This window comes from Caballeronia sp. LZ032 (assembly GCF_031451315.1).
Classification (GTDB): domain Bacteria; phylum Pseudomonadota; class Gammaproteobacteria; order Burkholderiales; family Burkholderiaceae; genus Caballeronia.
The window spans coordinates 57,672-113,565 of sequence record NZ_JARUXP010000001.1 but is presented as its reverse complement, the minus strand read 5'-3'; the positions used below and the strand labels follow the sequence as shown (position 1 = coordinate 113,565).

General features: G+C 65.3%; 55 protein-coding genes (2 of these 55 only partly in view). 34 read left to right on the top strand and 21 right to left on the bottom strand.

Annotated elements, in window-relative coordinates; genetic code table 11:
- A protein-coding gene (locus QCE69_RS00515) for an acetyl-CoA C-acetyltransferase (RefSeq protein ID WP_309928871.1) crosses the window boundary here: on the top strand, positions 1 to 527 show its 3' end. It extends 667 nt beyond the left edge of the window; 527 of the gene's 1,194 nt are visible here — the last part of the coding sequence; the start codon falls outside the window, past its left edge; it ends in the stop codon at positions 525 to 527.
- 51 nt (positions 528 to 578) lie between these two features.
- On the opposite strand, the gene QCE69_RS00510 is transcribed toward QCE69_RS00515, so the two are convergent.
- The 3 genes from QCE69_RS00510 to QCE69_RS00500 are packed head-to-tail and all read right to left on the bottom strand — an operon-like array spanning position 579 to position 1,508.
- Positions 579 to 998, bottom strand: a complete 420-nt coding sequence (locus QCE69_RS00510) for a type II toxin-antitoxin system VapC family toxin (RefSeq protein WP_309928868.1) — start codon at positions 996 to 998, stop codon at positions 579 to 581.
- Positions 985 to 1,242, bottom strand: coding sequence for a hypothetical protein (locus QCE69_RS00505; RefSeq protein ID WP_309913241.1), 258 nt, complete (start codon positions 1,240 to 1,242; stop codon positions 985 to 987). Before QCE69_RS00505 ends, QCE69_RS00510 begins: the two co-directional genes overlap by 14 nt.
- Complete coding sequence (locus QCE69_RS00500; RefSeq protein ID WP_309928865.1) at positions 1,242 to 1,508, bottom strand: hypothetical protein; 267 nt, start codon at positions 1,506 to 1,508, stop codon at positions 1,242 to 1,244. The genes QCE69_RS00505 and QCE69_RS00500 overlap by 1 nt, the downstream gene beginning before the upstream one ends.
- 178 nt (positions 1,509 to 1,686) lie before the next feature.
- Here QCE69_RS00500 and QCE69_RS00495 point away from each other — a divergent pair, with 178 nt between their 5' ends.
- From QCE69_RS00495 to QCE69_RS00455, 9 genes are all read left to right on the top strand, one after another.
- Complete coding sequence (locus QCE69_RS00495; protein WP_309928862.1) at positions 1,687 to 2,364, top strand: SDR family oxidoreductase; 678 nt, start codon at positions 1,687 to 1,689, stop codon at positions 2,362 to 2,364.
- Positions 2,365 to 2,402: 38 nt separating this feature from the next.
- On the top strand, positions 2,403 to 3,008 hold the full coding sequence (locus QCE69_RS00490) for a glutathione S-transferase family protein (RefSeq protein ID WP_309928859.1): 606 nt from the start codon (positions 2,403 to 2,405) through the stop codon (positions 3,006 to 3,008).
- Entirely contained in the window at positions 3,005 to 3,439 is a 435-nt protein-coding gene (locus tag QCE69_RS00485) for a YchJ family protein (RefSeq protein ID WP_309928857.1), read from the top strand. Before QCE69_RS00490 ends, QCE69_RS00485 begins: the two co-directional genes overlap by 4 nt.
- A gap of 339 nt (positions 3,440 to 3,778) precedes the next feature.
- Entirely contained in the window at positions 3,779 to 5,035 is a 1,257-nt protein-coding gene (locus tag QCE69_RS00480) for a prolyl oligopeptidase family serine peptidase (protein WP_309913227.1), read from the top strand.
- 297 nt (positions 5,036 to 5,332) lie between these two features.
- A complete protein-coding gene (locus tag QCE69_RS00475; RefSeq protein ID WP_309928854.1) occupies positions 5,333 to 6,640 on the top strand; it encodes an adenosylmethionine--8-amino-7-oxononanoate transaminase in 1,308 nt (435 codons plus the stop codon).
- Entirely contained in the window at positions 6,637 to 7,827 is a 1,191-nt protein-coding gene (bioF, locus tag QCE69_RS00470; protein WP_309928852.1) for an 8-amino-7-oxononanoate synthase, read from the top strand. The genes QCE69_RS00475 and bioF overlap by 4 nt, the downstream gene beginning before the upstream one ends.
- Positions 7,824 to 8,525 carry a dethiobiotin synthase gene (gene bioD / locus QCE69_RS00465; protein WP_309913218.1) on the top strand — a complete coding sequence of 234 codons (702 nt, stop codon included), beginning with the start codon at positions 7,824 to 7,826 and terminating at the stop codon, positions 8,523 to 8,525. The genes bioF and bioD overlap by 4 nt, the downstream gene beginning before the upstream one ends.
- A 4-nt stretch (positions 8,526 to 8,529) precedes the next feature.
- A complete protein-coding gene (gene bioB, locus QCE69_RS00460) occupies positions 8,530 to 9,597 on the top strand; it encodes a biotin synthase BioB (protein ID WP_309928848.1) in 1,068 nt (355 codons plus the stop codon).
- A gap of 12 nt (positions 9,598 to 9,609) precedes the next feature.
- Positions 9,610 to 10,551, top strand: coding sequence for a glyoxylate/hydroxypyruvate reductase A (locus tag QCE69_RS00455; RefSeq protein WP_309913212.1), 942 nt, complete (start codon positions 9,610 to 9,612; stop codon positions 10,549 to 10,551).
- Positions 10,552 to 10,607: 56 nt separating this feature from the next.
- On the opposite strand, the gene QCE69_RS00450 is transcribed toward QCE69_RS00455, so the two are convergent.
- Genes QCE69_RS00450 through QCE69_RS00440 form a run of 3 tightly spaced genes read right to left on the bottom strand, consistent with a single transcriptional unit; the run spans position 10,608 to position 12,439 of the window.
- Positions 10,608 to 10,892 carry a hypothetical protein gene (locus tag QCE69_RS00450; RefSeq protein ID WP_309928846.1) on the bottom strand — a complete coding sequence of 95 codons (285 nt, stop codon included), beginning with the start codon at positions 10,890 to 10,892 and terminating at the stop codon, positions 10,608 to 10,610.
- Positions 10,893 to 10,905: 13 nt separating this feature from the next.
- Positions 10,906 to 11,991, bottom strand: a complete 1,086-nt coding sequence (locus tag QCE69_RS00445; protein WP_309928844.1) for a thioester reductase domain-containing protein — start codon at positions 11,989 to 11,991, stop codon at positions 10,906 to 10,908.
- Entirely contained in the window at positions 11,927 to 12,439 is a 513-nt protein-coding gene (locus QCE69_RS00440; protein ID WP_309928842.1) for a hypothetical protein, read from the bottom strand. The genes QCE69_RS00445 and QCE69_RS00440 overlap by 65 nt, the downstream gene beginning before the upstream one ends.
- Positions 12,440 to 12,844: 405 nt before the next feature.
- Between QCE69_RS00440 and QCE69_RS00435 the strand changes: the two genes are divergently transcribed.
- From QCE69_RS00435 to QCE69_RS00420, 4 genes are read left to right on the top strand one after another with little or no spacing between them, the layout of a single operon-like run.
- Complete coding sequence (locus tag QCE69_RS00435; protein WP_309928839.1) at positions 12,845 to 13,768, top strand: hydroxymethylglutaryl-CoA lyase; 924 nt, start codon at positions 12,845 to 12,847, stop codon at positions 13,766 to 13,768.
- A 16-nt stretch (positions 13,769 to 13,784) separates the two neighbouring features.
- Positions 13,785 to 14,282, top strand: a complete 498-nt coding sequence (locus QCE69_RS00430) for a YbaK/EbsC family protein (RefSeq protein WP_309806979.1) — start codon at positions 13,785 to 13,787, stop codon at positions 14,280 to 14,282.
- 35 nt (positions 14,283 to 14,317) lie between these two features.
- Positions 14,318 to 14,875 (top strand): MaoC family dehydratase N-terminal domain-containing protein, encoded by a 558-nt coding sequence (locus QCE69_RS00425; RefSeq protein ID WP_309919519.1) that lies wholly within the window; start codon positions 14,318 to 14,320, stop codon positions 14,873 to 14,875.
- Entirely contained in the window at positions 14,872 to 15,795 is a 924-nt protein-coding gene (locus tag QCE69_RS00420; protein ID WP_309928836.1) for an MBL fold metallo-hydrolase, read from the top strand. Before QCE69_RS00425 ends, QCE69_RS00420 begins: the two co-directional genes overlap by 4 nt.
- Positions 15,796 to 15,986: 191 nt before the next feature.
- On the opposite strand, the gene QCE69_RS00415 is transcribed toward QCE69_RS00420, so the two are convergent.
- Positions 15,987 to 16,877: an alpha/beta hydrolase gene (locus tag QCE69_RS00415; protein WP_309928834.1), complete on the bottom strand. Its 891-nt coding sequence runs from the start codon at positions 16,875 to 16,877 to the stop codon at positions 15,987 to 15,989.
- Between the two features lie 241 nt (positions 16,878 to 17,118).
- Here QCE69_RS00415 and QCE69_RS00410 point away from each other — a divergent pair, with 241 nt between their 5' ends.
- Positions 17,119 to 18,075, top strand: a complete 957-nt coding sequence (locus QCE69_RS00410) for a nitronate monooxygenase family protein (protein WP_309806975.1) — start codon at positions 17,119 to 17,121, stop codon at positions 18,073 to 18,075.
- A 93-nt stretch (positions 18,076 to 18,168) separates the two neighbouring features.
- On the opposite strand, the gene QCE69_RS00405 is transcribed toward QCE69_RS00410, so the two are convergent.
- Complete coding sequence (locus tag QCE69_RS00405) at positions 18,169 to 19,278, bottom strand: porin (RefSeq protein WP_309913190.1); 1,110 nt, start codon at positions 19,276 to 19,278, stop codon at positions 18,169 to 18,171.
- Between the two features lie 514 nt (positions 19,279 to 19,792).
- Positions 19,793 to 20,161 (bottom strand): hypothetical protein, encoded by a 369-nt coding sequence (locus tag QCE69_RS00400; protein ID WP_309913187.1) that lies wholly within the window; start codon positions 20,159 to 20,161, stop codon positions 19,793 to 19,795.
- Between the two features lie 518 nt (positions 20,162 to 20,679).
- Here QCE69_RS00400 and QCE69_RS00395 point away from each other — a divergent pair.
- The 9 genes from QCE69_RS00395 (at position 20,680) to QCE69_RS00355 (ending at position 28,464) form a co-directional block, all read left to right on the top strand.
- Positions 20,680 to 21,699 (top strand): bile acid:sodium symporter family protein, encoded by a 1,020-nt coding sequence (locus QCE69_RS00395; protein ID WP_309928831.1) that lies wholly within the window; start codon positions 20,680 to 20,682, stop codon positions 21,697 to 21,699.
- Between the two features lie 291 nt (positions 21,700 to 21,990).
- On the top strand, positions 21,991 to 23,040 hold the full coding sequence (locus QCE69_RS00390) for an acyl-CoA dehydrogenase (RefSeq protein ID WP_309928828.1): 1,050 nt from the start codon (positions 21,991 to 21,993) through the stop codon (positions 23,038 to 23,040).
- The gene (locus QCE69_RS00385; protein WP_309913180.1) at positions 23,028 to 23,831 is read left to right on the top strand and encodes a PIG-L family deacetylase; all 804 of its coding nucleotides are present in this window, start codon (positions 23,028 to 23,030) and stop codon (positions 23,829 to 23,831) included. The genes QCE69_RS00390 and QCE69_RS00385 overlap by 13 nt, the downstream gene beginning before the upstream one ends.
- Positions 23,828 to 24,439: a class I SAM-dependent methyltransferase gene (locus QCE69_RS00380; protein ID WP_309928825.1), complete on the top strand. Its 612-nt coding sequence runs from the start codon at positions 23,828 to 23,830 to the stop codon at positions 24,437 to 24,439. Before QCE69_RS00385 ends, QCE69_RS00380 begins: the two co-directional genes overlap by 4 nt.
- Positions 24,440 to 24,636: 197 nt before the next feature.
- Positions 24,637 to 25,692: a LacI family DNA-binding transcriptional regulator gene (locus tag QCE69_RS00375; protein WP_309928823.1), complete on the top strand. Its 1,056-nt coding sequence runs from the start codon at positions 24,637 to 24,639 to the stop codon at positions 25,690 to 25,692.
- Positions 25,689 to 26,942, top strand: a complete 1,254-nt coding sequence (locus QCE69_RS00370) for an AGE family epimerase/isomerase (RefSeq protein WP_309928820.1) — start codon at positions 25,689 to 25,691, stop codon at positions 26,940 to 26,942. The genes QCE69_RS00375 and QCE69_RS00370 overlap by 4 nt, the downstream gene beginning before the upstream one ends.
- A 5-nt stretch (positions 26,943 to 26,947) precedes the next feature.
- On the top strand, positions 26,948 to 27,859 hold the full coding sequence (locus QCE69_RS00365; protein ID WP_309928817.1) for a carbohydrate kinase: 912 nt from the start codon (positions 26,948 to 26,950) through the stop codon (positions 27,857 to 27,859).
- 77 nt (positions 27,860 to 27,936) lie between these two features.
- On the top strand, positions 27,937 to 28,158 hold the full coding sequence (locus QCE69_RS00360; RefSeq protein WP_309913166.1) for a hypothetical protein: 222 nt from the start codon (positions 27,937 to 27,939) through the stop codon (positions 28,156 to 28,158).
- Between the two features lie 60 nt (positions 28,159 to 28,218).
- The gene (locus tag QCE69_RS00355) at positions 28,219 to 28,464 is read left to right on the top strand and encodes a hypothetical protein (protein WP_309806962.1); all 246 of its coding nucleotides are present in this window, start codon (positions 28,219 to 28,221) and stop codon (positions 28,462 to 28,464) included.
- Positions 28,465 to 28,470: 6 nt separating this feature from the next.
- On the opposite strand, the gene QCE69_RS00350 is transcribed toward QCE69_RS00355, so the two are convergent.
- Positions 28,471 to 29,115: a glutathione S-transferase gene (locus QCE69_RS00350; protein WP_309928816.1), complete on the bottom strand. Its 645-nt coding sequence runs from the start codon at positions 29,113 to 29,115 to the stop codon at positions 28,471 to 28,473.
- 247 nt (positions 29,116 to 29,362) lie between these two features.
- Between QCE69_RS00350 and QCE69_RS00345 the strand changes: the two genes are divergently transcribed.
- Positions 29,363 to 32,941 carry an indolepyruvate ferredoxin oxidoreductase family protein gene (locus QCE69_RS00345; protein ID WP_309928814.1) on the top strand — a complete coding sequence of 1,193 codons (3,579 nt, stop codon included), beginning with the start codon at positions 29,363 to 29,365 and terminating at the stop codon, positions 32,939 to 32,941.
- A 9-nt stretch (positions 32,942 to 32,950) separates the two neighbouring features.
- Here the strand turns inward: QCE69_RS00345 and QCE69_RS00340 are convergent, their stop codons facing one another.
- Entirely contained in the window at positions 32,951 to 34,270 is a 1,320-nt protein-coding gene (locus tag QCE69_RS00340; protein WP_309928812.1) for an EAL domain-containing protein, read from the bottom strand.
- Positions 34,271 to 34,656: 386 nt separating this feature from the next.
- Between QCE69_RS00340 and QCE69_RS00335 the strand changes: the two genes are divergently transcribed.
- On the top strand, positions 34,657 to 36,324 hold the full coding sequence (locus tag QCE69_RS00335) for a Na+/H+ antiporter (RefSeq protein WP_309913155.1): 1,668 nt from the start codon (positions 34,657 to 34,659) through the stop codon (positions 36,322 to 36,324).
- Between the two features lie 45 nt (positions 36,325 to 36,369).
- Here the strand turns inward: QCE69_RS00335 and QCE69_RS00330 are convergent, their stop codons facing one another.
- The 5 genes from QCE69_RS00330 to QCE69_RS00310 form a co-directional block, all read right to left on the bottom strand.
- Positions 36,370 to 37,671: a solute carrier family 23 protein gene (locus tag QCE69_RS00330; protein WP_309928810.1), complete on the bottom strand. Its 1,302-nt coding sequence runs from the start codon at positions 37,669 to 37,671 to the stop codon at positions 36,370 to 36,372.
- A gap of 149 nt (positions 37,672 to 37,820) precedes the next feature.
- A complete protein-coding gene (locus QCE69_RS00325; protein WP_309913150.1) occupies positions 37,821 to 39,377 on the bottom strand; it encodes a methyl-accepting chemotaxis protein in 1,557 nt (518 codons plus the stop codon).
- Positions 39,378 to 39,833: 456 nt separating this feature from the next.
- A complete protein-coding gene (locus tag QCE69_RS00320; RefSeq protein ID WP_309806955.1) occupies positions 39,834 to 40,376 on the bottom strand; it encodes a response regulator transcription factor in 543 nt (180 codons plus the stop codon).
- Between the two features lie 42 nt (positions 40,377 to 40,418).
- Entirely contained in the window at positions 40,419 to 41,708 is a 1,290-nt protein-coding gene (locus QCE69_RS00315; RefSeq protein WP_309913148.1) for an ATP-binding protein, read from the bottom strand.
- A gap of 136 nt (positions 41,709 to 41,844) precedes the next feature.
- The gene (locus QCE69_RS00310; RefSeq protein WP_309928808.1) at positions 41,845 to 42,072 is read right to left on the bottom strand and encodes a cysteine-rich CWC family protein; all 228 of its coding nucleotides are present in this window, start codon (positions 42,070 to 42,072) and stop codon (positions 41,845 to 41,847) included.
- Between the two features lie 154 nt (positions 42,073 to 42,226).
- Here QCE69_RS00310 and argB point away from each other — a divergent pair, with 154 nt between their 5' ends.
- The 6 genes from argB (at position 42,227) to QCE69_RS00280 (ending at position 48,168) form a co-directional block, all read left to right on the top strand.
- Positions 42,227 to 43,126, top strand: coding sequence for an acetylglutamate kinase (gene argB / locus QCE69_RS00305; protein WP_309806951.1), 900 nt, complete (start codon positions 42,227 to 42,229; stop codon positions 43,124 to 43,126).
- 67 nt (positions 43,127 to 43,193) lie between these two features.
- Complete coding sequence (locus QCE69_RS00300) at positions 43,194 to 43,943, top strand: pyrimidine 5'-nucleotidase (protein WP_309913142.1); 750 nt, start codon at positions 43,194 to 43,196, stop codon at positions 43,941 to 43,943.
- A gap of 232 nt (positions 43,944 to 44,175) precedes the next feature.
- Positions 44,176 to 45,321: a homoserine O-acetyltransferase gene (locus QCE69_RS00295; protein WP_309928803.1), complete on the top strand. Its 1,146-nt coding sequence runs from the start codon at positions 44,176 to 44,178 to the stop codon at positions 45,319 to 45,321.
- A complete protein-coding gene (gene metW / locus QCE69_RS00290; protein WP_309806948.1) occupies positions 45,318 to 45,926 on the top strand; it encodes a methionine biosynthesis protein MetW in 609 nt (202 codons plus the stop codon). The genes QCE69_RS00295 and metW overlap by 4 nt, the downstream gene beginning before the upstream one ends.
- 44 nt (positions 45,927 to 45,970) lie before the next feature.
- Positions 45,971 to 47,257 (top strand): AmpG family muropeptide MFS transporter, encoded by a 1,287-nt coding sequence (locus QCE69_RS00285; RefSeq protein WP_309913136.1) that lies wholly within the window; start codon positions 45,971 to 45,973, stop codon positions 47,255 to 47,257.
- A gap of 89 nt (positions 47,258 to 47,346) precedes the next feature.
- Positions 47,347 to 48,168, top strand: a complete 822-nt coding sequence (locus tag QCE69_RS00280) for a M48 family metallopeptidase (RefSeq protein WP_309913135.1) — start codon at positions 47,347 to 47,349, stop codon at positions 48,166 to 48,168.
- Positions 48,169 to 48,180: 12 nt separating this feature from the next.
- Here QCE69_RS00280 and QCE69_RS00275 read toward each other — a convergent pair whose 3' ends face one another.
- The 5 genes from QCE69_RS00275 to gatC all read right to left on the bottom strand — a co-directional run bounded on the left by QCE69_RS00275 (position 48,181) and on the right by gatC (position 53,299).
- Positions 48,181 to 48,966, bottom strand: a complete 786-nt coding sequence (locus QCE69_RS00275; RefSeq protein WP_309913133.1) for an exodeoxyribonuclease III — start codon at positions 48,964 to 48,966, stop codon at positions 48,181 to 48,183.
- Between the two features lie 55 nt (positions 48,967 to 49,021).
- Complete coding sequence (locus tag QCE69_RS00270) at positions 49,022 to 49,861, bottom strand: PPK2 family polyphosphate kinase (protein WP_309913131.1); 840 nt, start codon at positions 49,859 to 49,861, stop codon at positions 49,022 to 49,024.
- 82 nt (positions 49,862 to 49,943) lie between these two features.
- A complete protein-coding gene (gatB, locus tag QCE69_RS00265; protein ID WP_309919516.1) occupies positions 49,944 to 51,416 on the bottom strand; it encodes an Asp-tRNA(Asn)/Glu-tRNA(Gln) amidotransferase subunit GatB in 1,473 nt (490 codons plus the stop codon).
- Positions 51,416 to 52,912, bottom strand: a complete 1,497-nt coding sequence (gatA, locus tag QCE69_RS00260; protein ID WP_309913129.1) for an Asp-tRNA(Asn)/Glu-tRNA(Gln) amidotransferase subunit GatA — start codon at positions 52,910 to 52,912, stop codon at positions 51,416 to 51,418. The genes gatB and gatA overlap by 1 nt, the downstream gene beginning before the upstream one ends.
- Positions 52,913 to 52,999: 87 nt before the next feature.
- On the bottom strand, positions 53,000 to 53,299 hold the full coding sequence (gene gatC / locus QCE69_RS00255; RefSeq protein WP_309811305.1) for an Asp-tRNA(Asn)/Glu-tRNA(Gln) amidotransferase subunit GatC: 300 nt from the start codon (positions 53,297 to 53,299) through the stop codon (positions 53,000 to 53,002).
- A gap of 377 nt (positions 53,300 to 53,676) precedes the next feature.
- On the opposite strand from gatC, the gene QCE69_RS00250 reads away from it, so the two are divergent.
- Positions 53,677 to 54,720 (top strand): rod shape-determining protein, encoded by a 1,044-nt coding sequence (locus QCE69_RS00250; RefSeq protein ID WP_004189550.1) that lies wholly within the window; start codon positions 53,677 to 53,679, stop codon positions 54,718 to 54,720.
- Positions 54,721 to 54,958: 238 nt separating this feature from the next.
- Positions 54,959 to 55,894, top strand: the 5' portion of a protein-coding gene (gene mreC, locus QCE69_RS00245) for a rod shape-determining protein MreC (protein WP_309928800.1). 189 nt of this gene lie beyond the right edge of the window; the window shows 936 of its 1,125 coding nt (coding positions 1–936); its start codon is at positions 54,959 to 54,961; its stop codon lies off the right edge, out of view.

Genomic DNA, 55,894 nt, shown 5'->3' with positions numbered 1-55,894 from the left:
AGCAGCCGTTCAAGGCGAACGTGGAGAAGATCCCGTCGCTCAAGCCGGCGTTCGCGAAGGACGGCACGGTGACGGCGGCCAATTCGTCGTCGATCTCCGATGGCGCGGCCGCGCTCGTGATGATGCGTGAATCGACGGCGGAGCGGCTGGGGGTGTCGCCGCTCGCGCGGGTCGTCGGGCACAGCACGTTCGCGCAACAGCCGGCGCTGTTTACGACGGCGCCCGTTGGGGCGATTCGCGCGCTGTTCGAGAAGAACGGCTGGCGCGCGGGGGACGTGGATCTGTACGAGATCAACGAAGCCTTCGCCGTGGTGACGATGGCCGCGATGCGCGAGCACGATCTGCCGCACGACAAGGTGAATGTGAATGGCGGTGCGTGTGCGCTGGGGCATCCGATCGGTGCGTCCGGGGCGCGGATTCTGGTAACGCTGCTCGGCGCGTTGAAGGCGCGCGGGTTGAAGCGCGGGGTGGCGAGTCTGTGTATCGGCGGCGGGGAAGCGACGGCGATGGGCTTGGAGATGGTTTGAGTGTCGCGGCCGGTCTGGTTGGAGTGCGTGCCGGACCGGCCCCCAGTCGCGTCAGTCGTCGAAGGGGTTGATCGCGTCTACGCCCGTTACATCGAAGTCCCGGACGTTACGCGTGACTACGGTGAGGCCATGGAAGATTGCCGTCGCAGCGATGAGCTTGTCCACAGCAGGCTCCGGATGCTGCGAACGAATCTTGCCCCACAGGTCACCGATTTCCTGATCGACCGACAGAAACTTGCCTTCGTATTCGACCAGGACATTCTTCACCCAGGCTTCGATCCTCCCGGCCTGCATAGAGTCGCCTCGCCGACGGAGCTGCTCCACGCCACGGCGAAGTTCTCCAACGGTGATAACCGACAGGTGAATGTCACGTTTGTCGATCTCAGCCTGCCGGAAGAACGCGCGAACGCCTTTGTTCGCGCGATGCAGTCGTCCCGTCTCACTGATGACGTTCGTGTCAGCCAGATACATCCGAGTCTCCCCGGCCGGGATGTCTTGCAAAGATGTCGTCTTCGCAGTCGATCTCGGGAAAATTCAAAAGAGCGTTGATGAAGCGCTCATTCAGATCCGGCGGATCCTCCTTGCCCAGAATTTTCCGAGCCAATGCCAGCGCTTCACGCCTGGGCTTCCCGCGCTCGCGAAGCTCTTCAACGTATTCCTTGCTGAGCCAAGACGGCCACTTACCCTTCACAACTTTGAATTCCACTCTATCCATTACTTTCCTCCTTCCGTGGCAACCACGGACGGTTCATTCGGATACCGCGCGAAGATCTCGTCCTCACAATCGATCCCAGGAAAATTCATGAGATGGTCGATGAAGCGCTCGTTCAGATCCGGCGGATCCTCCTTTCCCAGAATTTTCCGAGCCAATGCCAGCGCTTCGCGCTCGGCCTTGACCTCCGCGCGCAACTCCTCGACCCATTCCTTCCTGATGTGAGCCGGCCACTCACTCTGCACAACCTTGAATTCCACTCTATCCATCCCTTCCTCCCTCCAAAGCGGCCCCGGACGCTTCATCTTTCGCGAAATCGATCAGCATGACTAGTCATCCGAACGGCCAGGTTCCGCCCCGTTCATCCCCCGACGCATCCTAGCCGAAGCGCAAGCGCTTCTCACGCGCTATATTCCGAAAATCAACTCCCCAAGGAAAACTTCGCCCATGAAAACCGTCCTGATCGTCGGCGCTTCCCGCGGCCTCGGCCACGAATTCGCACGCGAGTATTGCCGCGACGGCTGGCGCGTGCTCGCCACCGCCCGCGACAAGGCCGCGCTCTCCGCCCTCGACGCGCTCGGCGCGCAGACCTTCTCCGTCGACGTCACCCAGCCCGAGCAGATCGGCGCCCTGGCGTGGCAGCTCGACGAAGAGCGCATCGATGTCGCGATCCTCGTCTCGGGCGTCTACGGACCGCGCAGCGAAGGCGTCGAGACGATCAGCGCCGACGATTTCGATCAGGTCATGCACACCAACGTCCGCGGCCCGATGCAGTTGATCCCCGTGCTCCTGCCGCTCACCGACGCCGCCCATGGTGTGCTCGCGGTCGTGTCGAGCAAGATGGGCAGCATCGGCGAGGCGAGCGGCACGACCGGCTGGCTTTATCGCGCGAGCAAGGCGGCGCTCAATTCGGCGTTGAAGACGGCGTCGCTCGAATCGCGGCATTCGACCTGCATCGCGCTGCATCCCGGCTGGGTGCGTACGGAAATGGGCGGGGCGAGCGCGGCGATCGACGTCGCGCACAGCGTGTCCGGCATGCGCGCCGTGATCGCCGAAGCCGGCGCCATGCGCGATCAGTTCAACGGAACCTTCGTCCAGTACGACGGCACGAAGCTTGAGTGGTGATCAGACAAAATTCGAAGGTAATGAAAGGAAACCCGCTCGTGACCTATCAAGTACACGGCGTCTCGCCGTCCGGCAATTGCCACAAGGTGCGCCTCGCGGTCGAACAACTGGGCCTGCCCTATGTCTGGCATGAAGTCGACATGATGAACGGCGCGACCCGCACCGAGGCCTTTCGGAAGATCAATCCGAACGGCAAGGTGCCGGTGCTCATCATCGACGAACACACGATCCTGTCCGAATCGAACGCCATCCTGTGCTATCTCGCCGATGGCACGCCGCTCCTGCCCGATGACCGTCTGGAACGCGCGCAGGTCTTGCAGTGGATGTTTTTCGAGCAATACAGCCATGAGCCGTATATCGCGGTCGCGCGCTTCATCCTGCAATTCCTGAAGCAGCCCGACGACGCGCGCCTTCCCGACAGGATCGCCGGCTCCTACCGCGCGCTCGACGTGATGGAACAGCATCTCGCGACGCGGACGTTCTTCGTCGGCGAGCGCTACACGGTCGCCGATATCGCGCTCTACGCCTATACACATGTCGCCAATGAAGCGAACGTGGACCTGTCGCGCTATCCGGCCATCCGCGCGTGGCTCGACCGCGTGCGCGCGCAGCCGCGTTACGTCGCGATGCCGGGGGTCGAATGATTGCGCCCGAGGAATGCCCCTGCGGCGGCGCGGCGCCGGATGCTCGACCTAACGCACCAAAGGCGCCCGCGCCGCGTTACGAAGCCTGCTGCGGCCGCTTCATCGAACGTGGAGAAATGCCCGCCACCGCACTGGAACTGATGCGTTCGCGCTACACCGCCTACGTGCTCGGCAACACGGCCTGGCTGCGCGCCACCTGGGCTGCGTCGACCTGCCCGCCCGACCTCGATGCCTCCGACACCACCCACACCCGCTGGCTCGGCTTGCAGATCCGGCGCCACCAGCAGATCGACGAAGCGCACGCGGAAGTAGAGTTCGTCGCACGCTACAAGACGGGTGGCCGGGCGCATCGTCTTCATGAGGCGAGCCGCTTCGAGCGGAACGGCGCCGGCGACTGGATTTATGTCGACGGACAGGTTCGCGAAAAGTAAATATACCTTTAAGAAACGTGCGCTTTCCCACGGTATTAATTTCCTGATATTCCTTTCAGATTAAACAGTTACGGGGTAACGCTTATTGTGCAGCGCAATTTTGAACAGTTAATCTGTTCAGGTCAGGGCGCAGTCATTCTCGCGCCCGGCGCTCGCAGCGAAGCCCCGTACTGAAGTCCTGTTTTGAAGCCATTTGTCATGCCTGTTCAGGGCATGACTCCCGGATACCGCAACCGATACTGCTCACGCAGAGCAGCGCGACAGGTTTGTGACTTCAAAACGCACGTTGGGGCCAAGCCGTATCAATGTCTCTTTGGAAAGTGCGGTCGGAGTTCACGGATGGCGATCAGAACCTGGTTAGTCGGATGCAGCGTGGTGTGCTCGCTCGCGACGTCGTTCGTCACATCCGGCGCGCGCGCCGAACCCATCGGCGGGGTACGTCAGTCCGAAGGTCTCCAGGCTCCCGCATTTGGCCAGGCGCTTCCGCAGATTCCCGATTCCCTCGATGCCGGCCTTCCCGCCGCCGCGAGCGGCCTGAACGAAGCCGTCATCGAGATCCCCGAAGCCGACATCGCGCTCCAGACCACCGTGTTCAAGCCGGACGGCGCGGGCCCGTTCCCGATGATCGTCTTCAATCACGGCAAGCTTCCCGGCGACTCGCATGCGCAGCCGCGCAACCGGCCGGTCGCGCTGGCCCGTGAATTCGTGCGTCACGGCTATGTCGTGGTCGTGCCGAACCGCCGCGGCTTCGCAGGTTCGGGCGGCGACTACGCGGGTCACGGCTGCGATGTCGAAGCAAACGGCTTCGCGCAAGCCGAGGACGTCGCCGCGACGGTCGCCTACATGAGCGCGCAGTCGTACGTCGACAAGACGCATATCGTCGTGGCGGGCACCTCGCACGGTGGCCTGACGACCATCGCCTACGGCGCGCGCGACGCCATCGCCGCCCCGGGCGTGCGCGGCCTCATCAACTTCTCCGGCGGCCTGCGCCAGGACGAATGCGAAGGCTGGCAGAAAAATCTCGTCAGCGCATTCGGCGACTACGGCCAGAACGTGCGCCTGCCGTCGCTGTGGCTCTACGGCGACAACGACTCGGTCTGGCAAGGCGATCTGTCGGCGCAGATGTTCACGGCCTTCACGTCGCACGGCGCGCGCGCCAACCTGATCGATTTCGGCAACTACAAGAACGACGCGCATCGTCTGGTCGGCGACCGCGACGGCGTGCAGATCTGGTGGCCGCGCGTGAAGACCTTTCTCACGCAGATCGGCATGCCGACTGCCGTGCAGTACCAGGTGTCGGAGCCGAGCATGCCGAAGGCCAGCGACTTCGCCAACCTCGACTCGGTGCAAGCCGTGCCGTTCATCGACGAAAACGGCCGTGCGGGCTATCGCAATTTCCTGTCGCAGTACTCGAGCCGCGCGTTCGCCGTGTCGGATTCCGGCGCGTGGTCGTGGGCCGAAGGCGGTGACGACCCGATGGCCGTGGCCATTGCCAGCTGCGAACGGCAAAGCGCCGACCCGTGCAAGCTGTACGCGGTGAACAACCGTGTGGTCTGGAACGATCAGCAGGCCCAGACGCAGACCGCATCGCGCTGACGCTTCACCGCTTCTGCTGTCTTTCGAACGCCGGCCTCCGCGCCGGCGTTTTTACATCTTCAGCGCCCGATCGTCCGGTTAAGCGACGAAATCGGCGAAGTTACGGGCCATAGCGTTTTCTTGCATTTCCATTGCGCGCAGGTGCACGGCCCAAAAACCTTCCGATTACGGAAGGTGGCGGCGCTTTTAGCGATAATTGACGGGCGCAGTTTTCCCCCGCAATTCAACCGCCACGCAGGCGCCCAACGCCTGCGCGACGTATCCGGCCCGCTGCGCGCGCGGGCCCTGGAGCTGTTTTTGACTATCGAAGCCAATCAGGACTGGGTTGCACGCTCGCTCGCAGCCGTGTGGCATCCGTGCACCCAGATGAAACATCACGAGCGCGTGCCGCTCGTACCGATCGCGCGCGGCAAGGGCGCGTGGCTCTACGATCCGCAGGGCACGCGCTATCTCGACGCGATCAGTTCGTGGTGGGTCAATCTCTTCGGCCACGCGAACGACGACATCAACCGGGCGCTCAAGGAGCAACTCGACACGCTCGAACACGCGATGCTCGCGGGCTGCACGCATGCGCCCGCCATCGAACTGGCCGAGCGTCTTTCGGCACTGACGCAGCACACGCTCGGCCACGCCTTCTTTGCATCGGACGGCGCGTCGGCCGTCGAGATCGCGCTGAAGATGAGCTTTCACGCCTGGCGCAATCGCGGCCGGAGCGAGAAGCGCGAGTTCGCGTGTCTGGCGAACAGCTATCACGGCGAAACCATCGGCGCGCTCGGCGTGACCGATGTCGCGCTTTTCAAGGACGCCTACGACCCGCTGATCCGCCACGCGCATGTGGTGGCGTCGCCGGCGGCGGTCGGCGAAGACGCGGCGCTCGACGCCATGCGCACGCTCTTCGAACAACGCGCGCCGCAGTTGGCGGCGGTGATTGTCGAGCCGCTCGTGCAGTGCGCCGCCGGCATGGCGATGTACGACGCGTCCTATCTCACGCGCCTGCGCGCACTGTGCGATGCGTTCGACGTGCATCTGATCGCCGATGAAATCGCGGTCGGCTGCGGCCGCACCGGCACGTTCTTCGCGTGCGAGCAGGCCGGCATATGGCCCGATTTCATCTGCCTGTCCAAGGGCATCAGCGGCGGTTACCTGCCGCTGTCCATCGTGCTGACCCGCGACGAGATCTACGCCGTCTTCTACGACGACGACGTCACGCGCGGCTTCCTGCATTCGCATTCGTACACGGGCAATCCGCTCGCCTGCCGCGCGGCACTCGCCACGCTCGACCTGTTCGAGCGCGACGCCGTATTGACGGAGAACCGCCGCAAGTCGGCTTTGCTGCGCGAAGCCTTGCAGCCGCTCGCCGCGCATCCGCGCGTGAGCAAACTGCGCGAGCGCGGCACGATCTTCGCGTTCGACGTGAGCACCGACGACCCCACGTTCTCGCGCCGTTTCTTCGCGCAAGGCTTGCAGCGCGAACTGCTGATGCGGCCGATCGGCAAGACGGTCTATCTGATGCCGCCGTACATCCTGAGCGATGACGAACTGCTGCTGCTCGCAAGCCGCACACGCGAGACGCTCGATGCCACGCTGGCCGGAGAGGCCGCATGAAGGACACCTCGCAGGCGCTTTATCACACGCTGAACCAAGGCCTCGCCGACATCGACGCGCGCGGTCTGCGGCGTCGCCGCAAGATCATCGACGGCGCGTGCTCGGCGCATCTGAATGTGGATGGCCGCGACATCATCGGATTTGCGAGCAACGACTATCTCGGTCTCGCCGCGCATGAAGCGCTGCGGGCGGCGCTGGCCGAAGGCGCGGCGCTGTATGGCGCGGGCAGCGGCGGCTCGCACCTGCTCGGCGGCCATTCCCGGGCGCACGCGCGTCTGGAGGACGAGCTTGCCGCGTTCTCGGGCGACTTCGTCGACAACCCGCGCGCGCTGTACTTCAGCACCGGCTACATGGCCAATCTCGCGATCGTCACCGCGCTCGCCGGACGCGGCACGCTGGTGTTCTCGGACGCGCTGAACCACGCATCACTCATCGACGGCGTGCGGCTGGCGCGCGCGCAGACGCAGATCTATCCGCACGCCGACATGGAAGCGCTCGACGCCATGCTCGACGCCTCGCGCGACGAAGCCGCGACCCGGCTCATCGTGACCGACACCGTGTTCAGCATGGACGGCGACATCGCCCCGCTCGCGCGTCTCGTCGAGCTGGCGGAACGCTACGGCGCGTGGCTCATCGTCGACGATGCGCACGGCTTCGGCGTGCTCGGCCCGCAAGGGCGCGGCGCGCTCGCCGCACTCGCGCTGCGTTCGCCGCATCTCGTCTATGTCGGCACGCTCGGCAAGGCCGCGGGCGTCTCCGGCGCGTTCGTTGCCGCGCATGAGACGGTGATCGAATGGCTCGTGCAGCGCGCGCGTCCATACATCTTCACGACCGCGTCGCCGCCGGCGGTTGCGCATGCGGTGTCGGCGAGCGTGAAGATCATCGCGGGCGAGGAAGGCGACGCGCGCCGCACGCATCTCGCCGCGCTCATCGACACCACGCGCGCGATGCTGAAACGGACGCGCTGGCTGCCGGTCGATTCCCATACGGCCGTGCAGCCGCTCGTGATCGGCGGCAACGACGAGACCCTCGACATAGCCGCTGCGCTGGACCGCCAGGGCCTCTGGGTACCCGCGATCCGTCCTCCGACCGTGCCCGCCGGCACCTCGCGCCTGCGCATTTCACTGTCCGCCGCGCACAACGAGGACGATCTCGCGCGCCTCGACCACGCCTTGACCACGCTATGACCGCCTTGTCCTTTTTCGTCGCCGGAACCGATACGGAGATCGGCAAGACACTCGTCTCCGCCGCGTTGCTGCACGGCTTCGCGCGCGCCGGACTGCGCGCCGCCGCGATGAAGCCGATCGCTTCGGGCGCCGTCCTGCGCGACGGCGTGCTGCACAACGAAGACGCCGATCAACTGGACGCAGCCGCGAACGTCGCGTTGCCGAACGAGATCCGCACGCCGTTCATGATGCGCGAGCCGATCGCGCCGCATATCGCCGCCGCGCGCGAAGGCATCGCGCTGGATATCGGGCGCATTGTCGAGGCGCATCGCTTCGCCGTGACGCAGGCGGATGTCGTCGTGGTGGAAGGCGTCGGCGGCTTTCTCGTGCCGCTCGACGACACGCACGACACCGCCGATCTCGCCGTCGCGCTGAATCTGCCGGTGGTGCTCGTCGTCGGCATGCGGCTCGGCTGCATCAGCCATGCGCTGCTGACCGCCGAAGCGATTGCCGCGCGCGGCCTGACGCTCGCCGGCTGGGTCGCGAACGGCGTGGACCCGGACATGCTCTACCCCGACGAGAACATCGCCACACTCGAACAACGCCTGCACGCGCCGCTGCTCGGCGTCATCCCGCATCTCGCGCCGGCAGATGCGAGCCGCGCCGCCGCCGCGCTCGACATCGGCGCCCTGACACACCCGCTTCAACACAAGGATTGATTTCATGACCCAGCACACCGCCACCGAGACGACCGCCACGCTCACTCCGCAACCGCTGCAACGCTGGCGCGTCGCCGATGTCGTCGCGCTGTACGACCTGCCGTTCAACGACCTGCTGTATCGCGCGCAGACCGTGCATCGCGAACACTTCGATCCGAACGCCGTGCAGCTGTCCACGCTGCTGTCGATCAAGACCGGCGGCTGCGAGGAAGACTGCGCCTATTGTCCGCAGTCGGTGCATCACGACACCGGCCTCAAGGCCGAGAAGCTGATGGATGTCGACGAGGTGCTGAAGTCGGCCGAAATCGCCAAGTCCAACGGCGCGACGCGCTTCTGCATGGGCGCCGCGTGGCGCAATCCGAAGGACCGTCACCTCGAACCGATCAAGGACATGATCCGCGGCGTGAAGGCGATGGGCCTCGAAACCTGCGTGACGCTCGGCATGCTGGAAGCGCATCAGGCGCAAGGGCTGCGCGACGCCGGCCTCGACTACTACAACCACAACCTCGATACGTCGCCCGAGTTCTACGGCCAGATCATTTCGACGCGTACCTATCAGGACCGCCTCGATACGCTCGAACACGTGCGCGACGCGGGCATCAACGTGTGCTGCGGCGGTATCGTGGGCATGGGTGAATCGCGCCGCGAACGCGCGGGGCTGATCTCGCAGCTCGCCAACCTGAGCCCGTATCCGGAATCCGTGCCGATCAACAATCTCGTGCAGGTCGCGGGCACGCCGCTCACCGGCACCGAAGCGCTGGATCCGTTCGAGTTCGTGCGCACGATCGCGGTTGCGCGCATCACGATGCCGAAGGCGATGGTGCGCCTCTCCGCCGGCCGCGAACAAATGGACGAAGCCCTGCAGGCGCTGTGCTTCGCAGCAGGCGCGAATTCAATCTTCTACGGCGATCAGTTGCTGACCACGAGCAATCCGCAAGCGGAAGCCGACCGCAAGCTGATCGAGCGGCTGGGCATGCGCGCCCAGCACGCGCAGCATGCCGGCGCGGAGCAGGCGGAACGCGGTTGCGGTCACGAGTCTGCGCACTCGCATGCGCACACGCACGCGAACTGATCAGGCGCGCTCATGAAAATCATCTTCTACGAGCAGAACGCCGATCTCGACGGCTGGCTGGGCGGCCTGCGACGAGAGTTGCCGGACGCGGACCTGCGCGTCTGGACGCCCGGCGACACCGCGCCCGCCGATTACGCAATCGTCTGGCGCGCCCCGCGCGAGCTGTTCGCGAACCGTCCGGACCTGAAGGCGGTGTTCAATCTCGGCGCCGGCGTCGATGCGATCCTCGACGTGGAGCGCCAGCAGCCGGGCACGCTGCCGCCGAATGCGCAGCTCGTGCGCCTGGAAGACACGGGCATGTCGCAGCAGATGATCGAGTACGCGGTCTACTGCGTGCTGCGCTATCTGCGCCGCTTCGACGAATATGATCTGCTGCAGCGCGAAGGGCGCTGGAAGAAGCTGGAGCAGCACGCGCGCGAGTCGTTCACGGTCGGCGTGCTGGGTCTCGGCGTGCTGGGTGCGGAAGTCGCGCGGCGCCTGCTTGCGCTCGGCGTGCCGGTGCGCGGCTACAGCCGTTCGCCCAAGGACATCGCAGGCGTGCAGGTGTACGCGGGACACGAGCAGTTCGACACGTTCCTCGACACCGTACAGGTGCTCATCAACCTGTTGCCGCATACGCCGGACACCGAGGGTATCCTGAACGCTCGCACGTTCGGCAGGCTCGCGCGCGGCGCCTACGTGGTGAACCTGGCGCGCGGCCCGCATCTCGTCGATGCGGATCTGCTCGCCGCGCTCGACAGCGGCCAGATCGCCGCCGCGACGCTCGATGTGTTCCACACCGAACCGCTGCCGCAGGATCATCCGTACTGGACGCATCCGCGCGTGTCGGTCACGCCGCATATTGCGGCGGAAACGCTGCAGAAGGAGAGCATCGTGCAGATCGCCGGCAAGATCCGGGCGCTGGCACGCGGCGAACCGATCAGCGGCATCGTCGATATCGGGCGCGGATATTGAGACCGGGGCGCGGACCGGCCGACAGACCGCGCCCACCCCTCTTGCCCGGGCGATGATCACGTGGCGGCGAGAGCCGCCTCCTTCACCGTTAAGAACCGCTCGCCCAGCAAATAGCACGTATAGACATCAATCAGGCGCGCGTAGTCCGCCGTCAGATCGATGTCGAATTGTGCGAGCAAGGCGATCGTGCCGGCCTGCTCAACCGGCATGTCGTGCCAGGACAGGTCGCCGGTGTAGAACTCGCGCAGCAGCGCGAGGCCACTCGACGCATCCTGCCCCGCAAGACGCAGTTGCCACTCGCCGGGTGCTTCCGCCTTCGCGACGAGCCCGAGTTTGCTCAACGCGTCGAACCATTCACCGCTGTCCGATTCGCGCCGGGTTCTGCAGGTTCGCGACGTGCAATCCGGCACGCGGATGGAGCGCAAGCGCGCCAAGCGCTCGCGCGAGCACGTCGACGGGTGTCATCTCGATCATCTGTCCGTTGTCCGGGTACGCGCCGAATTGCACACAGCTCTGGTTGAACAGCCAGAAGTGATTGTTACGATAGTTGCTGTAGCCGCTCTTGCTGTGGCCGGTGACGTTGCCGATGCGAGCGATGGTCACCGGCAGTCCCGCTGCGCGGGCATAGGCGGCGACACGCTGCTCGCTGACCCATTTGCCCAGCAGATAGCCATTGTCGGAGGCCGGCCGCTCCGTGCCGACCTGTTCCTCCGCACTCGCTACGCCTTCGAGCATCAGCGGCACCGACATGGTCGAGACGAAGCAGAACGGTTTGCGGCGTGTGGTCACGGCCAGGCGCAACAGGTTTTCCGTGCTGTCGACATTCGCCGCCTTCAGGCTGCTGTAGCCAAGCAGATGGTGCACGTGCGCGCCACAATGCCACACGGCATCGCCTTCGCCCGCAAGACGGTGCCAGTCCGCGTCGGAAAGGCCGGCCTGGGGCAGCGTCAGATCCGCCTGCACGACCTCCATGTGCGTGAAGTCGATCGCGAGTCCCGCGGTGCGCGCTTCGCGCTCGAGCCGCGCATGCCCCGCACGAGCCGTGTCACAGCGTTGCAGGCAGAACACCCGGTCGACCTGACGCGTCAGTTCACTCAGCAAATGAATGCCGAAAAAACCGCTCGCGCCGGTCAGGATCACGTTGCGTATCGACTTCGCGCCCGCTTCGCGATGAGTACCGACGTCCGGAGCAACCGGAGCAGCAGCATCGGCGACGGCCCGCGCGATGTCGTCCCGCGCTGCGCCTGCCACGAGCCCCGAGATCGTCGGCGACCGGTAGAACGCGGACATCTGGAATGCGAGTCCGGTACGGGCAAGCACCCGGGCCTGCATGCGTGTAGCGAGCAGCGAATTCCCGCCGGCGTGGAAGAAATGGTCATCGCGACCGACTGTGTCGATCTGCAGAAGCCAAGGCTTGCTGATCGAGACTGAGTCTTGCATCGACCGGCTCATCCGAAAACGCTTGGGATAAAGCGCGAAAGAGCGGCTGCAGCGAAAAACGTTCGAGCAGGCCCGGATGACAGACGAACACCAGGAAGCTTGCTGTCTGGCCACGCAACAACGTCATTGCCCACGGCGCGCCTGTGTCGATCCGCAAGGGACGGTCGCCGAGCATGTTGATCGTCGATATCACGCCCAACTCGTCGGCAACGTCGAGATCGATGACTTCCAGCTTGTTGAGCCCGTACTCGTGCACCTGATACCGTGGTCCGTCCTCGCTGTCGACGACGCGCCAGCGCAAGGCCTGGCATTGTTCGGCGACCCGTGTCAGCGCGCGCGCGAGACGTTCGCTGTCGGGCACGCCTGGCAATCGAAACACCGCGCGCCGACCAGAGGCCGGGACGGCATGCCTGACGGCCCGCGCCTGAGTTTCGGTGAGTGGAAGCAAGTCGAATCTCATTGAGCTGCCTCATCTTCGGCTCGCGTAAAAGCGAAGTGAAAGCCTCGAGAACAGACCGGACACGGTATGTACCGTCGATACGTTTCACTTCGGAGGCCGGATTTTATTCAAGCGCTCTGCCGAGCGACCCCGTGGCGGGACGAAATTGCACAATGCGATTGACTTCGCTCAGGTTTATCGCAGTCTCGGCGTTCGCGGCTGCCGTGAGCGTCCACATCGCCGCATGCATGCGAGTGCATTGCAGGCGACATGCTTGCCAACGGCGGTCACTGCCCGAGTCCTTGCATTGCTGCCAAAAAAGTCTTCTCTGGCAATCGCGGCGAGTAAACCGGAAAATGGCGGCATCATGATTCGGCAAGCGCCACGCGCCACAATCCTCTTCAGGAGACAAGCATGATTCCAGCCAAAGTGAAGATCGTCGAAGTCGGGCCGCGCGACGGCCTGCAGAACGAGAAAGAGTTCGTGCCCACCGAGACCAAGATCGAACTCGTCAACCGGCTCGCGCGGGCGGGCATCGTGAATGTCGAGGCCACCTCGTTCGTGTCGCCCAAATGGGTGCCGCAGATGGCCGATGCCAACGCCGTCATGTCCGGCATCGAGCGTCGTCCGGGCACGATCTACTCCGTGCTCACGCCGAACATGCGCGGCTTCGAAGGCGCGCTCGAAGCGCGAGCCGACGAAATCGTGATCTTCGGCGCGGCCAGCGAAGCCTTCTCGCAGAAGAACATCAATTGCAGCATCGCGGAGAGCGTCGCGCGCTTCGAACCGGTCGCGCTGGCCGCGAAGGAAGCGGGCATCCGTCTGCGCGGCAGCGTCTCGTGCGCACTCGGCTGTCCGTATCAGGGCGAAGTGAGCGTCGCGTCCGTGGTGGATGTGGTCGAACGCTTCAAGGCGCTCGGCTGCGACGAAATCGATATCGCCGATACCATCGGCGTCGGCACGCCGAAGCGCACGCGCGAAGTAATGGCGGCGGCATCGAAGGCATTTCCGCGCGAGCGCTTGTCCGGCCATTTTCACGATACCTACGGTCAGGCCGTCGGCAATGTCTATGCGTCGCTGCTCGAAGGCATCGAGATCTTTCACGCGTCGGTAGCGGGATTGGGCGGCTGTCCGTACGCGAAGGGCGCGACGGGCAACGTCGCGACGGAAGATGTCGTGTATCTGCTGAACGGCCTGGGCATCGAGACGGGCATCGACCTCGATGAACTCATCGAGATCGGTGACTTCATTTCGCGCGCGATCGGCAAGACCAGTTCTTCGCGCGCGGGCCGCGCGCTCCTCACCAGGAAACGCGACGGCGCCGCAGCCTGTGTCTGACCTCCGGAAAACCCCAATGATCGATCAATTGCCTGAATCCGCGCGCCGCGTCGCGCTGTTACTCAAGGAACGCGGCCATCCGCATGATGTCGTGATGCTGCCCGAGACCGGCAAGACCTCGGCCGAAGCGGCGGCCGGGCTCGGCTGCTCGGTCGCGCAGATCGCCAAGTCGATTCTGTTTCGCCGGCGCAAGGACGATGCGCCCGTGCTGGTGATCGCGAGCGGCGCGAATCGCGTCGATGAAGCGAAAGTGGCCGCGCGCGTGGGCGAACTGGCGCGTGCGGACGCGAAGTTCGTGCGCGAGAAGACCGGCTACGCGATCGGCGGCGTCTGCCCGATCGGCCATGCGGTCGAGCCGGTCACGCTGATCGACGCCGACCTGCTCGCGCTCGACAGCCTGTGGGCCGCGGCCGGTCATCCGCATGCGGTGTTCAATCTGTCGCCGCAGGAACTGATCGAGCTGACCGGCGCGCCGGTGGCCGACGTCGCCCTGCGCGAAACCGCGGAATCATGAGCGACGTGGCGTCGCCGTGCGTGGACGTCTGCCGCATGAATCCGGAAACGGGTTTCTGCGAAGGCTGCCTGCGCACCATCGACGAGATCGCCGCCTGGGCATCGTGCGGCGACAGCGAGAAACGCGCGGTGCTGGCGCGCGTGGAGAGCCGTCGCCAGGGTGCGCGTGTCGTGACGATCGGCGCATCGTTCGAAGCGACGCTTACGCTGCCGCCCAACTCCATCCGGCAGTTCGCCACGCTCGTCAACGACACGAACCCGCTGCATCACGACGACGCCTACGCGCGCGCCAGCCGTTTCGGCTCGCTGATCGCGTCGGGTACGCAGCCGACCGCGCATCTGATGGCGTTGATCGCCGCGCATTTCTCGACCTTCGCGCAGCCGCTCGGCCTCGAGTTCGGCATCCGTCTCAGGCGCGCGGTGAAAGCGAACGACACGCTGACGATGCGCTGGCAAGTCATCGACGCGAAATGGAAAGCCAGCCTCAACGGCGACCTGGTGAAGCTCGAAGGCAGTGCGCGCAATCAGTCCGGCGAGACGGTCATCGAAGCGACCGCGACCATCGTCGTGATGCCGCTGGAGCGCACGACATGAATCCATTGCCGCAGCCGCTGCGTGAAGTCATGACGGTGTTCGAACGGGGCTGGCTCTCGTCGAACAACGTGCTGTTCGCGAGCGCCGACGGCACGGCCATCGTCGACACCGGCTATGCCGCGCATGCGCCGCAGACGCTCGCGCTGGTGCAGCAGACACTGGGCGCGCGTCCGCTCGACCTGATCGTCAATACGCACCTTCATTCCGATCACTGCGGCGGCAACGCGCTGCTGCAACGGACCTACGCGTGCGACACGCTGGTGCCCGCCGGCGACGCGCAGGCCGTGCGCGCCTGGGACGAAGAGGCGCTGTCCTTTCGCGCGACCGGCCAGCACTGCGAGCGCTTCGCCCTGAGCGGCACGCTCGCGCAGGGCGCGACGCTCGAACTTGGCGGCTTCGCGTGGAACGCGCTCGGCGCGCCGGGTCACGATCCGCATTCGCTGATGCTGTATTGCCCGGAAATGCGCGTGCTGATCAGCGCCGACGCGTTGTGGGAAAACGGCTTCGGGGTGATCTTTCCGGAACTGGAAGGCGAGAGCGGTTTCGTGGAAGCGCGCGCGGTGCTGGATCTGATCGCCACGCTCGATATCGATGTCGTGATTCCGGGCCACGGCGCGCCGTTCACCGACGTCGCCCGCGCACTCGACACCGCCGTGTCGCGGCTCGACTATCTGCAAGCCGACCCGGCCCGCAACGCGAAGAACGCGCTCAAGGTGCTGATCGTGTTCCGGCTGATGGAAGTCCGCACGATGACGCTCGACGCCATCGTCGCGATGACCGCGGAGGCCCGCGCGATGCGCGCCGCCGCCGAAGCGCTCGCGCCTGCCGCGCAACAGCGGGCGTTGCTGGAGAAGTTCGTCGGGGAACTGGCGCGCAGCGGTGCGGTGAAGGTGAGCGGCGAGTGTGTGTCGGCGGCCTGAACAGGCGCATTGCCAGGACCACGCGCTCAAAAAGAAAGCCGCTTGTCAGCTACGGCAAGCGGCGGAATCATAGGGACGTGATCAACGTCCAGCGTATCGTAGCGCGACACATTTTCACGTGCATCGGTGCTTTCCCTACAGAACATTTTCGCTCACCTGACCCCGTGTAAGACGATGTTCCGTTGCGCGGTTCAGGCGGATTCGGCGGCAAAGAACGCGAGCATTTCGGCGAGCAAGGCGTCCGGCTGTTCCTCGGGAATATAGTGCCCGCACGGCAATGCGCGGCCGCTCACGTCGCGCGCGACGCGCCGCCACTCGGCAAGCGCATCGAAGCATTGCGCGATCACGCCTTCCTGCCCCCACAGCACGCGCAACGGACAGCCGATCTTCACGCCGCGCTCGAGATCGGCGCGATCGTGTTCGAGGTCGATGCCCGCCGACGCGCGATAGTCCTCGCACATGCCGAAGATCGCGCCCGGCGATTTCAGCGCGTCGCGATACGCCTGCAGCGCATGCGGCGCGAACGGCGCGAGGCCTGCGTGACGGTTGCCCATCACGCGCTCGATATAGGCGTCGGGATTGCCGCCGATCAGCAGTTCCGGCAACGGCGCCGGCTGAATCAGGAAGAACCAGTGGAAGTACGCGGTCGCGAAGGCGCGATCAGTGGCTTCATACATGGCGAGCGTCGGCGCGATGTCCAGCAGCATCAGCCGGTCCACCGCGTCGGGAAAATCCAGGGCCATGCGATGAGCGACCCGCGCGCCGCGATCGTGCGCGCACACCAGGAAACGTTCGAAGCCGAAATGGCGCATTACCGCGACCTGATCGGCGGCCATCGCGCGCTTCGAATAGGGGGTGTGCCGCGCGTCGCTGGGCGGCTTGCCCGATGCGCCGTAACCGCGCAGATCGGTGGCGATCACCGTGAAATGGCGAGCCAGTTCATCGGCACATCGATGCCAGATCTCGTGAGTTTGCGGATGTCCATGCAACAGCAGCAGCGGAGGTCCGTCGCCGCCCTTCATTCCGACGATATCGACGTCTCCTGCAGCAACGCTGAACGTTTCGTAGTCTGCGAAAGACATGGTTGTTACGGGCTCGTGGCGTTGCGGAACATTGTAGGCGCGGGGCTTCCGTGACTGATGGCGGCAGCGCCATGAAACCGCAAAACCGAAGACTTCTTCGGGAACGCCCCGAGTGGTCACGCAGCCTGTTTCATTTACAATCGAACGACCGTTCGCGGCACGCGATCGTGCGTGCCGCAACGCGACCCTTGCTCGTAAAATCACTCAACACCGCTCGCGCCCCTTTCTGGAGACTCGTGCCATGGCCCTGCCCGCCATCCTGCAGCACCTTGCCTTGCCGGTCGTCGGTTCGCCCATGTTCATCGTCAGTTATCCGGAACTGGTGCTGGCGCAGTGCAAGGCAGGCATCGTCGGATCGTTCCCGGCGCTCAATGCCCGCCCCGCCGAAATGCTCGATGAATGGCTCACGCAGATCCAGGCGTCGCTCGCCGAGCACAAGGCAGCCCATCCCGACGCGGTCATCGGGCCGGTTGCGGTGAACCAGATCGTTCACCAGTCGAATGCACGGCTCGAACAGGACGTGCGCGTATGCGTCGAGCACAAGGTGCCGATCTTCATCACGAGCCTGCGCGCGCCGGTCAAGGAAATGATTGACGCCGTGCACTCGTATGGCGGCATCGTCCTGCATGACGTCATCAATATCAGGCACGCGCAGAAGGCGCTCGAAGCCGGCGTCGACGGGCTGATCCTCGTCGCGGCCGGCGCGGGCGGACACGCGGGCACGACCTCTCCCTTTGCGCTCGTCGGCGAAGTGCGGCGCATGTTCGACGGTCCCATCGTGCTGTCGGGCGCCATTGCCAACGGCGGCTCGATTCTGGCGGCGCAGGCCATGGGCGCCGATCTCGCGTACATGGGCACGCGCTTCATCGCCACGCAGGAGGCGCATGCGCAGGAAAGCTACAAGCGCGCGATCGTCGAGGCGAATGCCGCCGACATCATCTACACCAATCTCTTCACCGGCGTACACGGCAACTACATTCGCGAGAGCATCGTCAACGCGGGCCTGGACCCCGACGCGCTGCCCGTCTCCGACAAGACCGCGATGAATTTCGCCGATCCCAAGGCGAAGGCGTGGAAGGACATCTGGGGCGCGGGACAGGGAGTCGGACTGATGAGCGACGTGCCGAGCGTCGCGGAACTCGTCGCCCGGCTGAAGAGCGAATACGACGACGCGAAAGCGCGGCTGGCGATCGGCTGAGTTTCGCTTTCCGGTTTCGATCGCCGGCTGCTGAGAACAAAACACCGCGCACGAGGCGCGGTGTTTCGTTTGACGAGGCGAAAAACGCGCGCGTCAGAACTTCGCGCGGATGCCGACGCCGAAGGTATCGCCCGACGAGATGCTGGTGTACTTGTCGTTCAGGTAGGCCGCGTAGACATCGGTGCGCTTCGAGAGCGGATAGTCGTAGCCGAGCGCCCAGCTCTTGTGCGTCTGATCGAGGCCGCCGTTGCTGCGCGAGTACGCGTAGGACGCCATCACCGTGCCCGGGCCGAGCGGCACGGTCACGCCGCCTTGCCCCGTGTTGACGTGGAAGGTGCCGACATCGATGTCGTTCTTCGTGTACATGTACTGCGCGAAGAACTTGACGAACTTCATGTCGAACGACGCGCCCAGCTGGCCTACGCTCTGGCTCTTGAAGCCGGGGATCGTGAAGGCGTTGGAGGTCGGCAGGTCGCCCGGCGCGTTGTTGAAGTTGACGTACTGGTAGACGCCGGTGGCCGCGAACGGGCCGTGGAAATACAGGAACTGCGCACTGTACTTCTTCGAGCGGCCATCGCCGGCGTTGTTGCCGAACGCGTACATCACGCTGCCCGACAGGCCATTGAAGTCAGGCGATGTGTACTGCACCGCGTTGTTCCAGCCCGAATCGCCCGTCACGCCCTGGTCCGTCGTGTAGGTCGGGAACGTGCCCTGGCCGAGAAACACGTGATAGACCATCGGCGAGAACACGTACGAATCGACGAAGGGGTTGAACAGGATCGTCGAGACGAAGAGTTGCGTCGTCAGGCGGCCAGCCGTGAACGTGCCGATCGGGCCTTGAATGCCGACGTAGGAGTTACGCGCGAAGAAGGTGTCGCCCTGAAAGCGGCCGTACTGGCCGTTTTGCGCGCGGAAGAAGCTTTCCAGCGTGAAGATGGCCTTGTAGCCGCCGCCGAGATCTTCGGCGCCCTTCATGCCCCAGTAAGACGTCGACATGCCGCCGCCGCTCACATTCCATGCGCGATCGCTGCCCGGAAACTTGGTGGCGCCGACCCATTCGTCGACCTGGCCGTAGAGCGAAACGCTCGACTGCGCCTGCGCGGATCCCGCCGCGAACATGCCGAGCAGCGCTGCGGCGACCACTGTGGCCTTGACCGTTGTCTTCACCGTAGTCTTCGGCGCACGGTTGACGGTTGGCTTCATGAACTCTCCTGTCTTTGTCGAAAATTGAATGCGTGGCGGGCGAGGAGCGTTGCACTCGCCTCGTCTGACCGGTTGACGGTGAATGGGCGAGAGAGGCATCGCGTGTGGAGCGGCACCATCTTTACGGACCATTTTTCCGGTCAAAAATGTTTTTGGTTATTGCGGGTATAGCGATTCGGATACTTCATGCCGTGCGCGCCCGGGACGCACGCGAGGCGCATCGCCGTCAGCCGCGCGGAGCTCGCGGATCATGTCGGCGCGCGGCCAAGAGGGGCGCGCCTGATCGAGAGAAAACAAGCCTGGCGAAGTAGTGAAATGCGACATTCATCCGCGCAGGGCGCATTGTCCTTGCGCGGATAAAGGAGGGAAATATTTATGAGAAAGCGGACGCTTAACTGTGGCGAGATTGCGTCAATATGACAGCGGAACTGGACGGACAATTTTTTTGTCGTTCCGCGCGCGGACGAGCGCACCCGACGTGCCGGTTCAGGACACGCGAGGAAGCGTCAAGCGATCAGTTGCGGAAATTGCCGTTGACCGGCGCGCGGCCGGCATCCGACGGCCGTCCCGGCGGGCGCGGCAGGCTGCGTTCTTCGTTGTAGCGGGTGATGTCGGCGCGAATGGAACCGGCGCCGTGCAACGGAGCCGCCTGATCCACCTGCGGGACCGTGCGGACTTCGGCGCTGACGGGCGTCAGGCCGTCTTTCGACGAGACAGGCGTGTAGTGCAACGATTGCCTGCTGGCGGCGGAGTTGTCAAACACTGCGGGTGACAGCCATTCGACACGCGGCCCCGCGAGCGCGAGCGAACCCGCCACCGCGAGTGCGCCGAGCGCAGCGGTTGCGAAAAGCCGGGTCGTGTTGCGAAAGCCTGTGAGCGTCATGTCGAAACTGCCAAGATCCGACCGATATCCTCGTTCGCAAACAGGTGGATTGTGGCCCGATGCTTGCGCCTCGAACCTGCCCATTCAGCGAACCACCGGCTTTGGTCGGAGCGGTCAGCTCATGCCGCTGAAAACGGATGGGCATGACCTGCAAACCGGTGTATTCAACAATTTATTGGGCGCTGCGACGGCAGTCGAGCCAAAAAGTGTTATGTCCGCTCGATGGTTGTAACACCATGTTACGTCAGAGTTTTTCCTTCCGACCTGCCTTTTTGGATGCTTAATCATGTGAGGAAAATCGTCGGTTTTCTGTTGCTGAAACATAGCGCTGCAAGTGTGTCCGCTGCGGACAGATTGCGGTGCTCAAAGGCCAGATTTCATGCGCCACGCGCATTAATCACTCCAGCAAATGAATTTGCCAATTCAATCCGTCCCGGGCGAAAATCATGGTATTCACTAATACGACGCTGGAACCGCGACGCATGACCGACCGGTTTCCCCACGCGCGAGAATCCTGAATGGCACGGCCCAAACTCCTTCCCGACAACTTCACGCTGGCGCTCGTCGGCACCGTCATTATCTACATAAACATGCCGTGCCGCGGCCGCGACGCGGTTGCGTTCAACTGGATCACCAACGACGCCATTGGATTGCTGTTCTTCCTGCACGGCGCAAAACTCTCGCGCGAAGCCATCGTGGCGGGTGCAACGCATTGGCGACTGCACGTGGTTGTCCTGCTCAGCACGTTCGCGCTGTTTCCCCTGCTCGGACTCGTACTCAAACCGGTGCTGACGCCGCTCGTCACGCCCGCGCTCTACACCGGCATCCTGTTCCTGTGCACCTTGCCCTCCACGGTGCAGTCCTCCATTGCGTTCACTTCGATGGCCAAGGGCAACGTGCCGGCGGCCGTCTGCAGCGCGTCGGCCTCGAGTCTGCTCGGCATTTTCATCACGCCTGCGCTCGTCGGACTCGTGGTGAGCAATCACGGCGCAACAACGGGCTCGCCATGGCACACGGTCGGCAATATCACGCTGCAACTGCTGGTGCCTTTCATCGCAGGACAATTGCTGCGCCCGGCCATCGGCAGATGGGTGGACGCGCATCGCGCCATCCTCAAGTTCGTGGATCAGGGCTCGATCCTGCTGGTCGTCTACGTTGCCTTCAGCGAGGCAGTGAACGAAGGCATCTGGCATTCAATCTCGCTCGGCACGCTCGCGGGCCTCGTGGCCGTCAACATCCTGCTGCTGGCAGCGGCGCTTTTCATCACGGCATTCACCGCGAAGCGTATGGGCTTCAGCCGCGCAGACCAGATCACCATCATCTTCTGCGGCTCGAAAAAGAGCCTTGCCTCAGGCATTCCAATGGCAAAAGTGATCTTCGCTTCGCACGCCGTGGGTGCGGTGGTCCTGCCGCTGATGCTGTTCCACCAGATCCAGTTGATGGTCTGTGCCGTGCTCGCGCAGCGCTGGGGCGCACGCAAGACCGCCGCTGAACCCGTGCGCAAAGGCGAAAGCGCCGGTGCGCCCGCGCAACGCTGAACCGTTCCATTCCCGCTCCATTCCTGACGAAGGCCGCCCCGCGCGGCCTTTGTGTCATTTGACGCCGGCTGCGCGTCGCCGTCGATTCGGCCGGATGGCATAAGCCAAACCGTCGGCGCTCCATCAAGCATTCGCACACTTTCGCTGACGGACATCCGTCGCTTTTGCCTATGCCTTCCGGCTGAATGGCGGCCGGGCATGTCCCTTGCCACACTTCTGTCATGACACGCAGCAGAGCCGTGAGGGAACCATGCAAACAGCACGCGCGCCGTACCAGCCAGGGCGCAAACAATGAATCGGGCAGAGACACTTGGCACGCCTCGCGCGGAAGCGGGCGCCTTGCGCGCGTTCCTTGCCACGCTGCCGTTTGAACGCGGCAGCGCCGAGGCAACGGGCCAGGCACTACGCGCACTGATCGACGCGCGGCTCGACCGCCCGCCGCTGCCCGGTCAAGGCGAAACCGCTGCGCGGTGGCGCGCGCTCGGCGCGGTCGCCGGATTCGACCTCTCGCTAGTCAAGCTGTACGAAGGCCACACGGATGCCGTCGCCATCCTCGCCGAGCTCGATGGCCACGAACCCGAAGCAGGCAAGGCCTGGGCCGTGTGGGCCGCCGAGCCACCGGATGCACGGCTCTCCGCCCTCGGCGAAGCAAGCGCCGAATCCGTGCTATTGCAGGGCACAAAGGCCTGGTGCTCAGGGGCGGCATCCGTCACGCACGCGCTCGTGACCGCCTGGAACGAAGCGGGCGAGCCGATTATCGCCGCTGTCGCGCTGGATCATCCCGGCGTGACGGTCAGCGGCTCCGGCTGGAGCGCCGTCGGCATGCGGGCCAGCGCAAGCGTCGAAGTGCGCTTCGAGCACGTCCCTGCGCGGCGCATCGGCGGCGCGCGCGCGTATCTGGAGCGCCCCGGTTTATGGCAGGGCGGCGCGGGCATCGCCGCATGCTGGTTTGGTGCTGCGGCGGCCATCGCACAGTTCGTCGCGCGCGACGTACGCAAGCGCCCCGCGCCCTACAAGCTCGCCCATCTCGGCGCAATCGATACGACGCTCAGCGCAACGGCCGCCCTGCTGCGCGAGACCGCAACGCACATCGATCGCGAGCCGCATGCGCACGCCATGGCACACGCGATGCGCGCCCGGCTCGCGGCGGAACGCGCGGCGGCGCGCGTCGTCGAGCGCGCGGGGCGTGCACTGGGCGCCGGGCCGTTGTGTCGCGACCCGCACTTCGCGCAGTTGATGGCGGATCTACCGGTATTCATTCGACAAAGCCACGCAGAGCGCGACGAAGCCGCGCTCGCTGAATGCGTCATCGAGGAGGAAGAGACTTCATGGCAAGTGTGACCACGAGAGCGCCAGCCGAATCCGAACACGACACCAACGGCCACGACCGCGCCATCGTTGGCGACGGTACGCCCGAGTCGGCATGGCAAGGCTGGGCCCGCCTTAGCGCGCTACCGGAGGTCGAGCCAGCGGAGCTCGTGCCGTTTGGCGCGCGCGCGGTCATCGTCGCGCCTCATCCGGACGACGAGGTGCTCGGCACCGGCGGACTGCTCGCGCGGCTGTCGCAACTCAGCCGGAGCATCCTGATCGTCGCCGTCACCGACGGCACCGCCAGCCATCCCGATTCGCATGGCTGGCCTGCCGAGCGGCTCGCACGGGAACGCCCGCAGGAAACCAAGGACGCGCTGCAACGCCTGCATCTGCGTCAGGTACAGGTTGTCCGGCTCGGACTGCAGGACGGCGGCGCCAGGCAGTTCGAACCGGTCCTGGCGGAGCGCCTGTCGCGGCTTCTGCAACCCGGTGACGTGGTATTCACCACCTGGCGCAACGACGGCCATCCCGATCACGAAGCCGCCGGGCGTGCCGTACACGCAGCCGCGGGTGCGCTGGAGCTGCCCTGTGTCGAGGTGCCGCTGTGGACCTGGCATTGGGCGTCGCCCGACGACACCCGCGTGCCCTGGAGCCGTGCGCGGCGGATCGTGCTCGACGAAGCAACCCACGCGCGCAAACTGCGGGCCGTGCAGGCCTTCCGCAGCCAGATCGAGCCCGACGCAGCGATGGGCCGTACACCGGTCTTGCCGGATCATGTGCTGGCGCGGCTCACGCGCCCTTTCGAGGTCGTACTGATATGAGCGCGCCCGGCCACGAGAGCAAGCAGCACTTCGACACCCTGTATCAGGAGAGCGAAGACCCCTGGAAAATCAGAGAGCGCTGGTACGAACGGCGCAAGCGGGCGCTCACGCTCGCGGCGCTGCCCGAAGAGTATTACGCACGTGCCTTCGAACCGGGCTGCGGCAACGGTGAACTGACCGCGTTGCTCGCCTCGCGTTGCGGCGAACTTCTTGCCGCCGACATCGCGGAACAAGCCGTGGAACTCACGCGCCGGCGCATCTCGCGCCTGGTGAACGTGAGTGTCGAGCAGATGCAATGGCCGGACGTCTGGCCTTCCGGCTCGGTGGATCTCGTCGTGATGAGCGAGATTGGCTATTACCTGGACGAGCCGCAGTTGATGCGCGTCGCCGACTTCCTGCACGAACGCCTGTCAGCCTCCGGCGCGGTTGTCGCATGTCACTGGCGCAAAGAGATCGCGGGCTGGCCGCGCATCGGCGACGATGTCCACGCCACGCTGCGCGACCGCCTGAGCCTGCCGCATCTTTGCCGCTATCAGGACGACGACCTGGTGCTCGACGTATGGACGCGAGACGCGCGATCCGTCCATGAACGCGAAGGTCTGGAGTAATGTTTTGTGGTTTTACTAAACAAACAAACTGCAAGGAATCGCTTATACATCAGGGTGATCGTGGTTTTCTCCTAGCTTGATGCGGGTTTTCTGCCGCGATTTTTACTATACAATCGCCGAGATCAGAATAAACCCGGCAGTCGCGATAAACAGCAAATATCAAACGCGCCGGCCATAGCGGAGACAGGAACACTACGATGGCCACCACCATTCGCGATGTCGCACGCGCCGCCAGCGTCTCGATCGGCACCGTTTCGCGCGCGCTCAAAAATCAACCCGGGCTGTCCGAGGCCACGCGCATACGCGTCGTCGAAGTGGCGCAGCAACTGGGCTATGACTCCGCGCAATTGCGCACTCGCATTCGCCGCGTGACCTTCCTGCTGCACCGGCAACACAACAACTTCGCCGTCAGCCCATTCTTCTCGCACGTGCTGAACGGCTTCGAGGAAGCCTGCCGCGAACGCCGGCTGGTGCCATCCGTGCTCACCGCCGGCCCCACCCAGGATCTCGCGCAACAAATGCGGCTCCATGCGCCCGACGCCATTGCCGTCGCGGGTTTCGTCGAGCCGGAATTGCTCGCGCACCTGCATGCGCTTGCGCGCCCGACCGTGCTCATCGACCTGCGCGCGCCGGGTTTCCGCTCCGTCAACATCGACAACGCCCGAGGCGCCTCGCTCGCGATGCAGCATCTGTTCGCGTCGGGGCGGCGGCGCATCGCGTTCATTGGCGGCTCGCTCGCGCATCACAGCATCGCGCAGCGCGCGCTGGGCTATCGCAAGGCTTATTTCGACGCGGGCCTCCTGTTCGATCCGATGCTCGAAATCATGACCCAGCCGGGTCTGCCCGCCGATCTCGCCGCCGCCGACGCCATGGAACGCCTGATCGCCGATGCACGCGCGCAATCCGCGCCGCTGCCCGACGCCGTTTTCGCCTATAACGATGCAGCGGCCCTCGCCGCGATGCGGGTCTGTCTCGCTCATGGCTTGCGCGTGCCGGAAGACATCGCGTTCGTGGGTTTCGACGACATTCCCGCCGCCGCGCAGAGCACGCCGCCGCTCTCGACCGTCGCCATCGACAAGGAAGCGCTCGGGCGCCGCGGCGTCGAACTGCTGCTGGAGGACACGTCGGGGCCGCCGAATCAGGCCGATACGCTCGTCGCAGTCGACTTCATCCCGCGCGCGAGTTCCGGCGCGGGCCCTCAGGGGAAACCGGCATCAAGACAGCACGCGAACCAGGACATCAGCACGCCATGAACATGACTGCCTCACCCGCCCTCGCGGAAGCAGCGCCGGCAGAACGCGCGATCGACTTTCGCAGCCACGACTTCCTGCTCGCGCACGTGCGCGACACGCTCGCGTTCTACGCGCCCCACGCCCGCGACCCGTCCGGCGGCTTCTTCCACTTCTTCAAGGACGACGGCAGCGTCTACAACCCCACGACGCGCCACCTCGTCAGCAGCACGCGTTTCGTCTTCAACTACGCGATGGCGTACCGGCATTTCGGCGACGCGCGCCATCAGGACGACGCGCGGCACGCGTTCGGCTTCCTGCGCGCGGCGCACTGGGACGCGGCGCTGGAGGGCTACGACTGGGAAATCGAGTGGCGCGACGGCCAGAAACGCACCCTCGACGGCACGCGCCACTGCTACGGCATGGCCTTCGTGCTGCTCGCGTGCGCGCATGCGGCGATGGCGGGCATCGACGAAGCCCGGCCAATGATCGACGAAACCTTCGCGCTGATGGAGCGCCGCTTCTGGGACGCCGACGCCGGCCTGTACGCCGACGAAGCCACGCCCGACTGGCGTCTTTCCGACTATCGCGGGCAGAACGCCAACATGCACGCCACCGAGGCGCTGCTGGCCGCCTACGAGGCAACCGGCCATGTGGTCTACCTCGACCGCGCCGAGAAGATCGCGGGCAACATCACGCTGCGCCAGGCCCGGCTGTCGAACGGGCTCGTGTGGGAGCACTTCCGGCCCGACTGGTCGGTGGACTGGCACTACAACGAGTCGGACAGTTCGAACATCTTCCGTCCGTGGGGCTTCCAGCCCGGTCATCAGACCGAATGGGCGAAGCTCCTGCTGATCCTGGAGCGGCATCGCGCGCTGCCGTGGCTCGCGCCGCGCGCAGTGGAACTGTTCGACGCCGGTTTCAACCGCGCGTGGGACAGCCGGCACGGCGGCCTGTATTACGGCTTCGGTCCCGACGACACGATCTGCGACCACGACAAGTATTTCTGGGTCCAGGCGGAGAGCTTCGCGGCGGCGGCGCTGCTCGGCGCCCGCACGGGCCGGGAGCGTTTCTGGGACTGCTACGACGAACTCTGGCGCTACAGCTGGGCGCATTTCGTCGATCACGAATACGGCGCGTGGTATCGCATCCTGACCTGCGACAACCGCAAGTACGGCGACGAAAAAAGTCCCGCGGGCAAGACCGACTATCACACCATGGGCGCGTGCTACGAAGTGCTGAACGCGCTCGCCCCGTCACAACATTCACGGTGAAATCGATGGCAAGCGAGCACAGCACCTTTCCGCAATTCGTCTCCGCCGGCGACATCCTCACCGACATGATCCGCACGGACGTGTCGAGCTGGCTCTCGCGTCCGGGCGGCGCGGGCTGGAACGTGGCCCGCGCGGTCGCGCGCCTCGGCCTGCCGACCGCATGCGCCGGCTCGCTCGGCACCGACAACTTTTCTGACGACCTGTGGGAAGCCAGCGTCGCGTGCGGCCTCGACATGCGCTTCATGCAGCGCGTCGAGCGCCCGCCGCTGCTGGCCATCGTCCACAAGACGCAGCCGCCTACCTATTACTTCATGGGCGAGAACGGCGCCGATCTCGCCTTCGATCCGTCGCGCCTGCCGCAAGGCTGGATGGAGCGGGTGAAGTGGGCGCACTTCGGCTGCATCAGTCTCGTGCGCCAGCCGCTCGGCGCCACGCTGGCGGCGCTCGCCCGGCAGTTGCGCGAGCACGGCGTGAAAATCAGCTTCGATCCGAACTACCGCAACCTGATGGAGCACGGCTACGAGCCGATCCTGCGCAACATGGCCGGGCTCGCCGACCTCATCAAGGTCTCGGACGAAGACCTGCACATGCTGTTCAAGGACAAATCCGAGCCGGACGCGCTTGCCGCGATTCGCGCGATGAATCCGCAGGCCACCCTGCTCGTCACGCGCGGCTCCGCGCAGGCCACGCTCTACGCCGGCGACGAGCAATTCAGCGCGCGTCCGCCGAGCGTGGAAGTGGCGGATACGGTCGGGGCCGGCGATGCTTCCATCGGCGGATTGCTCTACAGCCTGATGGCGCGCCACGGCGACTGGCCGGAGCATCTGAGGTTCGCGCTCGCGGCGGGTGCGGCGGCCTGTCGTCATTCGGGTGCGCATTCGCCGACGCTCGACGAAGTCGAAGCGCTGCTGAAATAAAGCGGCAGGACGGCGTCATACGCGTCGCATATCCGCGTGCTAGCATGGATTCGTCCTTGCCCGGAGGCGTATCCACCATGGAAGACACCACCTACACGAAAGGCATCTACACCGCGCAGATCGGCGTGCGCGCCATCGACGACGGTCAGTTCCAGGGCCTCGTTTCGCTCACGCGCGACGACGGCGAGGACACCGAGGCGAAGGTCTTCGAAGTGGACGCCGCCTCGGGCAACGAAGAAGAAGCACTCGACGAAGCGCGCGCGCTCGCGCACCGGATTCTCGGGGAAATCGAACTATAGCGGCCAGGCGGCGCTTGGCTCATTGCCTCGCGGCCGCTGCTGACTGCAATGGAGGACACCATGCCGGAGCAGATCTTCCTTTACGGCGTCTATGCGATCCACGTGAGACCGGTCGAGCTGCAAGGCTCGCGCTGGGACGCGGAGTACGAAATCCGCCATCACGACAAGGCGGTGCAGGCGTGGCAGACGGTCGGCGGCGACGAAGGGCTGGTTGATCGCGCCGAAGCCGTCGAGCTTGCGCATCAGCGCGGCGTGGCGGATATCGAAGCCGGCGCGGGCATTCCGAAGCCGCGCGCCTTTCCCTGATTCCGCTCAGCGTGACGCGTGCGCCACGCCCGCCTGAGCAGCAGGCGCAAGCCGCGCGGCCTCGCGACGGTCGATCGCCAATGCACGCTCATGACCTTCGCGCGCCAGCGAGCGCTCGACGTACTCGAACAGCACGCCCTCCGGCGGAATCAGCTTCGCGACCAGCGCAATCTGCAGCGTGCTCGCCGCGAGTACATCGGCGGCGGTGAACTGCTCGCCGAGCAGCCACGGCCCCTCCTCCAGCGCGCTTTCGATCGCATGCTCGACCCGCGCCAGATCACCCCAGCCGAAACTCACCGTGTTGCCCGGCGCGCCGGTCATGCGCTCGGCCATCGCGGGCTCCAGGCAGGAGCCGGTGAAAAACATCCATTGCAGGAAACGACCGCGCGCCGGATCGTCGACGGGCACGCCCAGCCCGCTGTCCGGATAGCGATCCGCCAGATACAGCAGCACCGCGCCCGATTCCGCCACGCGCACGCCGCCGTCCTCGAGCGCCGGCAGTTTCGACATCGGATTGACGCGGCTGAAGTCAGCGCCGTTCTGCGCACCCGCGCGAATGTTCACGTACTCGAGTTCGTACGGCACACGCATTTCCTCGAGCATCCACAGCGCGCGAAAGGCGCGCGTCTTCGGCCAGTAGTAGAGCTTCATCGGTCTCGTCTTCTTCGCGGGTTTCAGTGTCGTTCAGGTTAGTACCAAAACTCCATCCGACGTGGTCTGAACGATCCGGGTTAACGCGCACGCGAGCCCGATCGAGAAGATTTCTCTCGTTTCGGCGGCAATTAATCCATCTGTTTCTTGATTCCAGCCGAATCCCGGACAGTGCGCAAAAACATTCCGCTTTCGGCGGCAAAGAATGACGCATTGCCCCACATACCAAAACGAGACCGGAGATTCCATGAACGCTCGCGTCCCCGCCGATGCCTGCCTTGCTCCCGCGCTGTCGGACTATCAACTCGGCGACAACCTGAGCGCCACGCACGGCCGCATCTTCCTGACGGGCACGCAAGCCCTCGTGCGCCTCGTGCTGATGCAGCGCGAACAGGACCGCGCGGCGGACCTGAACACCGCCGGCTTCATCAGCGGTTATCGAGGCTCGCCGCTCGGCATGGTGGACCAGCAGTTGTGGAAGGCGAAGAAACTGCTCGCGTCGCACGACGTGCGCTTTCTGCCCGCCATCAACGAGGAACTCGGCGGCACCGCGGTGCTCGGCACGCAGCGCGTGGAGTCCGACCCGGAACGCACCGTCGATGGCGTGTTCGCGATGTGGTACGGCAAGGGACCGGGCGTCGATCGCGCCGGCGACGCCCTCAAGCACGGCAACGCCTACGGCTCGTCGCCGCATGGCGGCGTGCTGGTCGTGGCGGGCGACGACCACGGCTGCGTGTCGTCGTCGATGCCGCATCAGAGCGACCAGACGATGATCTCGTGGCACATGCCGGTGGTGAATCCGTCGAACGTCGCGGACATGCTGGAGTTCGGCCTGTACGGCTGGGCGCTGTCGCGCTTCTCGGGCGCGTGGGTCGGCTTCAAGGCGATCTCGGAGACCGTCGAATCCGGCTCGACCGTCGATCTCGACGCCGTCCGCCGCGACTGGACCGCGCCCGGCAACTTCACGCCGCCCGCCGGCGGCCTGCACAACCGCTGGCCCGACCTGCCGAGCCTGACGATCGAAGCGCGCCTCGCCGCCAAGCTCGACGCGGTGCGCCACTTCGCGCGCACGAACAGCATCGACAAGTGGATCGCGCAGAGTCCGCGCGCCAACGTGGGCATCGTCACCTGCGGCAAGGCCCATCTCGACCTGATGGAAGCCTTGCGCCGCCTGGACCTGACCGTCGCCGATCTCGACGCCGCCGGCGTGCGCATCTACAAGGTCGGGCTGTCGTATCCGCTGGAGACGACGCGCCTTGAACAGTTCGTCGTCGGCCTGAGCGAAGTGCTCGTGATCGAGGAAAAAGGACCGGTCGTCGAGCAGCAGATCAAGGAGCATCTGTACAACCGCACCGACGGCGCCCGCCCGGTGGTGATCGGCAAGCATGCGCGGGACGGCGCCGCGCTGCTGAGCGCACTCGGCGAACTGCGGCCGTCGCGGGTGCTGCCCGTGTTCGCGCAATGGCTTGCGCATCACAAGCCCGCGCTGGATCGCCGCGACAAGGTGGTCGATCTGGTCGCGCCGCCGATTCTCTCGAACGTCGCCGACGCCGTGAAGCGCACGCCCTACTTCTGCTCGGGCTGCCCGCACAACACGTCGACGAAGGTGCCGGAAGGATCGATTGCGCATGCGGGCATCGGCTGCCACTTCATGGCGTCGTGGATGGAGCGCGACACGACCGGCCTGATCCAGATGGGCGGCGAAGGCGTCGACTGGGCGTCGCACTCGATGTTCACCAAAACGCCGCACGTGTTCCAGAACCTCGGCGACGGCACCTACTTCCATTCGGGCATTCTCGCGATCCGTCAGGCGGTGGCGGCGAAGGCCAACATCACCTACAAGATCCTCTACAACGACGCCGTCGCGATGACCGGCGGCCAGCCGGTCGACGGCAGCATCTCCGTGCCGCAGATCGCCCGTCAGGTGGAAGCGGAAGGCATTGCGCTGCTGGTAGTTGTCAGCGACGAACCGGAGAAGTACCAGGGCCACGAGGACCAGTTTCCGCGCGGCACGACGTTTCATCACCGCGGCCAGCTCGACGAGGTCCAGCGCCGCCTGCGCGACACGCCGGGCGTGACCGTGCTGATCTACGACCAGACCTGCGCGGCGGAGAAGCGCCGCCGCCGCAAGAAAGGCGAGTTTCCCGATCCGGACAAGCGCCTGTTCATCAACGAAGCCGTCTGCGAAGGCTGCGGCGATTGCGGCGTGCAGTCGAATTGTTTGTCGGTGGAACCGGTCGAGACGGAGCTGGGACGCAAGCGCCGCATCGACCAGTCGTCGTGCAACAAGGATTATTCGTGCGTGAACGGCTTCTGTCCGAGCTTCGTCACGCTCGAAGGCGCGAAGCTGAAAAAGGCCGAAGGCCATGCGTTCGATCCGGCGGAACTCGCGCGCCGCGTCGATGCGTTGACGCCGCCCGCAACCCGGCTCGACGACGCGCCCTACGACATCCTCGTGACGGGCGTCGGCGGCACGGGCGTCGTGACGGTGGGCGCGCTCATCAGCATGGCGGCGCATCTGGAAGGCAAGAGCGCGTCGGTGCTTGACTTCATGGGCTTTGCGCAGAAGGGCGGCTCGGTGTTGTCGTTCGTGCGCTTCGCCGCCACCGATGCGCTGCTCAACCAGGTGCGCATCGACACCCAGCAGGCCGACCTGCTGCTCGCCTGCGATCTCGTGGTCGGCGCGAGCCCGGAGGCCTTGCAGACGGTCCGGCACGATCGCACGAAGATCGTCGTGAACACGCACGCGATTCCGAATGCCACCTTCGTGCAGAACCCCGAGGCCAGTCTTCACGCGGATGCCCTGCTCGACAAGCTGCGTCACGCGGCCGGTCCCGGCGCGCACGACGCCATGCGCAGTTGCGATGCACAGGCGCTGGCGCAGCGCTTCCTGGGCGACACCATCGGCGCGAACATCCTGATGCTGGGCTTCGCGTGGCAGCTCGGCCTCGTGCCGCTCTCGCTCGCGGCGCTGATGCGCGCTCTGGAACTCAACAATGTCGCGGTCGGCGCGAACAAGCTGGCGTTTGCCATCGGCCGCCTGGCCGCAGCGGACCCAACGGCGCTAGAAGCCTTGACGGCGCAGGTGAGCGCCCCGCACGTGACGATGGAACAGATGTCGCTGCCGGAACTCATCCGCGATCGCGAAGAACGCCTGCTCGCCTACGGCGGCGCGAAGTACGTCACGCGTTTCCGCAAGCTGGTGAACGCGGCGGCGGGCAACGAAGCGCTGGCACGCGCCATCGCGATCTCGTTCTACAAGCTGCTCGCGGTGAAGGACGAATACGAGGTGGCGCGCCTGCATGCGGATCCGTCGTTCCGCGCCGCGCTGGCCGCGCAGTTCGAAGGCACGGCAGGCGAGAACTACACCGTCAAGTTCAATCTCGCGCCGCCGGCGCTGTCGCACGCGGGGCATGGCGGCGTGCCCAAGAAGAAAGTGTTCGGCCAGTGGATGTGGCCGGTCTTCGGCGGCCTTGCGAAGCTGCGCATGCTGCGCGGCACGCCGCTCGATGTGTTCGGACGGACGCTCGAACGCCGCATGGAACGCCGCCTGGCCGATGACTTCGAAAGCACCATGACGCGCGCGCTCGCCCGGCTCGACGCGGCGAACGCCCAGGACGTGCACGCCCTTGCGTCACTGTACGAGCGCGTGCGCGGCTATGGTCACGTGAAGCTGGCCAACGTCGCGATGGTCAAGCGCAGCGAGCGCGACGTGGCGGCGCGCATCGGCATCGAAGCGGCGACCGGCGACGCCGTGCGCGCCGCCCTCGATACGATGAAGGGCGCGGCGTCGCTCAAGGGCATTCCGGTCGTGGTGGCGAAATAAGGCGCGGGTTCAGTCGGCGAGATCGTCGGGAAGCCAGTCGATGTCGCCGCACAGCACGCAGCGCCGCCCTCCGGAACGTGTCTCGACCGACAGCGTGACGCACGGCATCGCCTCGTTGATCGACAGATACGGCTTCGTCACGTGGACCCGCTCCGGGTCGCCGAGCGCCGCCCGGAAGTACGGCCGGCGCAGCCAGTTGGCGCCCTGCGCGTCGATCAGCGGCAGGAAGCGCGCCTCGTGCGCCGCGCGATCCGCGCGCAGCACGACATTGCGGCCGCTCTGCTTGCCGTTCTGGTCGAGCAGGAAACACCGCGCGGCATTGTCGAGCGCCAGGAAGTTCCAGCAGACTTCGTCGAGCGGTTCGCCCGCCGCGAGCCGCTCGGCCGCGCGCTCGAAGGCGCGGATATACGGCTGCAGCCGCGTGGCGACGCGCCGTTCCCGCGCTTCCGTCTGCAAGCGATAGCGTTCCGTCAGCTCGCCGATGATCGTCTGTGCGTGGGCGCCGTCCGCGAGCCCCGGATGCGGCCGCGCAAAGAAAAAGCCCTGCACGAAGTCCGCGCCGCTGGCGAGCGCGAGCTGCGCTTCGTGCTCCGTCTCGACCCCTTCGATCAGCACGAGCTTGCCCGCCTCGTGCAGCAGCGACACGATGCCCGACAGCACCGCCTCCATGTTCTGCCGCTGCTTGATCGAACGCGGCGACAGCGGCGCGTGCACGTTATGGCCCGCGTGCGACAGCATCACGCGGTCGAGCTTGACGATATCCGGATCGAGTTGCCAGATGCGCTCGATATTGGTGTGCCCGGCGCCGAAGTCGTCGAGCGCGATCAAGAAGCCCTGCTCGCGGAACTGCTGCACGGCGAGCGCGAGCCGCTCGATGTCTTCCGCGCTTTGCTCCAGCACTTCGAGCACCACGCGACGCGGCTCGATGTGCAGGCGCTTGAGGTTCGCCATCAGCGCGGCGGCGTGGTACGGCTCGGTCAGCGCGCCCGGATGCACGTTGAGGAACAGCCATTCGGTCTGCGCGCCGAGCATCTTGAAGTTTTCGAGGTGCAGGGCCTGCGCGAGCCGGTCGATCTGCAGCGCCTCGCCGATGCGCGATGCCTGGCCGAACACGTCGAGCGGCGACACCGGCCGATCGAAGCCGTCGTGCGCGCGCAGCAAGCCTTCATAGCCGACCGCGCGCATGTGCGAGAGGCTGAAGACCGGCTGGAACACGCTGGAGAGCGTCCAGTCGCCATGCTCGACCGAATAGCGGTCGAAACCCGACATCACGCCCAGTTCGAAACTGCGCGCGGAAATCGTCGACTTCTCGGGGTTTGCGATCACCATGTCGATACCCTCGCCTGCTGCGTTCGGCGAAGCGCGCTCGACCTGCGCGTGCCTTGCGTCGTTGCTGCCGCCGGACCCTTGCCGGATCCGTCCCGTAACGTCTTCATAAGAACAGCCCTCGATGATCTCGTCGGGAGTCTCGGTGTCCCGTGGCTTTCGCTAAAGCAAGCTCCATGCTCAAAGCGCGGCCCGTTTCGTCGTGCTTTTGCCGCCGGAATGCACCGTCCTCAGGCCATTCGTCGTGCAAACGCACCGCATCGGTGCAAAAGCGGAAGCGCCCCCATCGCTGCCTGCGGCGCACGCACGGGCTAAACTTTCGGCTCGTCCCATCAATGCTAGACGCCGCGCGCGCCCGCCGGGCGCAGGCGTCGTGCTGTAGCGCACATATGGAAATCGTCTTTACCGTCCTCATCCTGCTGCTGGCCGTGGCGCTCTCGGGCCTCGGCCTGAGCCTGCTGCCCGTCAAGCTGCCGCTGCCGCTGATCCAGATTGCCATCGGCGCGTGTCTCGCCTGGCCGAAGTTCGGGCTGCACGTCACGTTCGATCCCGATCTGTTCATGCTGCTGTTCATCCCGCCGCTGCTGTTCGCCGACGGCTGGCGCATTCCGAAACGCGAGCTCTATCTGCAGCGCCGCGCGATCCTGATGCTCGCGCTCGGGCTGGTGTTCCTCACCGTCGGCGTGCTCGGCTATTTCCTGCACGCCATGATCCCGTCGATGCCGCTGCCCGTCGCCTTCGCGCTCGCCGCCGTGCTTTCGCCGACCGACGCCGTCGCGTTGACGGGCATTGCCGGACGCAAGCGCATTCCGGCGGGCCTCATGAACATCCTCGAAGGCGAGGCGCTGATGAACGACGCGTCCGGCCTCGTCGCGCTGAAATTCGCGATCGCCGCCGCGCTGACCGGCATGTTCTCGATGCGCGACGCCACCATCAGCTTCTTCCTCATCGCGGCGGGCGGGCTGTCGATCGGCGCGGTGATCAGCTGGGCCGTGACCGAGATTCCCGCGCGCCTGCTCAAGTTCTCCGAGGACGACGACCCCGCCGCGGGCGTCATCCTGACCATCCTGATTCCGTTCGCCGCCTATGTCGTCGCCGAGCGGGCGGGGTGCTCGGGCATCCTGGCGGCGGTGTCGGCGGGCATGGTGATGAACATCCAGAGCCTGCGCCCCAGCCTCCCGAGCGCGGTGCGGGTGCGCATGACCAGCACCTGGACGATGATCGAGTTCGTCTTCAACGGCATGGTCTTCATCCTGCTCGGCCTGCAGTTCCCGCACATCCTCGGGCGGGCGCTGATCGAGGCGCATCGCGACGGCAACGCGCAGGTCGGCCTGCTGCTCGGTTATGTGGTCGCCACGCTGGTCGCGCTGTATGCGCTGCGCTTCGTGTGGGTGTATTCGCTGCGCTGGCTCGCGGCACGCCGGACCGCGAAGCAGGGACTCGAAAGCGCCGAGCCGGGTTTTCGGACGCTCGCGCTGACGACCATCAGCGGCGTGCGCGGCGCGGTGACGCTCGCGGGCGTGCTCTCGCTGCCGGTGACGCTCGACAACGGCGCGCCGCTCGCCGGGCGCGATCTGGCGATCTTCATTGCGTCGGCGGTGATTCTGGTGTCGCTGCTGATCGCGGTGGTCGGGCTGCCGATCATGCTGAACGGCATCGAGCGCGAGCGTAATCCGCATGCGGCGGAGGAACGCATGGCGCGCCGCCGCGCGGCGCAGGCGGCGATTCGCGCCATCGACGAAAGTCATGACGAAATGGTCGAGGAGATGGATGCCGCCGCTTCCGCGCGCTGCGCCGATTCCACCGCGCGCGTGATGGGCATGTACCGGCGCAGGCTGGAGTCGCTCGGCGAAGACGAAGCGCCGCGCGTGGCCGCGAAGAAGAGCGAATTGATGGAAACGCGGCTGAAGATGGCGGCGCTGCGCGCGGAGCGGGCCGAGCTGCTCCGGCTGCGCGCCGCGCAGGACATCAACGACGAGACCTTGAACAAGCTGCTGCGGGAAGTGGATCTGTCGGAGACGGCGATCGTGAACCGCAAGCGGGGGACGGCGGGGTAAGCGCCGCCAGTCCGCGCGTTCACGCAGACCGGCAGGCGACCTGCTTCAGACCACCCCCGCCCCGCGACGGCGCAGCAGCGCATAGAAAATAATCGCGCCGAACGTCGCGGTCCCGATCCCGCCGAGCGCGAAGCCGCCGAGCTTCAGCGTGAAATCGCCGGTGCCGAGCACGAGCGTGACCGCCGCGACGATCAGATTGCGGTTGTCGGAGAAGTCGACCTTGTTGACGACCCAGATGCGCGCGCCCGTCACCGCGATCAGCCCGAACACGACGATAGACACGCCGCCCAGCACCGGGCCCGGAATCGTCTGGATCAGCGCGCCGAACTTCGGCGAGAAACCGAGCACGATCGCGAACAGCGCGGCGATCACGAACACGAGCGTCGAATAGATCTTGGTGACCGCCATCACGCCGATGTTCTCGGCATACGTCGTCACGCCAGTGCCGCCTGCGAAGCCGGAAACGATCGTCGCGAGACCGTCGCCGATGAACGCCCGGCCGATGTACTTGTCGAGGCTCTTGCCGGTCATCGCGCCGACCGCCTTGATGTGGCCGAGATTCTCCGCGACCAGGATGATCGCGACGGGCGCGAGCAGGGTCATCGCGGGGGCTTCGAACACGGGCGCGGTGAAGTGTGGCATGCCGAACCAGGCGGCATTCGCGACCACCGCGAAGTCGATGGGCTTGCCCATGCTCATGCCGTTGGTCAGCGCCGCATAGATGAAATACGCGATGGCGAGGCCGATCAGGATCAGCAGGCGCTGCGCCATGCCGCGCGCGAACACCGCGACCGCGCCGACGCACAGCACGGTGACCAGCGCCATCCACGACTCGAAGCTGCTGCCCATCACGCCCTTTACGGCGATCGGCGCCAGATTCAGCCCGATCACGCAGACGATGGAGCCCGTCACGACCGGCGGCATCAAGGCCTCGATCCATTTCGTGCCGACCGCCGCGACGATCACGCCGATGATCGCGTAAGCCACGCCGCACGCGATGATGCCGCCCAGCGCCACCGGAATGTTGAGGTTCGGCCCTTGTCCGCCGTAGCCCGTCACCGCGATCACGAGTCCGATGAACGCGAAGCTCGAACCGAGATAGCTCGGCACGCGCCCGCCGACGAGCACGAAGAACAGCAGCGTGCCGATGCCCGACATGAAGATGCACAGATTGGGATCGAAGCCCATCAGGAGCGGCGCGAGCACGGTCGAGCCGAACATCGCGACGACGTGCTGCACGCCCATCGCGATCATCTGCGGCCAGGGCAGACGCTCGTCGGGCGCCACCACGCGGCCCTCGCGGGCATCGGGCTGGACCGGCCAGCGGGGGAAGAAGGAATCGGACATGGGCGGGCCTCCTGTGCGGCGATGAAGCGCCGTCCGTGCGGCGCTCTGATGAAAAATCAGGCGCGAGTGTACGGAGCGGGCTGTCGGGTGGCAAGCGAGCCGATGATACGGCCGTTCGGGCGTCGCCCGCCCGCCACGCGCCCGCCCGCTCAGGCGTGCTGCAAGGTGAACACCGCTACCGCGTGCTTCAACTGCTCGGCCTGATCGGCCATCGCGCCGGCGGCCGCGGCGGCCTCTTCGACCAGCGCCGCGTTCTGCTGCGTCACCTGATCCATCTGCGCGACGGCCAGGTTCACCTGCTCGATGCCCGAACTCTGCTCGTGCGATGCCGACGAAATCTGCGCCATGATGTCCGTCACGCGCTGCACGGCGTGGGTGACCTCAGCCATCGTCGTGCCGGCGCGTTCGGCGAGCGCCGCGCCGCTGTCGACACGCGCCGTGGACGCCTCGATCAGTTCCTTGATTTCCTTCGCCGAGGTCGCGCTGCGCTGCGCGAGCGCACGCACTTCGCCCGCGACCACCGCAAAGCCGCGCCCTTCTTCTCCGGCGCGCGCCGCTTCCACCGCCGCATTCAGCGCGAGGATGTTGGTCTGGAACGCGATGCCCTCGATCACGCCGATGATGTCCGTCATGCGCCTCGACCCGGCGGCCAGCTCGCGCATGGTGCCGGCCACATCGCCGACGAGTTCGCTGCCGCGCGCCGAGATGTCGGATGCGCCGCGCGCGAGACCGCTGGCCTCATCTGCGTGATCGGCGTTCTGACGTACCGTCTGCGTGAGCTGCTCCATGCTTGACGCCGTTTCCGCGAGCGACGCGGCCTGCTCCTCGGTGCGCTGCGAAAGATCCGTGTTGCCCTGCGCGATCTCGCGCGACGCATGCAGGATCGAATCGCTCGAATGACGAATGCCGCCGACGATGTCCGCCAGTTTCACGCTCATGTTGCCGAGGCTCGCGAGCATGCTGCGCTCGTCGCCGGGACGCGTGGCGACACGCGTGGTCAGGTCGCCGCGCGCGATGCGGTCGGCGATGTCCGCCGCATAGCCCGGCTCGCCGCCGAGCTGCGCCGCCAGGCGCCGGCCGATCAGCACCGCGAGCAACGCGCCCGCGGCCATCGCGCCGAGCACCAGCGCCAGCATCACGGCGCGCATCGTCTCGTACTCCGACGCCGCATGCTGGCGCGCCTCGGTCGCGCGCTTGCGCTTGAAGTCGGCGAGCCGCTCCAGCGAAGCGCGCGCTTTCTCGCTCGACGCGATCGCGCGGCCAATGAGGCCCATCTGGTCGACGTCGATCGGCATGGGCTTTTTGCCCATCTGCATCAGCACAATGTCCTCCCACGCCGACACCGACTGATGCGCGGCATCGTAGAGCGCGGCGCCTTCGGCGGAGAGAATCGTCGGACGCACGCGTTCGAAGGCGCGGTGCATGTCGTCGAGCGACGTCGACATGCCTTCCTTCAGTTTGGTCTTGCCGGCGTCGTCGGCGAAAGTCAGGTTCGCGGCGGCGAGGTCCGTGTCGAGCTTGTGCTTGTTGATTTCCTCGACCCAATACACCCCGTCCAGATGACGTTCGCCGATCTCGCCGATCAGGCCGTTCATCTTCGCGAGCGACACCACGCCGGTGGCGCCCACGCACGCAGTGAACAGGATCACCACCGCGAACGACAGCAACAGCTTGTTGAGCACGGACAGGCGGTCAAACCATTTCATCGATGTCTCCTCTTGCACGCTCCACGGACGGCGTCCATGGACAGCGCAGCGCGAACGCCGGTCCGCGCACAGCGTGGTTACGGCTGGGCGTCGGACGTTCTTGAGTGCGTATGGAGGAGATAACGCGGGCGGGATATGCGCTGGAAGGCGCCTGTAAACAAGTGATCCAGAAGCAGGGATTTCAGGCCGCTGCGATCTGATTGCAGCGGCTGAGTCCAGACCTTCGATTGAGAGTTCTCTGATAGGGAGGGGGAAACGCGGCACGTATGCTGTTTGTGCGCGTGTGTCGATGTTCGCGCACGAAGTTGGCACATTCCGATCGCGCATGGTGTCGTTGCAACTCTCCGATTCCCGCCCATGGCCTCCCCGGCTTGGGCGTTTTTTTTGAGCGATCGGTTTGCGTTTTGACTGTGGCGTGAGACCGCCACAGCCATGCCCCCAAAAGCCGCTTCCCGCTTACTGCCGTACCGGCTTCTTCGCCAGCTTGCGCTGCAGCGTGCGCCGATGCATGTTGAGCGCGCGCGCCGTCGCGGAGATATTGCCGTTGTTCTCGGCCAGCGCCCGCTGGATATGTTCCCATTCGAGCCGCGCCACGGACAGCAGCGTCGGGTTCTCGATGGCTTCCTCGGCCGTCTGCTCGCTGGCCTGCTCGTGGAGCGCCGCGAGAATCGTCTCGACGTTCGCCGGCTTCGCCAGATAGTTGTCCGCGCCGTCCTTCACGGCCTGCACCGCCGTCGCGATGCTCGCGTAACCGGTCAGCACGAGAATGCGCGCATCGGGTTGCAGATCGCGCAGCGGCGCCACCAGCCGCAGGCCGGAATCGTTGCCGAGATGCAGGTCCACCGTGATCTGCCCGAACTTGTGCTGGTTCGCGAGCTTCAGGGCTTCATCCGCGTCGTGCGCCTGATGCGCGGTGTAGCCGCGCCGCGTGAGACCGCGGGCGAGGATGCCGGCAAAGACTTCGTCGTCGTCGATGATCAGAAAGTTGGTATCGCTCATGCTGTTTTCTCCGTGATTCACCCGTAGCGTCCCGATTCGAGTTCAGGCCGCCTTGCTTCGTTCAGTTCGTTCCGCCTGCGCCGCCGCGCCGCGATTCGGCAGACGCAGCACCGCGCGCGTGCCGTGCGGCTCGCCATCGTGCAGTTCGATCGATCCGCCCAGCCGCGCCGCCGCCGCGAACGCCAGATACAGACCGACGCCATGTCCGCCCTGCGTGCTGTCCACCGGCGCCGCGCCGAGCGCCACGCGCAACGCGGGCGGAATGCCGGGGCCGCGGTCGGCGACGTCGAAACGCACGCACGGCGCGGCATCGATGGTTTCGGCGCTCGCCTGCAAGGTCACTGATTCACTGCTGGCGCGCGCCGCGTTGTCGAGCAGGATGGTGAGGATCTGGCCGACGGCCACCGGGTCGTCGATCGACGCCTCCGCGGGCGCCGCGCCAATCTGCGCGAACTTCACCTGCGGATGCCGCAGCCGCCATTGCTCGATGAAGCTGGCGAGCCATTCGTCCAGCGCCTGGCGGCTGGACGGTCCGGTCGCGCGGCTGCGCAGGCGCGCGAGCGCCGACGTGCACAGCGCCATCTGCTGTTCGAGCAGTTCGAAATCCGCGGCGTAGGGCGCGAGGTTGCGGTCGTGGGCGGCGGAATCGCGCAGTTCCTCGGACAGCATCGCGATGGTCGACAGCGGCGTGCCCATTTCGTGCGCCACCGTGGCGGCCTGGACGCCGAGCGCCACGGCCCGTTCGTCGCGCAGGTGGCGCTGCTGGGCGTCGGCGAGGGCGGCGTCGCGCACGCGCAGCGCCCGCGACATGCGCGCGACGAACCAGCCGATCAGCCCGACGCTCACCATGAAGTTGACCCACAGCCCCATGCGGAAATAGTCGAACAGGTTGGCCGGGTTCTCCATATTGAGCGGCACGTAGTTGTAGCTGAGCAGCGCGTAGCAGGCGACGGCGAACAGCGCGAGGCAGGTCATCATGACCCACGGCAGGATCGCGGCGGCAATGGCCAGCGACGGCAGATAGAGCGTGACAAACGGATTGGTTGCGCCGCCCGAGAGGAACAGCAGGGCCGAGAGCGCGCCGAGATCGACGCACATCTGGCCGAACAGCTCCATGTTGGTCTCCGGCCGTGCCCGCGAGACCCGCAGCCAGGTGAGGCCGTTGAACAGCATTTCGAGCGCGATGACGAGCAGCATGGCCGGCAGCGGCAGTTTCGCGCCGTAGAAGATCTGCACGACGGCGATGCTCGTCAGCTGGCCGATGATCGCGAGCGAGCGAAGCCAGAAGAGATGACCGAGATTGACCCGTCCGGTGGTGGTTATGCGATGCATCTGATTGAGTATCCGTCGACGCGTGGCGGAACGCCGGGCACAGGCGTGCGCCCTGGCGACATTATCCCGCTTGCATCAGGCTTGCAGCGGCATCTGGCGCGATTTGTCGCACCCGGGCGGCACGGCATGCGCTCTGCTAACCGGGAAGGCCGGCACGCTCGAGCGCGGCTGCAAGACACGACGGACACAGGCACGTAGCGCCCGCCTGCAGCCGGTCGGGCGGCAATGCCGGAAGCGCCGCGCACCAGCAGGCCGGGTCGCCGGCCAAAACGCCGCAGCGTAACGCCGCGCCGCAAATCGCGCAGGTCTGTGCGCCGGCCGGCGTGACCGGCGGCGTCTGTGCGGCGGTCTTTTCGAAAGCCATGTTCATCATCTCGTCACGGTTCTGCCTGAACGATGATCGCATGCCCGGCAGCCCGCCGGAGACGCTGAGGCGGCACGCGGCAATTCGTCCTGCTGCGTCGCGTCAGTCCTGTACAATTCCGCGTGTTTAAACGCTCCTCGCCTCATTTGCCGCCATGTCCGAGCTTCCCGACCTCACGCAAATCGCCCCGACCCTGAAGGCCGAAATCCTGGCCGAGGCGCTGCCCTATATCCGTCAGTATCACGGCAAGACGGTCGTGATCAAATACGGCGGCAATGCCATGACCGAAGAGCGCCTCAAGCAGGGCTTCGCGCGCGACGTGATCCTGCTGAAGCTGGTCGGCATCAATCCGGTGATCGTGCACGGCGGCGGTCCGCAGATCGACCAGGCGCTGAAGAAGATCGGCAAGCAGGGCACCTTCATCCAGGGCATGCGCGTCACCGACGAAGAAACCATGGAAGTGGTCGAATGGGTGCTCGGCGGCGAAGTGCAGCAGGACATCGTCACGCTGATCAATCACTTCGGCGGTCACGCGGTGGGCCTGACCGGCAAGGACGGCGCCCTGATCCACGCGCGCAAGCTGATGATGCCGGATCGCGATAATCCGGGCCAGTTTATCGACATCGGCCAGGTGGGCGAAGTCGAGGCGATCAATCCGGCTGTCGTGAAGGCGCTCCAGGACGACGCGTTCATTCCGGTCATCTCGCCCATCGGCTTCGGCGAAGACGGCCTCTCGTACAACATCAACGCGGACCTCGTCGCGGGCAAGCTCGCCGTCGTGCTCAACGCCGAAAAGCTCGTCATGATGACGAACATCCCCGGCGTGATGGACAAGGAAGGCAACCTGCTTACGGACCTGTCCGCACGCGAGATCGACTCGCTGTTCGCGGACGGCACCATCTCCGGCGGCATGCTGCCGAAGATCTCCTCCGCGCTCGACGCCGCGAAGAGCGGCGTGCGCTCGGTGCACATCATCGACGGCCGCATCGAACATTCGGTGCTGCTCGAAATCCTGACCGAACAGCCGTTCGGCACGATGATCCGCTCGCATTGAGCCGCATCGCATCCCTCCCGACGCCCGCCCCGCGCGGGCGTTTTCTTTGGCGCCCGGCAACAACACCATGACTCCGCAACGTCCCGCTCGCCGTCGTCACGTGAAAACGCGCGGCCCCGTCTGGCTCTTCGACCTCGACAACACGCTCCATCACGCTTCGCACGCCATCTTCCCGGCGATCAACCGCGGCATGACGCAGTACATCATCGACCGGCTGGGCGTGGACATCGACGAAGCCAACCGGCTGCGCGTCGGCTACACGGTGCGCTACGGCGCGACGCTGCTGGGTCTCGTCAAGCATCATGGCGTCGATCCCGCCGACTTCCTGCGCGTGGTGCACACCTTTCCCGACCTGCCTTCGATGGTGCGCGCCGAGCGCGGCCTCACGCGCATGCTGCGCGCCTTGCCGGGCCGCAAGATCGTGCTCACCAACGCGCCGACGCTCTATGCGCGCGCGGTCATGGCGGAACTGGGCATCGGCCGGCTGTTCGAGCGCGTGATCGCCATCGAGGACATGCGCGAAGGCGAGCGCTGGCGCGCCAAGCCCGACGCGACGATGCTGCGCCGGGAAATGCGCCGCGCCCACGTGCATCTGCGCGACGCGATCCTGGTCGAGGACACGCGCGGCCATCTGAAGAGTTACCGGCGGCTCGGCATCCGCACGGTGTGGATCGTCGGGCACTTGCCGGTGGCGAAGACCTCGAGCGGCGGTTTGTCGACGCGCCTGCCGGGCATCGGACGGCCGCATTACGTGGACCGCACGGTGCGCTCGCTGCGCGCACTGACGCTCGGCATGCGCGGCAGCGCAATGCGCTGAGCCAGGCGCCGCCCCGGCGGCCTTATGACGTTTTCCGCTATACTTCCTCGCTAACGAGATTTTCTCGTATCACTCACACGCGCCGATTTGCTGACTCGATTGCGGGCGCGCGAACCTCACGGGGCATCATCGCGAGGTTCACTATAAATGCGGCTAAAGAGGTCGTCAGCCGCGCACGCTTTCCCTCGCGCATCGCCGACACCCGTTTAGCCGCTCGAACAAGGCGGAATGAATGGAATCGATCGGCATCGTCACGCCCCAGACCCTGCGCTTCACCGAGCCGCTTGCCATGCAGAACGGCTCGTCGCTCGCCGACTATGAACTGGTCGTCGAAACCTATGGCGAACTCAACTCCGCGCGCTCGAATGCCGTGCTCGTGTGCCATGCGCTCAACGCCTCGCATCACGTCGCGGGCGTGTATGCCGGCGAACCGAAGAACGTCGGCTGGTGGGACAACATGGTCGGGCCGGGCAAACCGCTCGACACGAACCGCTTCTTCGTCATCGGCGTGAACAATCTCGGCTCGTGCTTCGGCTCGACCGGCCCGATGAGCGTCGATCACGCCACCGGCAAACCCTACGGCGCGCGCTTTCCCGTCATCACGGTGGAAGACTGGGTGCATGCGCAGGCCCGCGTGGCCGATCGCTTCGGCATCGAGCGCTTCGCAGCGGTGATGGGCGGCAGTCTCGGCGGCATGCAGGCGATGGCGTGGAGCATGATGTATCCGGAGCGGCTCGGGCATTGCATCGTCGTGGCCTCGACGCCGAAGCTCTCCGCGCAGAACATCGCGTTCAACGAAACGGCGCGCTCCGCGATCCTCTCCGATCCCGACTTCCACGGCGGCGACTACTACGCGCACGATGTGAAGCCGCGCCGCGGCCTGCGCGTCGCGCGCATGATCGGCCACATCACCTATCTCTCCGACGACGACATGGCCGTGAAATTCGGCCGCGCGCTGCGGCGAGCCGAAGGCGCGCTCGATGCCTACAACTTCAACTTCGACGTCGAGTTCGAAGTGGAGTCGTATCTGCGCTATCAGGCGGACAAGTTCGCGGAATACTTCGACGCGAACACCTACCTGCTGATCACGCGCGCGCTGGATTATTTCGATCCCGCGAAGGCCTTCGACGGAGATCTCACAAAGGCGCTGGCCAACACGCAGGCCAAGTATCTCGTCACGAGCTTCACGACCGACTGGCGTTTCGCGCCGGCGCGCTCGCGCGAGATCGTCAAGGCGCTGCTCGACAACAAGCGCACGGTGAGCTACGCCGAAATCGATGCGCCGCACGGCCACGACGCCTTCCTGCTCGACGACGCGCGCTATCACAACCTGATGCGCGCCTATTACGAGCGCATTGCCACGGAGATCGGCGCATGAACCAGAACACACTCGATTCGCTCGCGCTGCGTTCGGATTTTCGCGCCATCGCGCGCTGGGTGGAGCCGCGCTCGACCGTGCTCGATCTCGGCTGCGGCGACGGCTCACTGCTCTCGCTGCTCGGCGAGGAGCTCGACGTGACGGGCTATGGCATCGAGATCAACGATGCCGGCGTGCTCGCGTGCGCGCAGAAGGGCGTGAACGTGATCCAGCAGAATCTCGAAGACGGCCTGCGGCTCTTCGAGGACGACAGCTTCGACTTCGCGGTCCTCTCGCAGACCTTGCAGACCATTCACCAGACGGCCGCGATCCTGCGCGAAACCGTACGCGTCGGGCGTCAATGCATCGTGTCGTTTCCGAATTTCGGCTACTGGCAGCACCGGCTCTCGGTATTGCAGGGACGCATGCCGGTGTCGCGCTCGCTGCCCTATCAATGGCACAACACGCCGAACGTGCGCGTGCTGACCATCGAGGACTTCGAGGCGCTGGCGCCGGAAGTGGGCATCGAGATCCTGGATCGCGTGGTGCTGCATGGCGGGCAGGTGGTCCGTTGGGGCGCGAACTGGCGTGGTAGTCTTGCGGTCTATCGCGTGAAGCGCCGGTAAAAGCCGCCGGTGCGCTCACGCATCGACCACTGCCCGTACACGACATGCCCGATACGCCACACGAGGCGCCCGCTCTAACCGCTCACGAAGAACATCCAGGCTGGCGCGCGTTTCTCAACACGCGCATCCTCATCTGCGTCTTTCTCGGCTTCACGTCCGGATTGCCGCTGTTCACGCTGTTCAGCCTGTTGCAGGCCTGGCTCACCACCGCTCACGTCAATGTGAAGGAGATCGGCCTGTTCGCGCTGATCGGACTGCCGTACACGTGGAAGTTCGTCTGGTCGCCGCTGATGGACCGCTTCGTCCCGCGCTTTCCGGGCTGGCGTCCGGGCCGGCGGCGCGGCTGGATGTTCGTCACGCAAGTGCTCGTCATGCTGGCGATCGGCTCGTTCGGGTTCTTCTCGCCGGAACAGAACATCTGGTCCGTGGCGGCAGTGGCCGCGCTGGTGGCGTTCTTCGGCGCCAGTCAGGATATCGTCATCGACGCCTACCGGCGCGAACTGCTCGCCGACACCGAGCAAGGTCTCGGCAATGCCGTCCATGTCAACGCCTACAAGGTCGCGGGGCTGGTGCCCGGCTCGCTGTCGCTGATCCTCGCGGGCTTCCTGCCGTGGAAGACGGTGTTCATCATCACCGCCGCCTTCATGCTGCCGGGGCTCATCATGACGCTCGTCGTCAAGGAGCCGCAGATTCACGGCACGCCGCCGAAGAGCCTGCGCGAAGCGATCGTCGAGCCGTTTCACGAATTCGTCACGCGCGACGGCTGGCGCGCCGCCCTGCTCGTGCTCGGCTTCATCTTCCTGTACAAGCTCGGCGACACCATGGCGACCGCGCTCGCCACCAAGTTCTTCCTCGACATCGGCTTCTCGCTCACGCAGATCGGCGTGATCGCCAAGGCGGTCGCGTTCTGGGCAAGCATCGCGGGCGGCCTGCTCGGCGGCATTGCGCTGGTGAAGATCGGCATCGCGCGCGGGCTGTGGATCTTCGGCGCATTGCAGATCATCGCGACGCTCGGCTTCGCGTGGCTCGCGAAGATCGGGCCTTCGCCGCTGGCGCTCGCCGTGCTGTACGGCTTCGAAACCTTCGCGACCGGCCTCACGCTCGCCACCTTCACCGCGTACATTGCGAGCACCACGGACCCGCGCTACACCGCGACGCAATTCGCGCTTTTCACAAGCCTCGCGGCCGTGCCGCGCACCTTTGCCGCAGCGGGCAGCGGCTATCTCGTGAGCGAGGCCGGCTGGTTTCCGTACTTCCTGATCTGCGTCGCGCTGTCGCTGCCGGGCATGTTACTGTTGCCCAAAATCGCGCCCTGGAGAACTCAACGATGACGGTGTCTTACTCGCGCCGAGCCTTGCTTTGCGTACTGGCATGGGCGACTTGCGCGCCCTTGTCCGCGCACGCTCAGGACGAGAAGAGCATGCCGGCGCCGTACACCGCGCCGAACAACCAGATTCGTTTCGGCAATACCGCACTGTTTCGCAATCTGATTCCGCCCGCGACGCTCGAAGCACAATCCGCGCAGGAATACGCGCAGGTCATCCACGACGCCCAGCGCGACAAGACGCTTCTGCCGGACACGAATCCGCTGGTCAAGCGCGTGCGCGACATCGCGAATCACGAGATTCCGTTCGCGCTCAAGTGGAACGACCGCGCGAAGAACTGGAAGTGGGAAATCAACGTCATCAAGTCGTCCGACGAGCGCATGGTGTGTCTGCCGGGCGGGAAGATCATCGTGTATAGCGGGCTGATCGACAGGCTTCATCTGAACGACAACGAGATCGGCATGATGATCGGCCACGACATCGCCCACGCGCTGCGCGAGCACGCGCGCGAGCGGCTCGGCAGGCAGCAGGCCGCGCAACTGGGCGCGGGCGCGATGCCGCAGTATCTGGGTTTGTCGAACTATGGGTCGCAACAGCCGGATATCGGCGACCAACTGATGTCGATGCGCTATTCCCCCGCCGACGAAACCGAGGCCGATGTCATCGGCAGCGAGATTGCATCGCGCGCGGGCTACGATCCGCGCGCAGCCGTCACGTTGTGGAACAAGATCGATACCGGCACGCGCCGCAGCGACGACGGTTTCATCTGGCTGCATCCCTACGGGCCGGACCGCAGGCAGGATCTGCTCAAGCGCATGCCGGACATGATGCCGCTGTATGCGAAGGCGGTCGGCAAGACCATCGACCAGTTGCCGAACTATGCGGGACTCGGCCGGTTCAAGAAGTCCGGCCGCTGAGCCCCGCCTGCATTACTTCTTCTTGCCCAGTTTCCAGTCGTAATCGACGGTCAGCGGCGCGTGATCGCTGAACTTGATGTCGCGGAAGACCGAGGTCTGCTTCGCCGTGGCGGCCACTTCCTGCGTTGCGATCTGATAGTCGATACGCCACCCGACGTTCTTCGCATACGCCTGGCCGCGATTGCTCCACCACGTGTACTGCTCGGGGCGCGTGTCGAGGGTGCGGAACACGTCGACATAGCCGACGTCGTCGAAGAGCTTCGTGAGCCACGCACGCTCCTCGGGCAGGCAGCCTGAATTCTTCTGGTTGCTCTTCCAGTTCTTGATGTCGATTTCCTTGTGAACGATGTTCACGTCGCCGCACACGATCACTTCGCGCTCTTGCGAAAGCTCGGTGAGATGCGGCATGAACTCGTCCATGAAGCGGTACTTCGCCTGCTGGCGCTCGTCGCCGCTGGAGCCGGACGGCACGTACACGGAGACCACCGAGAGCTTGCCGAAGCGCGCTTCCACATAGCGCCCTTCCGGATCGAATTCCGCCGAGCCGAAGCCAATGATCACGTCGTCCGGTTCATGGCGCGTGTACAGGCCCGCGCCGCTGTAGCCCTTCTTCACCGCATGCTGGAAGTAGCCTTGAAAGCCGTGCGGCGCGAGGAATTCGGGCGTCAGGTCGTCCTGCGAGCACTTGATTTCCTGCACGCACACGACGTCGGATTTCTGCTCGCCGAACCAGTCGAAAAAGCCTTTCTTCGCGGCCGAACGGATGCCGTTGAGATTGGCGGTGATCACGCGGAACATACGCTTCCTTTTTGTTGGGTTCGTTGCCTGGGTTGTTCTTCTCGATCTTCCCGACTCATTCCACCTTCACGCCCTTCAGCGATTCCTTTGCCGCCGGGAATTCCAGCTTCATGCCCTGCATCGTGCGCAGCAGCAGTTCCGCCACCATCAGGTTGCGATGCGTCTTCGAGTCGGCCGGAATGATGGTCCACGGCGCTTCTTCCGTCGAGGTCGCGCCGAGCGCGGCGGCGTAGGCGTCCTGATACGCGTCCCATTGCTTGCGCGCTTCGAGGTCGGAGACGTCGAACTTCCAGTGCTTGGTCGGATCGTCGATGCGCGCCTGCAAGCGTTCGCGCTGCTCGTCCTTCGAAATATGCAGGAAGCATTTGACGATCGTCGTGCCGCTGTCCGCGAGCAGCGCCTCGAAGTCGCGGATATGACGATAACGGCGCTCGCATTCGTCGGCGTCGATGGTCTTCAGCACGCGCGGCACGAGCACGTCTTCGTAGTGGCTGCGGTTGAAGACCGCGAATTCGCCGGCCATCGGCGCCTGCGCGTGCACGCGCCACAGGAAGTCATGCGCGGCTTCGCGTTCCGACGGCGCGCGAAACGGCACGATGCGCAAGCCGAGCGGATCGACGTCATGGAACACCGCGCGCACGGTGCCGTCCTTGCCGCTCGTGTCCATGCCTTGCAGCACGAGCAGCACGCGCTGACGACGCTGCGCATGGAGCTTTTCCTGCAGGTCGTCGAGCTGCGCGCCGATCGCCGCGAGCCGTTCGCGGTCCGCGTCCTTCGAGCCGAGCGAAAACGGCTTCGCGGCGGGATCGACGGCGCTCAGGTCGAAGGGCTTCAGCTTCTTGTCCGCGTCGAAGAAAGGGACGCGGAAATCGTCCAGTTCAGGTTTCTTTGCCATGTCTGTTCTTTGGCGTCGCCAATGAAAACGGGCTGCGGCCAGGCTTAACCGGCAGCAGCCCGTTCATGCGTGATTCGGATGCTCAGGATAGCTTCTTCTTCAGCAATTCGTTGACTTGCTGTGGGTTGGCTTTGCCCTTTGTCGCCTTCATCGCCTGGCCGATCAGCGCGTTGAACGCCTTTTCCTTGCCGGCGCGGAATTCCTCGACCGACTTCTGGTTCGCCGCGAGCACGTCGTCGATGATCGCTTCGAGCGCGCCGGTGTCCGAGATCTGCTTCAGTCCCTTCGCCTCGATGATGCGGTCCGCCGCGCCTTCGTCGGTGGCCTTCTCTTCCCAGATCGACAGGAAGATGTCCTTGCCGATCTTGTTCGAGATGGTGCCGTCCGCGATGCGCTGGATGATCAGCGCCAGTTGCGCGCTCGACACCGGCGACTCGCCGATCTCCAGCGACTCGCGGTTCAACTGGGCCGACACATCGCCCATGATCCAGTTCGCGGCGATCTTCGCCTGGTTCGCGCCGGCCTTCTGCACGAGCGCCTCGAAGTACGACGCCATCGCCTTCGATGCCGTCAGCACGCCCGCGTCGTACGGCGTGAGGCCGTAGGACTCGACGAAGCGCTGCTGCATGTTCGCCGGCAGCTCCGGCATCTCGCCCTTCACGCGCTCGATCCACGACGCCTCGATCACCAGCGGCATCAGGTCCGGGTCCGGGAAATAGCGGTAATCGTGCGCGTCTTCCTTGCTGCGCATTGAGCGGGTTTCGCGCTTGTCCGGGTCGTACAGACGCGTCTCCTGCACCACCGTGCCGCCGTCCTCGATCAGTTCGATCTGGCGGCGCACTTCATACTGAATGGCTTCTTCGAGAAAGCGGAACGAGTTCAGGTTCTTGATTTCGGCGCGCGTGCCGAACTCGGCTTGCCCCATCGGCCGGACCGAGACGTTCGCGTCGCAGCGGAACGAGCCTTCCTGCATGTTGCCGTCGCAGATGCCGAGCCACATCACGAGACCGTGCAGCGCCTTCGCATACGCGACCGCTTCCGCGGCGCTGCGCATTTCCGGCTCGGTGACGATCTCGAGCAGCGGCGTGCCCGCGCGGTTCAAGTCGATGCCCGTCATGCCCGCGAAGTCTTCGTGCAGCGACTTGCCCGCGTCCTCTTCCAGATGCGCGCGCGTCAGGTTGACGGTCTTCGAATAGGCTTCCTTGCCGGCCTTTTCGTTGGCCGGAACCTGGATGGTGAGTTGTCCGCCCTGCACGACCGGAATCTCGTACTGGCTGATCTGATAGCCCTTCGGCAGGTCCGGATAGAAGTAGTTCTTGCGCGCGAAGATGCTGCGCGGCGCGATGTGCGCGCCGATGGCGAGGCCGAAGCGGATCGCGCGCTCCACGGCGCCGCGGTTCATCACCGGCAGCACGCCGGGCAGCGCGAGATCGACGGGGCTGGCCTGCGTGTTCGGCGCCGCGCCGAACTGCGTGGCCGTGCCGGAAAAAATCTTGGAGACGGTGGAAAGCTGCGCGTGCGTTTCCAGACCGATGACGACTTCCCACTGCATGATCAGACTCCCGCTGCCGATGGTGCCTTACGGTGCCAGTCGGTCGCGCGCTGATACGCGTCAGCGACCTGGAGCATCCGGGCTTCGTTGAAATAGTTGCCGATGATCTGCAGGCCGACCGGGCGCTGCGCGTTCGCGCCCGCGCCGAAGCCGCACGGCACGCTCATGCCGGGCAGGCCCGCGAGACTCACGGACAGCGTGTAGATGTCGGCGAGATACATCTGCACGGGATCGTCGGCCTTTTCGCCGAGATTCCACGCCACCGACGGCGCCACCGGCCCCATGATGACGTCGCACTTCGTGAACGCTTCCTGGAAGTCACGCGCGATGATGCGGCGGATCTTCTGCGCCTGCAGGTAGTACGCGTCGTAGTAGCCGTGCGACAGCACGTAGGCGCCCACCAGGATGCGGCGCTTCACTTCCGGCCCGAAGCCCTCCGCGCGCGACTTCTTGTACATGTCGAGCAGGTCGCGGTAATCGGCCGCGCGATGCCCGTAGCGCACGCCGTCGAAACGCGACAGGTTCGACGACGCTTCTGCCGGCGCAATGATGTAGTACACCGGGATGGAGAGCTCGGTCTGCGGCAGCGAGACGTCGACGAGCGTGGCGCCGAGCGCTTCGTATTGCTTCAGCGCGGCGTCGATGGACGCGCGCACGTCGTCGGCCAGGCCCGCGCCGAAATACTCCTTCGGCAAGCCGATGCGCAGGCCCTTGAGCGGCTGGCTCGCGTCGTCCGAACCGTTCCAGCTCGTGCCGAGATGGCGCGTGTAGTCCTCGCTCTCGCGTTCGAGGCTGGTGGAATCGCGCTCGTCGAAGCCGGACATTGCGTTGAGCAGGAGCGCGCAGTCGGCGGCGCTCTGCGCCATCGGGCCGCCCTGATCCAGCGACGACGCGAACGCGATCATGCCGTAGCGCGACACGCGGCCATACGTAGGCTTGATGCCCGTGATGCCCGAGAACGACGCGGGCTGGCGGATGGAACCGCCGGTGTCGGTGCCGGTCGCGGCAGGCGCGAGACGCGCGGCCACCGCCGCCGCCGAACCGCCCGACGAGCCGCCCGGCACGGCCTTCGTGTCCCACGGATTCTTGACCGCGCCGAAGTACGAGTTCTCGTTCGACGAGCCCATCGCGAACTCGTCCATGTTGGTCTTGCCGAGCGTGACCATGCCGGCCTGCTTCAGGCGCGCGACGACGGTGGCATCGAACGGGCTCGCATAGTTTTCCAGCATGCGCGAGCCGGCCGTGGACGCCCAGCCGCGCGTGACGAACACGTCCTTGTGCGCCACCGGCACGCCGGTCAGCGCGCCGGCATTGCCCTGGGCGATGAGCGCGTCGGCGGCCTTCGCCTGTTCGAGCGTGAGTTCGCGATCCACGCCGATGAACGCATTCAGGTCCTTCGCGGCCTCGATGCGCTGCAGATACGTTTGCGCCAGCTCGACTGCGGAGATGTCCTTCGAGTCGAGCGCGGCGCGCAATTCGGTCAAGCTTTTTTGATGCATTGCAGTTCCCTGATGGGCGCGGTCCTGGTGGCCGCGCGCGATGTCGCTGTGTCGCCCAGTCCGGCGCAGGGCGCCGGCGGCCGTGACTTATTCGATCACCTTGGGCACGAGATACAGGCCGTCCTGCACGGCAGGCGCGGAACGCTGGAACTCTTGGCGATCAACGCGCTCTGAGACAGCGTCGTCGCGCAGACGCAGCGCGACTTCCTCGATCTGTTCGATCGGATGCGCGAGCGGTTCGATGCCGGTTGTATCGACGGCCTGCATCTGCTCGACGAGGCCGAAGAAGTCATTGAGCCGCGCGAGTGTGGGTTCGGCTTCGTGGTCGGGCAGTTCGAGCCGCGCCAGATGCGCGATGCGTTTTACGTCGGTCAGGGTCAAAGACATGGGATCACCGGAGAAAAGCGTGGACAGCCCCAGTTGCGAAAACTCTAGCTGCGTCAGCCAGTTACGAATCTGGAAGGAGCCCTCGGAAGCAGGCTTGGGGATGACGGCGGATGCCATCCATTTCCTGTAGATGCCCCCAAATTATAAGGTATCATTACACGTTCGACTCACCTCTGGATCGGCCTGTCAGCGGCTTTCTCCCTGGATTCGTCCCTTGCGAGAAACGTTTGCATCGGACCATCCAATCTGCGGTAGATTTTCTCCCGGTTTTGCAGCTTGCGGCGTCGGTTCGCCGCCCCGCAAACCGTTACTTTTCCGCTGCCGTTTCCGGCGCTCCGAGCGACGAACGGCCATCCCCAGCGAGACAGGATTTTTGAATGTTCGGTTTTTTGCGCAGCTATTTCTCCAACGACCTGGCGATTGACCTCGGCACCGCCAACACGCTGATCTACATGCGCGGCAAAGGCATCGTCCTCGACGAGCCCTCGGTCGTTTCCATTCGCCAGGAAGGCGGTCCCAACGGCAAGAAGACCATCCAGGCGGTCGGCAAGGAAGCCAAGCAGATGCTCGGCAAGGTGCCCGGCAACATCGAAGCCATCCGGCCGATGAAGGACGGCGTGATCGCCGACTTCACCGTCACCGAGCAGATGATCAAGCAGTTCATCAAGACCGCGCACGAATCCCGCATGTTCTCGCCGTCGCCGCGCATCATCATCTGCGTGCCGTGCGGCTCCACCCAGGTCGAGCGCCGCGCCATCAAGGAAGCCGCGCACGGCGCCGGCGCCTCCCAGGTGTACCTGATCGAAGAACCCATGGCCGCGGCCATCGGTGCGGGCCTGCCCGTGTCGGAAGCCACTGGCTCCATGGTGGTCGACATCGGCGGCGGCACGACGGAAGTCGGCGTCATCTCGCTGGGCGGCATCGTGTACAAGGGCTCGGTGCGCGTGGGCGGCGACAAGTTCGACGAAGCCATCGTCAACTACATCCGCCGCAACTACGGCATGCTGATCGGCGAGCAAACCGCCGAAGCCATCAAGAAGGAAATCGGTTCGGCCTTCCCCGGCTCCGAAGTCAAGGAAATGGAAGTCAAGGGCCGCAACCTCTCGGAAGGCATTCCGCGCAGCTTCACTATTTCGAGCAATGAAATTCTCGAAGCGCTGACGGATCCGCTGAACCAGATCGTGTCGTCGGTGAAGATCGCGCTGGAACAGACGCCGCCGGAACTCGGCGCGGACATCGCGGAGCGCGGCATGATGCTGACAGGCGGCGGCGCCCTCCTGCGCGACCTCGACCGCCTGCTCGCCGAAGAAACCGGCCTGCCGGTGCTCGTCGCCGAAGACCCGCTGACCTGCGTGGTGCGCGGCTCGGGCATGGCGCTCGAGCGCATGGACAAGCTCGGCAGCATCTTCTCCTACGAGTAAGACGCTCCGTGCCGCTCCGTGGCAGTGCCGCCGCAACGCCCGCTGATACTTGCGCGGACACCCGTCTGCGGACAATCTGCGCGGCCTCCGGCACGGCCACTACAATGTCCCGCGTAACGCGACGCGAACACGGTCCGGCAGGCGTCCGGGCCGTTGTCGAACCCGCGTAGGGCAGGCCCCGCTTCGAGCGGCCAAGCCTGCAGCATCGATCCATCCGTTCACGCCCTCGGCGCCGACCATGGAATACAGTCCGCCGCCCCTTTTCAAGCAAGGCCCTTCCGCGCTCGCGCGCCTGATCTTCTTTGTGGTCCTTGCGATCGCACTGCTCGTCTCGGACGCGCGTTTCAGCACGCTGGAAATCGTGCGCGGCATGCTCGGCGCGGGGCTCTATCCGCTGCAGCGCGCCGCGCTCGTGCCGCGCGACATCTTCATGGGCGCGGCGGATCTCGCCGTGACCAGCGCCACATTGCGCAGCGAGAACAAGAAGCTCGCCGACAAGAACCTCGAACTCTCCGTGAAGGCCGGCGACGCGGCGCAACTCGCCGTCGAGAACGCGCATCTGCGCGCGCTGTTGAACCTGCAATCGCGCGCCTCGACCGACGAAACCCCCGCCGAGATCCAGTACGACACGCGCGATCCCTTCACGCAGAAGGTCGTGATCGGCAAGGGTTCGCAGCAGAACATCCAGGACGGCGCGCCGGTGGTCACTGAAGACGGCGTGATCGGCCAGGTGACGCGCGTGTTCCCGTTGCAGTCGGAGGTCACACTGCTCACGGACAAGGATCAGGCCGTGCCGGTGCAGATCGCCCGCACGGGCTTGCGCAGCGTCATCTACGGCACGCCGAAGGGCGACACGCTCGACCTGCGCTTCGTGCCCATCAGCGCCGACGTACAAGCCGGCGACGACCTCGTGACCAGCGGCCTCGACGGCATCTATCCGCCGGGGCTGCCGGTCGCGAAGGTGCTGCGCGTCGACAAGCAGGCCGACACGGCGTTCGCACGCGTGGTCTGCGTGCCGGTGGCGGCGGTGCGCGGCGCGCGCCAGCTGCTCGTGCTGCACTACAACCGTAACGAGCCGCCGAATCCGGTCGAAGTGGAAGCTGCCGCCGCGGCCAGGGAAGCGAAGGAAAACAAGGGCAAGAAGAAGCCCACGGCGAAATCGGCGGCGGTGGCA

What these genes read in the sequence shown, in the direction of transcription:
- QCE69_RS00510 (WP_309928868.1), bottom strand. Translation starts at nt 998, where the DNA reads ATGTATCTGGCTGACACGAACGTCATCAGTGAGACGGGACGACTGCAT.
- QCE69_RS00505 (WP_309913241.1), bottom strand. Translation starts at nt 1,242, where the DNA reads ATGGATAGAGTGGAATTCAAAGTTGTGAAGGGTAAGTGGCCGTCTTGG.
- QCE69_RS00500 (WP_309928865.1), bottom strand. Translation starts at nt 1,508, where the DNA reads ATGGATAGAGTGGAATTCAAGGTTGTGCAGAGTGAGTGGCCGGCTCAC.
- QCE69_RS00495 (WP_309928862.1), top strand. Translation starts at nt 1,687, where the DNA reads ATGAAAACCGTCCTGATCGTCGGCGCTTCCCGCGGCCTCGGCCACGAA.
- QCE69_RS00485 (WP_309928857.1), top strand. Translation starts at nt 3,005, where the DNA reads ATGATTGCGCCCGAGGAATGCCCCTGCGGCGGCGCGGCGCCGGATGCT.
- QCE69_RS00480 (WP_309913227.1), top strand. Translation starts at nt 3,779, where the DNA reads ATGGCGATCAGAACCTGGTTAGTCGGATGCAGCGTGGTGTGCTCGCTC.
- bioF (WP_309928852.1), top strand. Translation starts at nt 6,637, where the DNA reads ATGAAGGACACCTCGCAGGCGCTTTATCACACGCTGAACCAAGGCCTC.
- bioD (WP_309913218.1), top strand. Translation starts at nt 7,824, where the DNA reads ATGACCGCCTTGTCCTTTTTCGTCGCCGGAACCGATACGGAGATCGGC.
- bioB (WP_309928848.1), top strand. Translation starts at nt 8,530, where the DNA reads ATGACCCAGCACACCGCCACCGAGACGACCGCCACGCTCACTCCGCAA.
- QCE69_RS00455 (WP_309913212.1), top strand. Translation starts at nt 9,610, where the DNA reads ATGAAAATCATCTTCTACGAGCAGAACGCCGATCTCGACGGCTGGCTG.
- QCE69_RS00445 (WP_309928844.1), bottom strand. Translation starts at nt 11,991, where the DNA reads ATGCAAGACTCAGTCTCGATCAGCAAGCCTTGGCTTCTGCAGATCGAC.
- QCE69_RS00435 (WP_309928839.1), top strand. Translation starts at nt 12,845, where the DNA reads ATGATTCCAGCCAAAGTGAAGATCGTCGAAGTCGGGCCGCGCGACGGC.
- QCE69_RS00430 (WP_309806979.1), top strand. Translation starts at nt 13,785, where the DNA reads ATGATCGATCAATTGCCTGAATCCGCGCGCCGCGTCGCGCTGTTACTC.
- QCE69_RS00425 (WP_309919519.1), top strand. Translation starts at nt 14,318, where the DNA reads ATGAATCCGGAAACGGGTTTCTGCGAAGGCTGCCTGCGCACCATCGAC.
- QCE69_RS00420 (WP_309928836.1), top strand. Translation starts at nt 14,872, where the DNA reads ATGAATCCATTGCCGCAGCCGCTGCGTGAAGTCATGACGGTGTTCGAA.
- QCE69_RS00415 (WP_309928834.1), bottom strand. Translation starts at nt 16,877, where the DNA reads ATGTCTTTCGCAGACTACGAAACGTTCAGCGTTGCTGCAGGAGACGTC.
- QCE69_RS00410 (WP_309806975.1), top strand. Translation starts at nt 17,119, where the DNA reads ATGGCCCTGCCCGCCATCCTGCAGCACCTTGCCTTGCCGGTCGTCGGT.
- QCE69_RS00405 (WP_309913190.1), bottom strand. Translation starts at nt 19,278, where the DNA reads ATGAAGCCAACCGTCAACCGTGCGCCGAAGACTACGGTGAAGACAACG.
- QCE69_RS00400 (WP_309913187.1), bottom strand. Translation starts at nt 20,161, where the DNA reads ATGACGCTCACAGGCTTTCGCAACACGACCCGGCTTTTCGCAACCGCT.
- QCE69_RS00395 (WP_309928831.1), top strand. Translation starts at nt 20,680, where the DNA reads ATGGCACGGCCCAAACTCCTTCCCGACAACTTCACGCTGGCGCTCGTC.
- QCE69_RS00390 (WP_309928828.1), top strand. Translation starts at nt 21,991, where the DNA reads ATGAATCGGGCAGAGACACTTGGCACGCCTCGCGCGGAAGCGGGCGCC.
- QCE69_RS00385 (WP_309913180.1), top strand. Translation starts at nt 23,028, where the DNA reads ATGGCAAGTGTGACCACGAGAGCGCCAGCCGAATCCGAACACGACACC.
- QCE69_RS00380 (WP_309928825.1), top strand. Translation starts at nt 23,828, where the DNA reads ATGAGCGCGCCCGGCCACGAGAGCAAGCAGCACTTCGACACCCTGTAT.
- QCE69_RS00375 (WP_309928823.1), top strand. Translation starts at nt 24,637, where the DNA reads ATGGCCACCACCATTCGCGATGTCGCACGCGCCGCCAGCGTCTCGATC.
- QCE69_RS00370 (WP_309928820.1), top strand. Translation starts at nt 25,689, where the DNA reads ATGAACATGACTGCCTCACCCGCCCTCGCGGAAGCAGCGCCGGCAGAA.
- QCE69_RS00365 (WP_309928817.1), top strand. Translation starts at nt 26,948, where the DNA reads ATGGCAAGCGAGCACAGCACCTTTCCGCAATTCGTCTCCGCCGGCGAC.
- QCE69_RS00360 (WP_309913166.1), top strand. Translation starts at nt 27,937, where the DNA reads ATGGAAGACACCACCTACACGAAAGGCATCTACACCGCGCAGATCGGC.
- QCE69_RS00355 (WP_309806962.1), top strand. Translation starts at nt 28,219, where the DNA reads ATGCCGGAGCAGATCTTCCTTTACGGCGTCTATGCGATCCACGTGAGA.
- QCE69_RS00350 (WP_309928816.1), bottom strand. Translation starts at nt 29,115, where the DNA reads ATGAAGCTCTACTACTGGCCGAAGACGCGCGCCTTTCGCGCGCTGTGG.
- QCE69_RS00345 (WP_309928814.1), top strand. Translation starts at nt 29,363, where the DNA reads ATGAACGCTCGCGTCCCCGCCGATGCCTGCCTTGCTCCCGCGCTGTCG.
- QCE69_RS00340 (WP_309928812.1), bottom strand. Translation starts at nt 34,270, where the DNA reads ATGGTGATCGCAAACCCCGAGAAGTCGACGATTTCCGCGCGCAGTTTC.
- QCE69_RS00335 (WP_309913155.1), top strand. Translation starts at nt 34,657, where the DNA reads ATGGAAATCGTCTTTACCGTCCTCATCCTGCTGCTGGCCGTGGCGCTC.
- QCE69_RS00330 (WP_309928810.1), bottom strand. Translation starts at nt 37,671, where the DNA reads ATGTCCGATTCCTTCTTCCCCCGCTGGCCGGTCCAGCCCGATGCCCGC.
- QCE69_RS00325 (WP_309913150.1), bottom strand. Translation starts at nt 39,377, where the DNA reads ATGAAATGGTTTGACCGCCTGTCCGTGCTCAACAAGCTGTTGCTGTCG.
- QCE69_RS00320 (WP_309806955.1), bottom strand. Translation starts at nt 40,376, where the DNA reads ATGAGCGATACCAACTTTCTGATCATCGACGACGACGAAGTCTTTGCC.
- QCE69_RS00315 (WP_309913148.1), bottom strand. Translation starts at nt 41,708, where the DNA reads ATGCATCGCATAACCACCACCGGACGGGTCAATCTCGGTCATCTCTTC.
- QCE69_RS00310 (WP_309928808.1), bottom strand. Translation starts at nt 42,072, where the DNA reads ATGGCTTTCGAAAAGACCGCCGCACAGACGCCGCCGGTCACGCCGGCC.
- argB (WP_309806951.1), top strand. Translation starts at nt 42,227, where the DNA reads ATGTCCGAGCTTCCCGACCTCACGCAAATCGCCCCGACCCTGAAGGCC.
- QCE69_RS00300 (WP_309913142.1), top strand. Translation starts at nt 43,194, where the DNA reads ATGACTCCGCAACGTCCCGCTCGCCGTCGTCACGTGAAAACGCGCGGC.
- QCE69_RS00295 (WP_309928803.1), top strand. Translation starts at nt 44,176, where the DNA reads ATGGAATCGATCGGCATCGTCACGCCCCAGACCCTGCGCTTCACCGAG.
- metW (WP_309806948.1), top strand. Translation starts at nt 45,318, where the DNA reads ATGAACCAGAACACACTCGATTCGCTCGCGCTGCGTTCGGATTTTCGC.
- QCE69_RS00285 (WP_309913136.1), top strand. Translation starts at nt 45,971, where the DNA reads ATGCCCGATACGCCACACGAGGCGCCCGCTCTAACCGCTCACGAAGAA.
- QCE69_RS00280 (WP_309913135.1), top strand. Translation starts at nt 47,347, where the DNA reads ATGCCGGCGCCGTACACCGCGCCGAACAACCAGATTCGTTTCGGCAAT.
- QCE69_RS00275 (WP_309913133.1), bottom strand. Translation starts at nt 48,966, where the DNA reads ATGTTCCGCGTGATCACCGCCAATCTCAACGGCATCCGTTCGGCCGCG.
- QCE69_RS00270 (WP_309913131.1), bottom strand. Translation starts at nt 49,861, where the DNA reads ATGGCAAAGAAACCTGAACTGGACGATTTCCGCGTCCCTTTCTTCGAC.
- gatA (WP_309913129.1), bottom strand. Translation starts at nt 52,912, where the DNA reads ATGCATCAAAAAAGCTTGACCGAATTGCGCGCCGCGCTCGACTCGAAG.
- gatC (WP_309811305.1), bottom strand. Translation starts at nt 53,299, where the DNA reads ATGTCTTTGACCCTGACCGACGTAAAACGCATCGCGCATCTGGCGCGG.
- QCE69_RS00250 (WP_004189550.1), top strand. Translation starts at nt 53,677, where the DNA reads ATGTTCGGTTTTTTGCGCAGCTATTTCTCCAACGACCTGGCGATTGAC.